Annotated in this window: 50 protein-coding genes and 1 pseudogene (2 of these 51 only partly in view); 27 read left to right on the top strand and 24 right to left on the bottom strand. The window is 51.7% G+C overall.

The window, feature by feature from the left end; all coding sequences use genetic code 11:
* The 3 genes from ftsH to ACJJII_RS22855 form a co-directional block, all read left to right on the top strand.
* Nucleotides 1–973: the end of an ATP-dependent zinc metalloprotease FtsH gene (gene ftsH, locus ACJJII_RS22865; protein WP_444917841.1), read on the top strand. 1,001 nt of this gene lie to the left of the window's left edge; the window shows 973 of its 1,974 coding nt (coding positions 1,002–1,974); its start codon lies off the left edge, out of view; it ends in the stop codon at nucleotides 971–973.
* Nucleotides 974–1,561: 588 nt separating this feature from the next.
* Complete coding sequence (locus ACJJII_RS22860) at nucleotides 1,562–3,841, top strand: TonB-dependent receptor (protein ID WP_444917840.1); 2,280 nt, start codon at nucleotides 1,562–1,564, stop codon at nucleotides 3,839–3,841.
* 203 nt (nucleotides 3,842–4,044) lie between these two features.
* Nucleotides 4,045–5,022, top strand: a complete 978-nt coding sequence (locus tag ACJJII_RS22855) for an NAD(P)H-quinone oxidoreductase (protein WP_444917839.1) — start codon at nucleotides 4,045–4,047, stop codon at nucleotides 5,020–5,022.
* Nucleotides 5,023–5,036: 14 nt separating this feature from the next.
* On the opposite strand, the gene ACJJII_RS22850 is transcribed toward ACJJII_RS22855, so the two are convergent.
* On the bottom strand, nucleotides 5,037–7,337 hold the full coding sequence (locus ACJJII_RS22850) for a transporter substrate-binding domain-containing protein (RefSeq protein WP_444917838.1): 2,301 nt from the start codon (nucleotides 7,335–7,337) through the stop codon (nucleotides 5,037–5,039).
* 73 nt (nucleotides 7,338–7,410) lie between these two features.
* A complete protein-coding gene (xseA, locus tag ACJJII_RS22845) occupies nucleotides 7,411–8,763 on the bottom strand; it encodes an exodeoxyribonuclease VII large subunit (RefSeq protein ID WP_413662849.1) in 1,353 nt (450 codons plus the stop codon).
* 174 nt (nucleotides 8,764–8,937) lie between these two features.
* On the opposite strand from xseA, the gene guaB reads away from it, so the two are divergent.
* Nucleotides 8,938–10,425 (top strand): IMP dehydrogenase, encoded by a 1,488-nt coding sequence (gene guaB / locus ACJJII_RS22840; RefSeq protein WP_108734048.1) that lies wholly within the window; start codon nucleotides 8,938–8,940, stop codon nucleotides 10,423–10,425.
* A 100-nt stretch (nucleotides 10,426–10,525) separates the two neighbouring features.
* A complete protein-coding gene (guaA, locus tag ACJJII_RS22835; protein WP_444893162.1) occupies nucleotides 10,526–12,103 on the top strand; it encodes a glutamine-hydrolyzing GMP synthase in 1,578 nt (525 codons plus the stop codon).
* Nucleotides 12,104–12,459: 356 nt separating this feature from the next.
* On the opposite strand, the gene rlmB is transcribed toward guaA, so the two are convergent.
* The 7 genes from rlmB to ACJJII_RS22800 form a co-directional block, all read right to left on the bottom strand.
* On the bottom strand, nucleotides 12,460–13,242 hold the full coding sequence (gene rlmB / locus ACJJII_RS22830; protein WP_444917837.1) for a 23S rRNA (guanosine(2251)-2'-O)-methyltransferase RlmB: 783 nt from the start codon (nucleotides 13,240–13,242) through the stop codon (nucleotides 12,460–12,462).
* Nucleotides 13,239–14,108: a Rossmann-like and DUF2520 domain-containing protein gene (locus ACJJII_RS22825; protein WP_444917836.1), complete on the bottom strand. Its 870-nt coding sequence runs from the start codon at nucleotides 14,106–14,108 to the stop codon at nucleotides 13,239–13,241. Before ACJJII_RS22825 ends, rlmB begins: the two co-directional genes overlap by 4 nt.
* Nucleotides 14,108–14,866: a pyridoxine 5'-phosphate synthase gene (locus ACJJII_RS22820; RefSeq protein ID WP_444917835.1), complete on the bottom strand. Its 759-nt coding sequence runs from the start codon at nucleotides 14,864–14,866 to the stop codon at nucleotides 14,108–14,110. Before ACJJII_RS22820 ends, ACJJII_RS22825 begins: the two co-directional genes overlap by 1 nt.
* A gap of 3 nt (nucleotides 14,867–14,869) precedes the next feature.
* Nucleotides 14,870–15,463: a peptidylprolyl isomerase gene (locus tag ACJJII_RS22815; protein WP_444917834.1), complete on the bottom strand. Its 594-nt coding sequence runs from the start codon at nucleotides 15,461–15,463 to the stop codon at nucleotides 14,870–14,872.
* 154 nt (nucleotides 15,464–15,617) lie between these two features.
* Complete coding sequence (locus ACJJII_RS22810) at nucleotides 15,618–16,298, bottom strand: TIGR04211 family SH3 domain-containing protein (protein ID WP_444896521.1); 681 nt, start codon at nucleotides 16,296–16,298, stop codon at nucleotides 15,618–15,620.
* A 30-nt stretch (nucleotides 16,299–16,328) separates the two neighbouring features.
* On the bottom strand, nucleotides 16,329–16,628 hold the full coding sequence (locus ACJJII_RS22805; RefSeq protein WP_108734042.1) for a YciI family protein: 300 nt from the start codon (nucleotides 16,626–16,628) through the stop codon (nucleotides 16,329–16,331).
* A gap of 34 nt (nucleotides 16,629–16,662) precedes the next feature.
* On the bottom strand, nucleotides 16,663–17,382 hold the full coding sequence (locus ACJJII_RS22800; protein WP_282933704.1) for a VC0807 family protein: 720 nt from the start codon (nucleotides 17,380–17,382) through the stop codon (nucleotides 16,663–16,665).
* 148 nt (nucleotides 17,383–17,530) lie between these two features.
* Between ACJJII_RS22800 and ACJJII_RS22795 the strand changes: the two genes are divergently transcribed.
* The 5 genes from ACJJII_RS22795 to rluB all read left to right on the top strand — a co-directional run bounded on the left by ACJJII_RS22795 (nucleotide 17,531) and on the right by rluB (nucleotide 22,337).
* A complete protein-coding gene (locus ACJJII_RS22795; protein WP_444907627.1) occupies nucleotides 17,531–18,535 on the top strand; it encodes a PHP domain-containing protein in 1,005 nt (334 codons plus the stop codon).
* Between the two features lie 92 nt (nucleotides 18,536–18,627).
* Nucleotides 18,628–19,251, top strand: a complete 624-nt coding sequence (locus tag ACJJII_RS22790) for an L-threonylcarbamoyladenylate synthase (protein ID WP_282933701.1) — start codon at nucleotides 18,628–18,630, stop codon at nucleotides 19,249–19,251.
* Between the two features lie 53 nt (nucleotides 19,252–19,304).
* Entirely contained in the window at nucleotides 19,305–20,327 is a 1,023-nt protein-coding gene (locus ACJJII_RS22785; RefSeq protein WP_444917833.1) for a segregation and condensation protein A, read from the top strand.
* 10 nt (nucleotides 20,328–20,337) lie between these two features.
* Complete coding sequence (scpB, locus tag ACJJII_RS22780; protein ID WP_444917832.1) at nucleotides 20,338–21,474, top strand: SMC-Scp complex subunit ScpB; 1,137 nt, start codon at nucleotides 20,338–20,340, stop codon at nucleotides 21,472–21,474.
* On the top strand, nucleotides 21,471–22,337 hold the full coding sequence (gene rluB, locus ACJJII_RS22775) for a 23S rRNA pseudouridine(2605) synthase RluB (RefSeq protein WP_444917831.1): 867 nt from the start codon (nucleotides 21,471–21,473) through the stop codon (nucleotides 22,335–22,337). Before scpB ends, rluB begins: the two co-directional genes overlap by 4 nt.
* Before the next feature lie 67 nt (nucleotides 22,338–22,404).
* On the opposite strand, the gene ACJJII_RS22770 is transcribed toward rluB, so the two are convergent.
* The 3 genes from ACJJII_RS22770 to ACJJII_RS22760 form a co-directional block, all read right to left on the bottom strand.
* Complete coding sequence (locus tag ACJJII_RS22770) at nucleotides 22,405–23,082, bottom strand: SRPBCC family protein (RefSeq protein ID WP_444917830.1); 678 nt, start codon at nucleotides 23,080–23,082, stop codon at nucleotides 22,405–22,407.
* An 88-nt stretch (nucleotides 23,083–23,170) separates the two neighbouring features.
* Nucleotides 23,171–24,547: an ATP-binding protein gene (locus ACJJII_RS22765; RefSeq protein ID WP_444917829.1), complete on the bottom strand. Its 1,377-nt coding sequence runs from the start codon at nucleotides 24,545–24,547 to the stop codon at nucleotides 23,171–23,173.
* 10 nt (nucleotides 24,548–24,557) lie between these two features.
* Nucleotides 24,558–25,262, bottom strand: coding sequence for a response regulator (locus ACJJII_RS22760; protein WP_413662835.1), 705 nt, complete (start codon nucleotides 25,260–25,262; stop codon nucleotides 24,558–24,560).
* Nucleotides 25,263–25,430: 168 nt separating this feature from the next.
* Between ACJJII_RS22760 and ACJJII_RS22755 the strand changes: the two genes are divergently transcribed.
* The 4 genes from ACJJII_RS22755 to ACJJII_RS22740 all read left to right on the top strand — a co-directional run bounded on the left by ACJJII_RS22755 (nucleotide 25,431) and on the right by ACJJII_RS22740 (nucleotide 27,761).
* Nucleotides 25,431–25,895: a Spy/CpxP family protein refolding chaperone gene (locus ACJJII_RS22755; RefSeq protein WP_444917828.1), complete on the top strand. Its 465-nt coding sequence runs from the start codon at nucleotides 25,431–25,433 to the stop codon at nucleotides 25,893–25,895.
* 221 nt (nucleotides 25,896–26,116) lie between these two features.
* Nucleotides 26,117–26,659: a flavodoxin gene (locus ACJJII_RS22750; RefSeq protein WP_444917827.1), complete on the top strand. Its 543-nt coding sequence runs from the start codon at nucleotides 26,117–26,119 to the stop codon at nucleotides 26,657–26,659.
* A 6-nt stretch (nucleotides 26,660–26,665) separates the two neighbouring features.
* Nucleotides 26,666–27,034: a hypothetical protein gene (locus tag ACJJII_RS22745; RefSeq protein ID WP_444907635.1), complete on the top strand. Its 369-nt coding sequence runs from the start codon at nucleotides 26,666–26,668 to the stop codon at nucleotides 27,032–27,034.
* A 265-nt stretch (nucleotides 27,035–27,299) separates the two neighbouring features.
* A complete protein-coding gene (locus tag ACJJII_RS22740; RefSeq protein ID WP_444896523.1) occupies nucleotides 27,300–27,761 on the top strand; it encodes a Spy/CpxP family protein refolding chaperone in 462 nt (153 codons plus the stop codon).
* An 82-nt stretch (nucleotides 27,762–27,843) separates the two neighbouring features.
* Here ACJJII_RS22740 and ACJJII_RS22735 read toward each other — a convergent pair whose 3' ends face one another.
* The 5 genes from ACJJII_RS22735 to ACJJII_RS22715 form a co-directional block, all read right to left on the bottom strand.
* A complete protein-coding gene (locus tag ACJJII_RS22735; protein ID WP_444917826.1) occupies nucleotides 27,844–29,799 on the bottom strand; it encodes an alpha/beta hydrolase family protein in 1,956 nt (651 codons plus the stop codon).
* 126 nt (nucleotides 29,800–29,925) lie between these two features.
* A complete protein-coding gene (locus ACJJII_RS22730; protein ID WP_444917825.1) occupies nucleotides 29,926–31,980 on the bottom strand; it encodes a S9 family peptidase in 2,055 nt (684 codons plus the stop codon).
* A gap of 167 nt (nucleotides 31,981–32,147) precedes the next feature.
* Nucleotides 32,148–34,223: a S9 family peptidase gene (locus tag ACJJII_RS22725; RefSeq protein ID WP_444917824.1), complete on the bottom strand. Its 2,076-nt coding sequence runs from the start codon at nucleotides 34,221–34,223 to the stop codon at nucleotides 32,148–32,150.
* A 463-nt stretch (nucleotides 34,224–34,686) separates the two neighbouring features.
* Entirely contained in the window at nucleotides 34,687–35,553 is an 867-nt protein-coding gene (locus tag ACJJII_RS22720; protein WP_444917823.1) for an SDR family oxidoreductase, read from the bottom strand.
* A 19-nt stretch (nucleotides 35,554–35,572) separates the two neighbouring features.
* Nucleotides 35,573–36,304, bottom strand: a complete 732-nt coding sequence (locus ACJJII_RS22715) for a cupin domain-containing protein (RefSeq protein WP_444917822.1) — start codon at nucleotides 36,302–36,304, stop codon at nucleotides 35,573–35,575.
* Nucleotides 36,305–36,461: 157 nt separating this feature from the next.
* On the opposite strand from ACJJII_RS22715, the gene ACJJII_RS22710 reads away from it, so the two are divergent.
* The gene (locus tag ACJJII_RS22710; protein ID WP_444911263.1) at nucleotides 36,462–36,605 is read left to right on the top strand and encodes a hypothetical protein; all 144 of its coding nucleotides are present in this window, start codon (nucleotides 36,462–36,464) and stop codon (nucleotides 36,603–36,605) included.
* A gap of 69 nt (nucleotides 36,606–36,674) precedes the next feature.
* Here ACJJII_RS22710 and dapE read toward each other — a convergent pair whose 3' ends face one another.
* The 7 genes from dapE to map form a co-directional block, all read right to left on the bottom strand.
* Nucleotides 36,675–37,808 carry a succinyl-diaminopimelate desuccinylase gene (gene dapE / locus ACJJII_RS22705; RefSeq protein ID WP_444911262.1) on the bottom strand — a complete coding sequence of 378 codons (1,134 nt, stop codon included), beginning with the start codon at nucleotides 37,806–37,808 and terminating at the stop codon, nucleotides 36,675–36,677.
* 94 nt (nucleotides 37,809–37,902) lie between these two features.
* Complete coding sequence (gene dapD / locus ACJJII_RS22700; RefSeq protein ID WP_444917821.1) at nucleotides 37,903–38,934, bottom strand: 2,3,4,5-tetrahydropyridine-2,6-dicarboxylate N-succinyltransferase; 1,032 nt, start codon at nucleotides 38,932–38,934, stop codon at nucleotides 37,903–37,905.
* Between the two features lie 21 nt (nucleotides 38,935–38,955).
* Nucleotides 38,956–39,300 (bottom strand): ArsC family reductase, encoded by a 345-nt coding sequence (locus ACJJII_RS22695; protein ID WP_444917820.1) that lies wholly within the window; start codon nucleotides 39,298–39,300, stop codon nucleotides 38,956–38,958.
* Between the two features lie 2 nt (nucleotides 39,301–39,302).
* Nucleotides 39,303–39,971, bottom strand: coding sequence for an endonuclease III (nth, locus tag ACJJII_RS22690; RefSeq protein ID WP_444917819.1), 669 nt, complete (start codon nucleotides 39,969–39,971; stop codon nucleotides 39,303–39,305).
* A 74-nt stretch (nucleotides 39,972–40,045) separates the two neighbouring features.
* Nucleotides 40,046–41,218, bottom strand: a complete 1,173-nt coding sequence (gene dapC, locus ACJJII_RS22685) for a succinyldiaminopimelate transaminase (protein ID WP_444917818.1) — start codon at nucleotides 41,216–41,218, stop codon at nucleotides 40,046–40,048.
* A 31-nt stretch (nucleotides 41,219–41,249) separates the two neighbouring features.
* Nucleotides 41,250–43,955 carry a [protein-PII] uridylyltransferase gene (locus ACJJII_RS22680; protein ID WP_444917817.1) on the bottom strand — a complete coding sequence of 902 codons (2,706 nt, stop codon included), beginning with the start codon at nucleotides 43,953–43,955 and terminating at the stop codon, nucleotides 41,250–41,252.
* A gap of 122 nt (nucleotides 43,956–44,077) precedes the next feature.
* Nucleotides 44,078–44,848, bottom strand: coding sequence for a type I methionyl aminopeptidase (map, locus tag ACJJII_RS22675; protein ID WP_444917816.1), 771 nt, complete (start codon nucleotides 44,846–44,848; stop codon nucleotides 44,078–44,080).
* A gap of 325 nt (nucleotides 44,849–45,173) precedes the next feature.
* On the opposite strand from map, the gene rpsB reads away from it, so the two are divergent.
* From rpsB to lpxD, 12 genes and pseudogenes are all read left to right on the top strand, one after another.
* Nucleotides 45,174–45,920: a 30S ribosomal protein S2 gene (gene rpsB, locus ACJJII_RS22670; RefSeq protein ID WP_282933677.1), complete on the top strand. Its 747-nt coding sequence runs from the start codon at nucleotides 45,174–45,176 to the stop codon at nucleotides 45,918–45,920.
* A gap of 113 nt (nucleotides 45,921–46,033) precedes the next feature.
* Nucleotides 46,034–46,897 (top strand): translation elongation factor Ts, encoded by an 864-nt coding sequence (gene tsf, locus ACJJII_RS22665; protein WP_282933676.1) that lies wholly within the window; start codon nucleotides 46,034–46,036, stop codon nucleotides 46,895–46,897.
* Nucleotides 46,898–47,059: 162 nt separating this feature from the next.
* The gene (pyrH, locus tag ACJJII_RS22660) at nucleotides 47,060–47,797 is read left to right on the top strand and encodes a UMP kinase (protein ID WP_282933675.1); all 738 of its coding nucleotides are present in this window, start codon (nucleotides 47,060–47,062) and stop codon (nucleotides 47,795–47,797) included.
* Complete coding sequence (gene frr / locus ACJJII_RS22655) at nucleotides 47,794–48,351, top strand: ribosome recycling factor (protein ID WP_282933674.1); 558 nt, start codon at nucleotides 47,794–47,796, stop codon at nucleotides 48,349–48,351. Before pyrH ends, frr begins: the two co-directional genes overlap by 4 nt.
* Nucleotides 48,351–49,106 carry a polyprenyl diphosphate synthase gene (gene uppS / locus ACJJII_RS22650; protein WP_444917815.1) on the top strand — a complete coding sequence of 252 codons (756 nt, stop codon included), beginning with the start codon at nucleotides 48,351–48,353 and terminating at the stop codon, nucleotides 49,104–49,106. The genes frr and uppS overlap by 1 nt, the downstream gene beginning before the upstream one ends.
* Nucleotides 49,107–49,228: 122 nt before the next feature.
* On the top strand, nucleotides 49,229–50,074 hold the full coding sequence (locus ACJJII_RS22645) for a phosphatidate cytidylyltransferase (protein WP_413662816.1): 846 nt from the start codon (nucleotides 49,229–49,231) through the stop codon (nucleotides 50,072–50,074).
* Between the two features lie 109 nt (nucleotides 50,075–50,183).
* Nucleotides 50,184–51,368, top strand: coding sequence for a 1-deoxy-D-xylulose-5-phosphate reductoisomerase (gene ispC, locus ACJJII_RS22640; RefSeq protein ID WP_444917814.1), 1,185 nt, complete (start codon nucleotides 50,184–50,186; stop codon nucleotides 51,366–51,368).
* Nucleotides 51,369–51,428: 60 nt separating this feature from the next.
* The gene (rseP, locus tag ACJJII_RS22635; RefSeq protein WP_444917813.1) at nucleotides 51,429–52,784 is read left to right on the top strand and encodes an RIP metalloprotease RseP; all 1,356 of its coding nucleotides are present in this window, start codon (nucleotides 51,429–51,431) and stop codon (nucleotides 52,782–52,784) included.
* Nucleotides 52,785–52,895: 111 nt separating this feature from the next.
* Nucleotides 52,896–54,173, top strand: a pseudogene (gene bamA, locus ACJJII_RS22630) (outer membrane protein assembly factor BamA); the annotation flags it as partial.
* A gap of 61 nt (nucleotides 54,174–54,234) precedes the next feature.
* On the top strand, nucleotides 54,235–56,835 hold the full coding sequence (bamA, locus tag ACJJII_RS22625) for an outer membrane protein assembly factor BamA (protein ID WP_444917812.1): 2,601 nt from the start codon (nucleotides 54,235–54,237) through the stop codon (nucleotides 56,833–56,835).
* A 68-nt stretch (nucleotides 56,836–56,903) separates the two neighbouring features.
* On the top strand, nucleotides 56,904–57,419 hold the full coding sequence (locus tag ACJJII_RS22620; protein WP_413662813.1) for an OmpH/Skp family outer membrane protein: 516 nt from the start codon (nucleotides 56,904–56,906) through the stop codon (nucleotides 57,417–57,419).
* Nucleotides 57,420–57,433: 14 nt separating this feature from the next.
* On the top strand, nucleotides 57,434–57,671 hold the 5' portion of the coding sequence (lpxD, locus tag ACJJII_RS22615; RefSeq protein ID WP_444917811.1) for a UDP-3-O-(3-hydroxymyristoyl)glucosamine N-acyltransferase. Its footprint extends 824 nt past the window's final position; 238 of the gene's 1,062 nt are visible here — the first part of the coding sequence; it begins with the start codon at nucleotides 57,434–57,436; its stop codon lies beyond the right edge, outside the window.

Genomic DNA, 57,671 nt, shown 5'->3' with positions numbered 1-57,671 from the left:
GGATGGCTTTGATCCCCAGGAAGCGGTGGTGGTGGTTGCGGCAACCAACAGGCCCGACGTTCTCGATGCGGCGCTGCTAAGACCAGGGCGCTTTGACCGAAAAATTACTCTGGACCTTCCAGACAAGGCCGCACGCAAGGAAATTCTTGAGATTCATTCCCGCGATGTCCCATTGCACGGCAAGGTGGATCTGGAGCGGCTCGCGGCCCTGACCGCGGGTTTTGCTGGCGCGGATCTGGAAAACCTGATTAATGAGGCCGCACTGTTGGCGGGGCGAGAAGATAAGTCCGCAGTGGATATGGATTGTTTATTGAGGGCGAGGGATAAAGTGGTTCTCGGTGGCGAGCGCGAAATGGTTATCAGTGAAGAGGACAAGCGGATTATCGCCTACCACGAAGCGGGACATGCGCTGGTAGCAACGCTATTGCCGAATGCAGACCCCTTGGAGAAGGCGACTATTATTCCCAGGGGGCACAGTCTCGGCGCTACCGAGCAGATTCCCACCGAAGAGCATCACAGTATGCAGGTCAGTTATCTCCGCGATCGTATCGGCGTAATGCTTGGAGGGAGGGTCGCTGAGCGGGTGGTATTCAAGGAGGTGAGCACTGGTGCAGAGGCAGATTTAAAGCAGGCGACGCGACTGGCCCGTCACATGGTGACGCACTGGGGGATGAGTGAAAAATTAGGCCCCGTTGCTTTCCGCCGGGGAGAGGAGCATATATTCCTGGGGCGCGAGATGGCCCAGCAGAAGGACTTCAGCGAACACACCTCAGAGATTATTGATGACGAAATTATTGCTTTGATCAGCGGTATTGAGATGAAAGTAGATCAGTTGCTGACAAAAAATCGCAAAAAATTAGATGCATTGGCTGGGGCTCTTTTGGAAAAAGAAACCCTCGATGCAGCGGAAATAAATGAAATACTTTCCCATGTGGCTGCAGGTGGTGATGACACATCTATTGCGCCGAAATAGCTCCTGGCTTTAATGGAAATTTATTTTTCAGGCGGACCCATTGGTCAAATTTAATGTATTTAAATGTACCAGGTTAATTGAGTTTATTAGTTTTGAATTGCCGATAACCTGAAATATCGAAGGGTACTTCCAGGCCGTTCTAAAAGAGCCGAGAGCGCATCAATTTAAAATAGACAAAAAGTTTTGTGTTTTTTGGGTGGTTTAGATACATATTGTCATTGGCTTTTTTGAAAATAATCAATTTTCTATGTAAAAGGGCAACTTAGGGTATCGCCCTTAAACAGTGCATAATTTTATTTTTTCCATTCCCTTTAATTTTTTTCTTCAAGTTGAAAGAACTTTCCAGACTAATTGAGTTATTTTTACAGACATTTACGTTAAATAGACTTCCACACACGGTTGTGAGCCTGTAACCTGTCCATGTCACAGATTCACTACGAAATCTGTGCCTCTTTATCAGCGCGGTCTTGAATCGGAGCTTCACTTAGTCGGAGCCTCTTTATAGAGGTAGAGCGGTGGAGCCAGGCAGTACCGATTGCGATAAGTCCGTTGTTGTACATAAAAAAAATAAAACAATGGAGAGAAAACATGGGAAGTCCGTCAAAACCCAAGCAGCACTCTGCTCTGCTTTCCGCCTGTTCCGTAGCAACTCTTTGGTTAGCCAGTGGTATTAGCCCCAGTTATGCCGCAGAGGGAGCAGTCGGCACCCTTATGGAAGAAGTACAGGTAACAGCCCGTAAGCGTGCAGATGCAGAATTACTTCAGGATGTTCCGGTAGCGGCAACCGCCTATTCCGGTGACCAACTGGAGGCTCTGCAAACTAGGGATTTACAAAGCCTTTCTTTCAAAATGCCCAACGTCCAGCTGGAGGATGTGGGTACCGTAAAAAATACGGCAAACTTCACTGTGCGCGGTCTTGGAGTGAATAGCTCTATTCCATCAATTGATCCCACAGTAGGGGTCTTTGTCGATGGTATGTACCTCGGTGTGAATGCGGGTGTTGTTACCGATGTGTTTGACCTGGAGGGTATCGAAGTTCTCCGTGGTCCGCAGGGCCTGCTCTTTGGTCGTAATGTTACCGGTGGTGCTGTCGTAGTTAAAACAGCGCGCCCAACTGATGAATTCTCTGCTCGCGTTAAGGTGTCCACAACGGATAATCTGGATGTGGTGACTGCGGGTTCAATTAATGGTGCCATCTCTGACGATGTTAACGGCCGCTTGACCGTTTACTACAACGATGACCGTGGCTGGTTCGAAAATGTTGCCACCGGCAATGATAATGCCGGTGCCTCTGACAGCTGGTTTATTCGCCCAAGCTTTAGTATTCAACTCAATGAAACGGCAGAGCTGCTTGTGCGGATGGAGCATGGGCGCATGGACTCCGATGGGGTGGTTGCGCAAAACCGGGGTTATGCAAGTTATGAGATACCACTAGGAGATGGGAGCTATCAGTACCCCAGTGCCACTGAGTGGGCTGAGTGGGCAGGAATTTTGGGCTGGGATAACAGTGAGGATTCCTTTGAAGTAGCCCAGGACGAAGAGGGTTATCAAAAAGATGAGTGGTCCCAGATCATTACTGAGTTCAATAAAGACGTTGAATTCGGTGATGGCACCATCACAAATATCCTGGCTTGGCGTGAATATGAGGCGCGGGGTTTGGGGGATATTGATTCCCTGCCTTTTGTCGGTTTCCATGCGGACTCGAGCGTAGATCAGAGCCAGTTGAGTAACGAGTTGCGCTATGCCGGCCGTTTCGGTCGCACGGCCATCACTGCCGGTGTCTATTGGTTCTCTCAGGATGTGACCTACCTGGAAAATCGTTTGCTGGCCGATGGTGAGGGCGGCATTATCGATTGGACCGGTGGTGGTGTGCAGGATCACAGCACTTATGGATTATTTACCCAGGCTGATATCGACCTGAACGAGGCCTGGGTGTTGACCCTGGGTGGACGCTACTCGAGTGAGGAAAAAGACGCAAAGATTGCCTCTATCCCGCTGAACTACTGCACCCTAAGTGGTTGCTCTAACTACGATCTTGATGATAGTGAAAGTTGGAGTGCGTTCACTCCCAAACTGGGCCTGCAGTGGACGGTTTCCGATGAAACTCAGCTCTACACTTTCTGGACCAAAGGCTTCCGCAGTGGTGGCTACAACTTCCGCAATACAAGTTGGAACTTCAAGCCCGAGGCAACAGATCAGGAAGAGCAGAGCAGCTTCGAAATTGGTGCCAAGGTAGACTGGCTTGATGGCCGACTGCGCACCAATATGGCGGTGTTCCACAATAGTATTGACAATATGCAGCGGGAGGAGAATTTCTCCTCCCCTGAGGCTGGGGTGGTACAGGTTATCCGCAACACCGCAGATGCGACAATTCGTGGTGCTGAATTGGAGACCATGGCTGCGCTCAGTGAAAACCTGCTGCTTACCTTCAACGTGGGCTATGTAGATGGCGATTACGATAAGGTACTCGGTGACCTGAATGGTGACGGCTTTGTGGATGATGAAGACCTGGGTCTTGAGATCCCACGCCTGGCGCCATGGACTTATGGTATAGGGTTAGTGCACGATTTGTCTCTAGGTTCCTACGGAACAATCACCTCCCGCATTAACTACAATCATCGCGATGAAGCACCTTATACGGATGATAACAAGGGTATGCTGTCTGAAGTAGAAATGGTGGACTTTAGTATCGGTTATACTGCGGATAGCGGCCAATATACAGTTTCTGTATTCGGTAAAAATATGCTTGATGAAGTTACTGAGGGTAATGATACGCAGCTACCAGTTAACCTTGGTGGTATCGGTGCCAGCTTTACCCCGCTAAATAAAGGTCGTGTTATGGGGGTTGAGTTTATTTACGAACTCTAATCTCGGCTGAGAATTTGCTGCTTAGAGAAAGTTATTTTTAAGCCAGCAGACTTCGAAACGGCCAGTTCCTTTTCACAATTAAAAGTTGTGATGGAGCTGGCCGTTTTTTTTGGGTTGCGTGTTGAATAAAAACTGCTTGATGATTTTTGATACTCTTGTTTTGTTAGCGTGGCAATAAAAGTGAACCTATAAAGGGGAAAAATATGCGGTTTATTGATCTGCCTACATTTGGTGGGCCTGAAGTCATGCAATTGCAGGAGATGGATAAGCCTGCTCCAGGTGCAGACGAAGTCCTTATCCGTGTAGCCGCAGCTGGGGTTAATCGCCCTGATATTGTGCAGCGCCAAGGGCATTATCCGGCACCTCCTGGAGCATCGCCGGTATTGGGATTGGAAGTGGCTGGTGAGGTTGTTGAAGTCGGGGAAAAAGTTGTGCGCTGGCAGGTGGGGGATAAAGTTTGTGCCCTGACCAATGGTGGAGGCTACGCAGAGTTTGCAGTAGCTCCAGAGGGACAATGCCTCCCGGTCCCCGCAGGCCTTAGTCTTATTGAGGCAGCTGCATTGCCGGAAACTTTTTTCACCGTATGGACTAATGTATTTGACCGCGCCGGTTTAAAACCGGGCGAGGTGATTTTAATCCATGGTGGTTCCTCTGGCATTGGTACCACGGCGATCCAGCTGGCCCATCAATTGGGAGCCCGGGTTTTCACTACTGCGGGAACAGAAGATAAATGCGCAGCCTGTGTGGCGTTGGGAGCGGAGAAGGCGATTAACTATCGGGATGAAGATTTTGTCTCCGTTGTGCGCGAGATGACTGATGATTACGGAGCTGATGTTATCTTGGATATGGTGGGCGGTAGCTATATCAATAGCAATATTCGTGTGGCCGCTAACGACGGCAGAATCGTGAATATTGCCTACCTGGCTGGCGCTAAAGTAGAAGTAAATATGATGCCGGTGATGTTGAAACGACTTACATTGACCGGCTCAACCTTGAGGGCTCGCTCGCCAGAAGTTAAAGCCGGTATTGCGAAGTCGCTGGAAGAAAAGGTTTGGCCGCTAATTGAAGCGGGTAAAGTGCGGCCGCAACTAGCCGCTGAGTTTCCTCTGCATCAGGCGGTTGAGGCCCATAAATTACTGGAGTCCGGTACTATCACCGGGAAAATCGTTTTAACCTTGTAAGGACTTGTGGCTGCCTAGGGCGAGGAGTAAGTGGGCATCCGCTGAATAACGCCCTCAGGCACATCCCCGGGTTCACAATAGATTTTGCCAGGCAGGCGCTGTAGAGGAGGGCGGACTGTCACATCATCGCTCATCATTTCCACATAGGCTTTGTATAGATTGCTGATATTGCGTACATACTGCACGGGCTCGGAGCCTCTCACATAGCCGTATCTAGCCCGTTTAAAGTACTGGGGCTGGGCCAGTTTCAGCATGGCGACTTCCACATTGTCGAACCACACATTGGGATCCAGTCCCAATTCTTTAGCCAGCCGTTGGGCATCGAGTAAGTGGCCGTATCCTGCATTGTAGGAAGCGAGAGTAAACCAGAGTTTATTTACGGTTGGCAAAGCGGGATTAAAGCGATCTCGCACCCAATCCATATATTTTACCCCCGCTTTAATACCTCTTTCAGGTTCGAACAGCGGCGGAGGAAATCCCATTTCCTCGGCTGTGGCAGGCATTACCTGCATCAATCCCTGCGCGCCAACTGGAGATACGGCTTTAGGGTTGAAATTGCTCTCCTGCCACATTTGCGCGACGATCATGCGCCAATCAAAATCGTATTTAAAGGCGGATTCCTTCACCAGCTCATCGTAAGGAGAGAGGTTTTCTCCCGGTATTAACCGGGAACTTACTCGCAGGGTAAATCGTTTGTTCGGCTCAAAATAAGCCTGGTATTGTTTTTGATATTGGCTCGTTTTTCTGTAATTTTTCAAAAACTTATTCAAGTTCTGTAGCAGGTGCCAATTTTGTCTTAATACCATCCAGCCCTGTGGACGCGGGTCACCGATCAGGGTTCCGAGTACCAGTTGTGGCTGAACGGATGCCTCAATCTTGGCTCGACCGGAGTGGGATATGGTCGCATCTACCAGCCCGTCGGCGATTAATGAGAAGATTTGTGACTGGGAAATATCTGGCGGCGCCACACGGATATCGACATCGATACCTGCTTCTTTCAGTGTTTCAGCGGTTTCAATAAATGATGAATAGGCGCGTAGAGTTAATTTACGGCCATTAAGATCCTGAATCTGGGTAATAGGGGGGCTGCCTTTACCACTGACGATCTGGTCTGTGGATTCGACATAGGGCTTGGTGAATACCATGCCCTGGTCTTCACGGGCACTGGTAATATTGAGTTCAGCCCCGGCAAAGTCACCGCGACCAGCCCTTAACCAGTCGGCAAGGTCTTCTTCGTAGGGGACAACAATAACCTGGAGTTGGAGTTTGTGCTTATTGGCAAAAGCCTGGGCCAGGTCGTAGTCAAACCCCATTAATACACCTTTCCATAAGAAATAGGTTGTCGGCCCATTGTAAGTGAGTAGCCTGATTACCCCCGATTTTTTAATACCCTTCCAATCGGTAATACGTTCTTCCTGGGACTTAACCAGGTTGCGGGTCAAAAAATTATCGAGAGTGGTATGTAGGCGTTTGGAGTCTTTGCGTACGCCCCAGGCAATATTTTGCACTTCAGATACATCTGCACCAATCCGCATGTCATCGCGGTAATTGCGCAAATCCTGGGCTGAAAAATCCTCCAAAATAGCAACCCGGTTCTTCTGGCCATTGATGATATCCAGCAGGGTATCTCGGTTACCGTTAATATCAATTTCTCGAATAGTTAGGTTTGAGTTTGGATTTTCGGCAACAAGTTGCTCTGCAGTTTCTTTAATAGAGGAGCCGGCAGGGATAATAAATTCCAGATCCTTTAATTTGCTCGCATCTGAAATATCTGGACCTTCAGGACCGGTGACGAGTACTAACCGCGAATGGCGAAGAGGAACCGTGAAGTCAATAATTTCTTCACGGGCGTCAGTGACAGTCAGGTTATAGGCGATTACATCTGCCTGGCCATCGATCAGCATTTGCACTGCATCATCGGGCGTTTCAGCTTTTATCCACTTGGGTTCCAGCTTTAACTGTTTGGCCAGTTTGTTGGCAAGTTCGAAGTGACGGAGACTCACCACATCGTCACGAGGTAACAGGTCTTCGGAAGCACCGGTTAAATTAACGAACCGAATTGTGCCGTGTTTTCTTATGTCCCTAAGGTCACCGGTTTCGATGTAGTTGACTTGCTGTTCTTTAGCGGGGGTTACTTCAGGCAGTTGCCCTGATCGCTTGTCGGCATCCTGCGCTTCGGCAGCTGACATGGTGACTGATTCAGCTACTCCAGAATCACGATCTGGTTCCGTGCAGGCCGCAAGGGCAAGCAGTAGTACTGAAAGTAGTATCAAGGTCCACTGGTTGAGGTGGATAGCAGTAGATTCACTATCCATATATTGCTCCGAAGGCACTCTACCTCAACCATTATAGTGTCGCTTAATTTGCGCTCTTTAATTGTTAAAGAAATCAGTTTTCGATGGTTTTAACTTCTGCAGTGAAGTTCCCTTTGGCCAGCTTAATATGGACTTGCTGGTCGGTATCCAGTTCTGAACTATCGCGAATTGCGCGATTTTCTGAATCCAGAACAATGGCGTAGCCTCGCTGCAATACTGCCAGGGGACTGATGTTTTGTAGTAATTGGGCTCCGTGGGATAGTTTGTCACTGCCGCGCTGTAATATCAGTTGCATCGCACGCTCCAGGTTTCCCTTGAGTTGGATTAACTGCTTTCGACTATTGTCGAGTCGGCGTGTCGGTAGGTTGTGGGCAAAAGCTCTGGAGGCGGAATCCAATTGGGATTTGCGACTTTGGATTTGCTGTTGGCAAGCTGCTACCAGGCGCATCTCCAAATGATCCAGTCGTTGGGCCTGGTTGAGGAGCTGCTCCTTGGGGTGGCGCAAACGGTTGCGTCGCAATTGAACCTGTTGAGATAAATGTTTCAGTTGGTTGACCATGGCGCGGTTCAATCTGCGCTGGATGTGCTCAAGCCGTTGTGAAATTTCTGCAGCATTGGCGCTGGCTATTTCCGCCGCGGCAGAGGGGGTGGGGGCGCGCAGGTCTGCGGCTAAATCTGCAATAGTCGTATCGGTTTCGTGGCCGACTGCAGAAATAGTGGGAATAGGGCTTGCGGCCAGTGCGCGGGCGACAATTTCTTCATTAAAAGACCACAGGTCTTCCAGGGAGCCTCCGCCGCGACCGACAATTAATAAATCGTGGCGACCACTGCGGCCCGCTTTTTCAATCGCTGCCGCGATTTGCTGAGCGGCACCCTGACCTTGAACGGCTACGGGCCAGATTTCAATTTGTGCAGAAGGGTGTCTCCTGCCCAATACGTGAATCATATCCCGTATTGCCGCGCCTGTCGGCGAAGTGACAATGCCGATATTGGTTGGCAAAAACGGAAGAGAGCGTTTTCTGCTTGTTTCGAACAGGCCCTCAGCATTCAGTTTTGCTTTGAGCTGTTCCAGCTGGCGCATCAGGGCGCCAAAGCCGGCCTCCTCCATATGCTCAACGATTAACTGGAATTCTCCGCGCCCTTCGTACAGGCTCACCCTGGCCCGGATTAAAACCTCGCGACCATTTTGCGGCCGAAAGGCGACACTGCGATTGCGACCGCGAAACATGGCGCAGCGCACCTGGGCCCGCGCATCTTTAAGGCTAAAATACCAGTGCCCGGAGCTGGGTATGGAAAAATTGGAAACCTCTCCACTGATCCATAGAAGGGGTACACTGCTTTCCAGAAGATGTTTAACTTCCCGATTCAGGTCACTGACCGACAGCACGCTGCGCTTGGCATTTTGACTAGGGGGAATTGTCTGCATCGGTGAATCTCGTCGGGCGTATTGGGCGGAGCAATATTGCAGTATCGCCCTTATAGGTAAAGAGCTTTACTGTACAAATCCGTTTTTCTGCAAATTGATGTTTGCGCTTTGGGCTCGTAGAGGTATAATCGCGCCGATACCCAATCCCGCCTATTCGAGGTTTGAGTGTCAACAATGTCTGAATCCAATCTGCGCATCGCGCGCGAAGCCCTCACTTTTGACGACGTCCTACTTGTGCCCGGATATTCCGAGGTCACGGCCAAGGATGTGAGTTTAAAAACCCAACTCTCCCGCAACATTACCCTGAACATCCCCATTGTGTCCGCTGCTATGGATACAGTGACGGAAGCTCGCCTGGCCATTGCGTTGGCCCAGGAAGGGGGTATCGGCATTATTCACAAGAGTATGTCGATAGAAGAGCAAGCTCTTGCCGTTCGCGCGGTGAAGAAGTTTGAAGCCGGTGTTGTAAAAGACCCTATTACTATTGAGTCCGATGCCACTGTGCGCGAGTTGATCGCGCTGACCAGTCACCACAATATTTCCGGTGTGCCGGTAATGGATCGTGGCGATTTGGTAGGTATCGTTACCAGCCGCGACGTTCGCTTCTTAACTGATCTCGATGTCAGTGTCGCCAGCATCATGACGCCGAAAGAGCGTCTGGTGACGGCCCACGAAGATGCGAGCTCCGACGAAGTACGCGAACTGCTGCATAAACACCGTATCGAAAAGGTACTGGTGGTTAACGACAACTTTGAGTTGCGCGGCCTGATTACTGTTAAAGACTTTAACAAAGCAGAGCAGTACCCGAACTCCTGTAAGGATTCCGACGGTCGCCTGCGTGTGGGCGCGTCTGTGGGCACCAGCCCGGACACCGATGATCGTGTAGCTGCATTGGTAGAAGCCGGCGTTGATGTGCTGGTAGTAGATACCGCCCACGGTCACTCCCGCAACGTGATTGAGCGTGTGCGCCGCATTAAGGAAATGCACCCCCAGGTGGATGTGATAGGTGGCAACATCGCTACGGCTGACGCAGCGCGTGCACTGGTTGAGGCCGGTGCGGATGCGGTTAAAGTGGGTATCGGCCCCGGTTCTATCTGTACCACCCGCATCGTAACGGGTATCGGCGTACCCCAGGTGACGGCAATTGCAGAGGTTGCCACAGCCCTTAAAGAATTCGGTGTGCCCATGATCGCCGACGGTGGTATCCGTTACTCCGGCGATATCTCCAAGGCAATTGTTGCCGGCGCCTCATCAGTCATGATGGGTTCCATGTTCGCAGGTACCGAAGAGGCGCCGGGCGAAGTTGAGCTCTATCAGGGCCGTACTTACAAGTCCTATCGTGGGATGGGTTCTCTCGGTGCCATGTCTCGCACCCAGGGTTCTTCCGATCGCTATTTCCAGGATGCGAGTAAGGGCGCTGAAAAACTGGTACCGGAAGGTATCGAAGGTCGAGTGCCTTATAAAGGCCCGCTGTCAGCCATTGTTCATCAGATGATGGGTGGTTTGCGTTCAGCTATGGGTTACACCGGCAGTGTCGATATCGAGACCATGCGCACTCGTCCTGAGTTTGTGCGGGTCACGGCAGCCGGTATGGGTGAGTCCCATGTCCACGACGTTCAAATTACTAAAGAAGCCCCCAACTACCCGGTGGGCCGACGCTAAGCCTTCGACCTTCTCCAGGTGAAAAAATTTAGACGGAACAAGCAGCAAACGGACCTTCAAGGTCCGTTTGCCGTTATTTAATCCAGTTATCGAGTAAGTCATGAGCCAAGATATCCATTCCAGCCGAATACTCATTCTCGACTTCGGGTCCCAGTACACACAATTGATTGCCCGCCGTGTCCGCGAGCTGGGCGTATTTTCTGAAATTCGCGCTTTCGATATGACCGAAGAGGAAATTCGTGAGTATCAGCCCAAGGGCATTATTCTCGCCGGTGGCCCCGAGTCGGTACCGGAAGAGGGCTCCCCGCGCGCGCCGGAAGCGGTTTATAACCTGGGCGTGCCGGTACTGGGCATTTGCTATGGCATGCAGACCATGGCTCATCAGCTTGGAGGCACCGTACAGGGCAGCGATATTCGCGAATTTGGCTATGCCCAGGTAAAAGTTGAAGGCCAATCCAACTTGTTGAGCGATATCAAAGATCATATCGCTGATGATGGCAGTTCCCTACTGGATGTTTGGATGAGTCACGGCGACAAGGTAGTGGCGATGCCAGAGGGCTTTGAGCTGTTGGCTTCCACTGATTCCTGCCCAATTGCCGGTATGTACCACGCCGAGAAGAATTTCTTCGGTGTACAGTTCCACCCGGAAGTGACTCATACCCTGCAAGGCATGCGTATTTATGAGCACTTTGTGATTGATATTTGCGGGTGTGAGAAACTCTGGACTCCCGCGAACATTATTGAAGACTCTATTGCTAAAGTCCGCGATCAAGTGGGCGAGGGCAAGGTGCTGCTCGGTTTATCCGGTGGTGTCGACAGCTCTGTGGTCGCCGCTTTGCTGCACAAGGCTATTGGCGATCAGCTGACCTGCGTATTTGTAGATAATGGCCTTCTGCGTAAAAACGAAGGCGACCAGGTAATGCAGATGTTCGCCGACAATATGGGCGTCCGCGTTATCCGTTCTGATGCGGAAGAGGATTTCCTTGGGCGCCTCCAAGGTGAAAAAGACCCTGAGGCCAAGCGCAAAATCATTGGTAATACCTTTATTGAGATTTTTGATCGCGAAGCTTCCAAGTTACAGGACGTGAAATTCCTGGCCCAGGGCACTATCTACCCAGACGTTATTGAGTCCGCCGCCGCAAAAACCGGCAAGGCACATGTGATTAAGTCTCATCACAATGTGGGCGGCTTACCGGAGGATATGCAGTTTGAGCTGGTAGAGCCCCTGCGTGAACTGTTCAAAGACGAGGTTCGTAAGATCGGCCTGGAGCTGGGCCTGCCTTACGACATGGTTTACCGCCACCCCTTCCCGGGACCGGGTCTGGGCGTGCGGATTCTCGGTGAGGTAAAGCGGGAGTATGCCGATATTCTGCGAGAGGCAGATGCGATCTTTATCGAGGAGTTGCACAACGCCGATTGGTATCACAAAACCAGCCAGGCCTTTGCCGTATTCCTTCCGGTAAAATCTGTGGGTGTTGTCGGTGATGGCCGTCGATATGAATACGTGGTTGCTCTTCGCGCGGTAGAGACTGTGGACTTTATGACAGCGCGCTGGGCGCATCTCCCCTATGAGCTGATTGAGAAGGTTTCGAACCGCATTATCAATGAGATAGAGCACATCTCTCGTGTGGTCTACGACGTTTCCAGCAAGCCTCCTGCGACAATTGAATGGGAGTAACTGCAGAATCGAGAGGGGGTGCTTAGCACCCCTTTCTTTTTTTGTTTTGGGCTTCGCGTCTCATTTTCCACAGCGGCCCCTTCTCTCTATTCGATCTTTAATTGGTACGGATTGTCGCTAAACGCTTAGCTAAGTTTTCTCTAACTCGTTGATTTTTTGAGCGTTTCCCGGGTTGTTTATTTTTTCTTCATATTGTCACAAAGACCAAATGGCGGGCCTTTGCGGCCTACTACTCTAAGTTAGTCACAGAGATATCCACAGAATCTGTGGGTAGTGGATAATCCTGGATAGATTGGGGTTGAACTCGTGGGATAAGTTGAGGGAGTGGGAGGCGGGTACCTCCCACAGGGGCAGAGCTAAATTTCTCGGCGGAAGCTAATTAGCGCGGCCGTGACCGCCACATTCAGGCTTTCCACATCGTTTTGCATGGGGATACGTACCAGTTCATTGCACTGAGCTGCAACGGCATCGCTAACGCCGTGGGTTTCATTGCCCAGCACAAAAATTGTGGAGACGTTACTGGAGACCTCTTTCAGGGTCGTCCGGGCGTGGGATGACAGCCCGCAAACCTGAGCCCCCGCTTCGCGGAACTCCCCCAGGGTAGCTGCCAATTTGTCACAGCGCAAAATCCGGGTTTTAAACAGTGTGCCTGTGCTGGCTTTGATAACCAGGGGGTCTATCTGTGCACAGCCTTTCTTTGGCAGGATGATTCCATCGATGCCGCCGGCACAGGCTGAGCGAATAATCATGCCCAGGTTTTGAGGGTTGGTTATGCCATCCAGGGCCAGAAGTTCATAGGTGTTTTTGTGCTCTGGGGCTGCAACCTTCTGTAAAAAGTCCTCCGCTCTGCCGTAGTGGGGCAGGGCCAGGTCGAGGGCTACACCTTGGTCCTGACGGGAATTCTTCGAAATCCGGGATAGGCCCTTGCGATCCCAGTAAGCAATTTCAATCTGGCGCTTTTCCGCCAGGGTTTCCATTCGCTGGATTAGCTGGTCGCGCCGGTTGCTGCTGGCCAGATGTAATTTATGGACGGGTACAGATAAATCCTCGAGAGCCTCGAGTACAGGCTTGCGCCCATAAATTGTCAGGAGGCTATCGAAGAAGGCTTTTTTTTCCAGGTATTCGGAGGAGTCTTTCACCGCGTTGGCTCACTCAGCAGTTCGATCAATCTGGCTGCGCTCTTAGGTGAGAGCGAGCCGCGCCGCGCCAACTCTACACAGGCGAGGCCCAGATGGCGATAGCAAAGTGCCAGTTGGCTATCTACTGAGGCAAGGCTTTCCACCTGGGCACCAACGGTTTCCACATCCCCTCTGGCAATGGGACCTGTCAGCGACTTCTCTGGTCCCAGCGTCAAATTGTTTTGCAGAGTCTGTGAAACAATCGGCGCCAATAGGCGAAGAGCACTGTCCCGCTCTATGCCAGCGGCTGCAAAGCTTTGTAAGCTCAGGTCCATCAGAGTGGTGAGGTAGTTGGAGGCGATCACTGATCCAGCGTGGTACAGAGACTTGTTAAGGGGATCAATAGCCAGTGCTTCACAGCCAATGGCTGCAAAAGCAACAGAAATAACCTCTACTGCATGACTATCCCCTTCGACAGCGACGCTGGTTTTGGCAAATGTTTGCAGCGAGGTTTCCGGTTCGGCAAAACTGTGAACTGGGTGAGCGCTGGCAATCAGGGCGGGTCTCAAGGGGGCTAGTTCTTTAGAGCTGAGAGCGCCACTGCAGTGGAATATAATAGTGCGCTCGTCGACCAGCCCGCTATCGGCAAGTTTCTGTGCAAATATAGCGATTTCACTATCGATACAACCAATCAGCCATAGGTCTGCTGAAGGCATTGCTGAGAGGGAATCGACAGCATTGCCAGCACCGATAAATCGACAGGCACTTTGTCCACTCTCGAGACTGCGGTTATAAATTGACTGCACCCCAAATACACCGCTCTCCTGCCACAGCCGCCCCAGGGTTTTACCAAGGCGGCCTGCGCCAATAATGTTGAGGCTTTGCATCAGCTTCCAGCGAGGCAGTCGACGTAGGCGTTAACGGCATTCTCCAGGCCCATACTGATAGCATCGACAGTAAAGGCGTGGCCTATGGAGACTTCCTGCAAGCCCGGTAATGTGCGATAGCGCGGTAGGTTAACCAGGTTGAGGTCATGGCCGGCATTAATCCCCAGTCCCAGCTGATGTGCGTGCTCGGCGGCGGCACAGTGGGCAGAGAAAATTGTTTCCAGCTCTGGGCTCTGTTTGGCTACGGCTTCAGCGTAGGGACCTGTGTAGAGCTCAATACGGTCAGCGCCGACCTGTTTGGCCAGGCTGATCTGGTCCAGGTCTGGATCCATAAACAGGCTGACACGTATTCCGGCATTTTTAAGTTGATCAATTATCGGAACTAATCGATCGCCATCCTGTTTGAGGTCAAAGCCGTGATCAGACGTGAGTTGATCATTGGTGTCGGGAACCAAAGTGCACTGGTCCGGTTTGGTTTCCAAAACCAGTGGTATTAGGCCGGGGTAGTCCCCCAGGGGAGCGGCGAAGGGGTTGCCTTCAACGTTGAACTCTATGTTCTTGCGGCTGGCGCAGAGTTCTGCCAGGTCGCGCACGTCGCCGGGGCGAATATGTCGTTGGTCTGGACGGGGGTGTACGGTCAGCCCCTGGGCTCCGGCGTCGAGGCAAGTGCGCCCGTGGGCGATTACGTCGGGAAAATTGCCCTCGCGGGAGTTGCGGATTAAGGCAATTTTATTGAGATTTACGCTGAGAGCGATCAATGCTTATTCTCCCTTGCTGTGTTCAGCGACTGTGTTGTCGCTGGTAGTAATTCGTTTTGCGGAAAGAATCCGAATCGGAGTATTGGGAGCCTCTGGGTGCCTGCGATAAAGGCCTCGGGGTTCCCGCTCAATTTTTTCTACGATATCCATTCCCTCGATAACCTTGCCAAAAACTGCGTAGCCAGGCTTATCCTCGCTGGCATCCAGACGGGTGTTATCTACCAGGTTAATAAAAAACTGGGACGTGGCACTGTCGGGATCGTTTGTGCGCGCCATGGAAAGGGTGCCACGCAGGTTTTGCAGTCCGTTAGCTGACTCGTTGGCGATAGCCTCGCGAGTTTCTTTTCTTTGGAAATCAAAAGTGAAACCACCGGCTTGGACGACAAATCCAGGCACAACACGGTGAAAGATAATTCCATCGTAGAAGCCGCTATCGGTATAAGCGAGGAAGTTCTCTACGGTGACTGGTGCTTGCTTGGCATATAGCTCGATACGAATAACCCCAAGATCAGTTTCTAGTTTCACCTGAGGGTTTTGGGCAAATAGCGGAAGGCTGAATAGAGTACAGAAAAGAAAAATAACTAATTTACGCATCATCCGTGTCCTTTGAATGTCCGGGGTCAATCGGTTTACTACTGTGTCAGCGTATGGCTAAAGAGAAAGGATAAATATTTGGGTATCGCTGCCTGCGGGGTGCTTCTCAGCACTCCCGCAGTCGTATAGTAAGCGATTTTGGTTGTAGCGAGGGAGATCAGTTGGCCCACTCGGAATTGCGTTTGCGCGGGCGCACATGGGGGGCAATCATCGCCAGAATAGCGCCTAATGCAACGGATAGGGCACCATACAATTGCCATTTGCGGGCATCGCTACCGGACAGGCGCTGAATTTCCGCTTCCGCCATGCTTTTTTCCTGTTTCAGCAACTCGTACTGATGCAGAAGCTTTTGATGGCGATCGTTGAGCGAAATTGCGTCGGCAGAAAGGGACTTCAGGCTTTTGAGTTCGGCGGCCAATTCCTGGCTCTGCTGCTGGGCAGAGGTCAGGGCGCTATTCAGTTCGCCGTTTTCTGTCTCCAACCGGCGAACTTCTCCCCCCAGATTACCTTCCATTTTTTCAAAGCGGGCCAGGTTGGCTTCTGCGGTTGCCAGCTTTAGTTTTGCCACGGGCTCACTGACAAGGTATTGGCGTCTGATCCAGCCCTCAGTGCCGTTGGGGGTGCGCACTTTTGCCCAGCCGTCCGAGGCGGCATCTTCGAGCAGAGCCAGCTCGGTACCACTGGCCAGGCCGCGGTGCAGAATCCGGAATTCATTGCCTTTGCCAGAGCGCATGGGCACGTGAAGTTGGTCGGTAATATAGCGGGTCTCCGCTGCAAGTGCTGCTGGCGCTGAGTTCAACAGCGCTACAGCGAGCACACCGGACAGTAATTTCTTCATTGTGATGCAGCTTGTTAGTTAGAGTTTTTATCAGGGCAGTACAAGCTTGTAGGGCTTGACTGTAACCGATGCATAGACGCCAGCTTCGATATAGGGGTCACTGTCAGCCCAGGCTTTGGCCTCTTCCAAAGAGGGGAACTCAGCAATTACCAGGCTGCCGGTAAAGCCAGCTTCACCGGGCTCTTCGCTGTCGATGCTGGGGTTTGGGCCGGCGGCCAGGAGACGGCCTTCATCTTTGAGAAGGTTGAGTCGGGCCAAATGACCGGCGCGGGCTTTTTTGCGTAAAGGGAGACTATCGCTAACATCTTCACTGATGATTGCGTACCACATTGTTTTTAATGCTCTTGTTAGTTTTTTTAAGGTGTTATTGCGCAACCATCACTTCTTCCAGTTTCAACCCGGTCAGCTTGCCGATACGGGAGAATAGGAAAAAGAGTGCACCCATCAGAATCAGGGTTGATGGGATCGCAATAACCAGATATCCATAGGCGGTCATTTCGCCAAGTTCGGTGTTATAGGCCTCTGTGCCCGGCGGGCTGGTGACGATCATTTTGGCGAGAATGTAATTCAGTGCCGAGGAGAAAAAGAATGACCCGGCAACGATCCATGAAGTCTGGCGCAAGGTGCGGTCGAAGGCTGGCTGGTTACCATTGGCCTGTAATGACTCGGCGATCTTTGTCGTATTCAGGATTTGATCGTTGTAAAGCAGGGTTTTGACCAGCGGCCAGCGGGTGTAAACGGATAGTGCCGTTGCAACACCCAGTAGGCCAGGGATTGCAGCTTCCTTAATCGCAATATACTGCGGGTCCAGCTTGAGCAAGCTGATGCCGCCAGTGAGCAGGATGCCAATAAACCCGAGGGCTGAGAAGAAATTGACCTTGCCCAGGCGCAGCAGGTCGCGAAGGCCATAACCCAGTGGGAAGGCCAGGGCCACTATCAATGCCCAGGTTGGGCCCAACCAGTCATCCCCGGAAAGCTTGGTCAGTATCAATGTCGGAATAATGACATTGAAGGCGATATTGCTGAGAAACCCTTCCTTTTTAGGCTTCTCGGGAGATGTCGTGGTCGAATTCGTTTCGGTCATACTCAATTCCGGTGATAATGCCCGCTGGAAACTGATGGGGTTGATAGCCCGTTCAATTTCCCCGCTGACAAAACTACTGTCAGACTTCGGCCCTGGCGAGTCACCTGTGAGTGACTGCTAGTTCGGGCCTTATCCCTGAAAACGCCGAGTGCCGCATAGACAGCGCAATAGGGCGATTGTTCCTGAAAAGACGGATATGGCGATCTTTTTCATCGTCGAACTGAGTGAGAGCCTGTTGTTGAAGACCCTTTCAGCCGATTTGAATACAGACCTGGTAGATCTGCACTGCCACAGTACCGCGTCTGACGGTATTTTAAGTCCTGCGCAGCTGGTGTCGAGAGCGAAATCCCAAGGTGTGACGATGCTCGCCCTGACCGACCACGATACGGTGGATGGTGTGCCTGAGGCTCAACAGGAAGGTGACTGTTTGGGCGTAGATGTGGTGGCGGGGATTGAGTTCTCCAGTCTTTGGGGGCGCAGACCCGTACATATTGTAGGCCTGAACATCAATCCCGAATCGGGTCCTTTGCAAGAAGCCATTCAGCTGCGTGAGCAGTTGCGCGAGGAGCGGGCAGAGCGTATCGCGGAGAAGCTGGAAAAACGCGGCTTTAGCGGTGCCTTGGAGGGTGGACGTGCCCTGGCGGGCGACTCGGTACTGGGTAGGCCCCATTTCGCACGATGGCTAGTGGAAGCTGGGCATATAGATGATACCGGTAAGGCGTTTAAGCGTTACCTGGGGGCTGGCAAAGTAGGAGATGTGAGAGTTGAGTGGCCCCAGTTGAGTGAGACCATCGCCACTATTCACAGTGCTGGTGGTTATGCGGTATTAGCCCACCCGCTTAAGTACGGATTGACGCGCACACAGTTATTGCGACTGCTGGGAGCTTTTCTTGAAGAAAATGGGGATGCGGTAGAGCTACTGTGCGGTCGGCAAAACCCGACACAGACCCGAGAGTTAAAGAAATTGTTACTCTCGGCTGCGGAAGCAGCGGGCAAATCGATGCCATATTGCTCTCTTGGCAGTGATTTTCACCAGCCGGAGCAGCCCTGGCGTGAATTGGGTTGTGTCAGGTTGCCCGCAGACGTCGAGCCGGTGTGGAATCTGTGGCACACTCTGCACCGGGAACAGCGGGGTCACGTTTCGCTGCCCTGATTCCGGCTTGTGAATTGGGGGCCATCGTCCGGCTTTAAGCCTGGTGGATGGCAGTGAGGTATTTTCAATCGGTAAGGCTTTTGGGGGGCTTTGTGGCGCAGTTTTTTCAGATTCATCCGGATAATCCTCAAGGCCGCCTGATCACTCAGGCAGCAGAGATCGTCGCCCAAGGGGGCGTTATTGTTTTTCCCACCGATTCAGCTTACGCCATAGGCTGTCGACTGGGAGAGAAGCTGGCGGTTGAGCGCATTCGAGGAGTGCGCCAGCTGGACAAGCAGCACAACTTCACATTGATGTGCCGAGACCTATCGGAGCTGGCGACCTATGCCAAGGTCGACAACCAGATGTTTAGGTTGTTAAAGAATCATACGCCGGGTTCCTATACCTTTATTATGCCGGCGACCGCCGAGGTGCCGCGCAGGTTAATTCATCCGAAGCGCAAGACCATCGGTATTCGCGTGCCGGATAATCCCATCGCCCTGGCCCTGATTGAAGAATTGGGCGAGCCGTTGATGAGCTGTAGCCTGATTATGCCCGGCGAAGAACAGCCCCTAACCGAACCTTACGATATCCGCGATACCCTAGAGCACCAGGTGGAATTGGTTATCGATGGCGGTTTCTGCGGGTTGGAGCCCACCACCGTGATCGACCTGACGGGTGATGAGCCCCAACTGATTCGTCAGGGATGTGGGGCAACTGACGAAATACTCGGCTGAAAGCTGCGGCGCCGTGTATAATCGCGCGTTTGCACGATTGAGGGTGGGGCAGGGTGTCCAGTGATGAGTTACTAGCAGAGGTCGAGGAGCAAGTGCTGGCCGAGGTTGCGGCGAGCGATGATGAAGCTCCTGCCCAGGCTGGCGATGCGGAATCGCAGGGCCAGGACTCGGATGAGGATTCCCCCCTGGCCTTGGTGCAGGGCGAAATCTTTAACGACCTCCCGCAGGATCTCTTTATTCCACCAGATGCTTTGGAAGTTGTTCTGGAGGCTTTCGAGGGGCCTCTGGATCTCCTGCTATACCTGATTCGCCGCCAAAACCTGGATATTCTCGAGATCAACGTCTCCGATATTACCCATCAATATATGGCGTATGTGGAGATGATGACGGCAATTCGCTTTGACTTGGCCGCCGAGTATCTGGTAATGGCCGCTATGTTGGCGGAAATAAAGTCGCGGATGTTGTTGCCGCGACCGCCTGAAGCGGAGGAGGAAGAAGGCGAGGACCCCCGCGCGGCTCTGATTCGCCGTTTGCAGGAGTATGAGCGTTTCAAAACTGCGGCTGAGGATCTCGATGAAATCCCCCGTGTTGGCCGGGATGTCCATCAGGCCAATGCAGAGGCTCCCGATCGCAGTATCACACGCCCCGACCCTGAAATTGACTTGAAAGAAGTCCTGGTCGCCCTGGCTGATGTGCTGCGGCGTGCGGATATGTTTGAGAGCCACCAGGTTGAGCGGGAGAAGTTGTCCACCCGCGAGCGTATGACCCAGGTGCTGGATAAGATCCGCCACGGCCAGTTTGTGCCCTTTGTAAGCCTGTTTACCGTTGAGGAGGGTCGCCTCGGTGTCGTAGTGACCTTCCTGGCAGTGATGGAGCTGGTAAAAGAGTCGCTGGTGGAGTTGGTGCAGAATGAAGCTTTTGGCCCGATCCACGTGCGCGCTCGCGCTGCTACCCACAGTAGTGAAAGCGAAGACGGTACTGGCAGCGAGCTTGAGGATCAGACTCTCGAAGAGGTTGAAGATCCAGAGGACGCTGTAGAGGCCTCGGATAAAGCGTCGGAAATGTATTCGAGTTAGAAAATAGAAGATGACAATCGCCCCCGAATTACTGCGCAAAATCGTCGAAGGCGCCCTGTTGGCCGCTGGCCAGCCCCTCAGTGAAGAAAAACTGTTGTCTTTGCTGGACGAGGAAGAGCAACCCTCCAAGACTACCCTGAGAGATGTGCTTGAAGAAATCGCCCAGAGTTGTGCTGACCGAGGGTTTGAACTGAAGAAAGTCGCGAGTGGTTGGCGTTTTCAAGTGCCGGAAGACCTGGCCCCATGGGTGAATCGGCTGTGGGAGGAAAAGGCGCAACGGTATTCCCGTGCTACCTTGGAGACCCTTGCCATTATCGCTTATCGACAGCCGGTAACCCGTGGTGATATCGAGGATATCCGCGGCGTTGCGGTGAGTTCGCATATTGTTAAAACCCTGCTGGAGCGCGGTTGGATTAAAGTTGTGGGGCAGCGGGACGTGCCCGGTAAGCCGTCTCTCTACGCAACAACCCGGGAGTTTCTCGATTATTTTAATTTGAGCACCCTGGATGATTTGCCGACTCTGGCGGAGATCCGCGATATCGAGAGTCTGAACCAGATTCTGGAGCAGGAAGGTTTGCCTCCAGAGCCGGTTCCCGAGGAGGGGGAGTCCGAGGAGGGGGAGTCCGAGGTGGACAATAGTGCTTCGGAAGACTCTGGGTCAGAGCAAGACTCCGAGGCAGAACCCCCTACTGAAGCCCCTGCGGCTGAACACGAAGATATAGACGATGCCCTGGTAGAGGCTTTGGCTGAGGAAGTTGCTGCTGAAGCATCAGGCGCCGAGTCCGAGTCCGAAGTAGACCGCGAAGTAGCGCCCGCCGAGACGGATGCAGAGGAAGACCCAGTGGAAACTGCGGCAGCAGAGATCCAGTGGGAAATGGCGCAGGAAGACCCTGAAGATGATTTGGAGTTGGATATAGATGTTGATCTAAGTGAAGAGAGTGAACTTCACAGTGATGAGGAAAGCAGCGCTGAATCGCCGCAAGCAGAAGAAGAGAGCGAGGGCTCTCTAACGGCAACGTTACCACCCAGCAGTATGTTTGCCGAAGACGACACAGCTGAAGAGGTCGCCGAGGAGTCGGTGGAGGCAAATGCTGATGTCGATGAAGATTCCAAAGAAGTAGTACAAGTGGAAAGCACCACCCCATGAGTGATGGTACCCCGCCAGCAGGCGAGAAATTACAGAAAGTATTAGCGCGCACCGGCCTCGGTTCGCGCCGTGAAATGGAGCGCGCAATTGATGCGGGCCGCGTAACCGTAAATGGAAAAGTGGCGGAGCTCGGCGAGCGCGTAACTGACTCGGATCATATCGAGTTTGATGGTAGCCGGCTGCCTTCGGCAGAGCAGAATCGCTGCCGGGTAATACTCTACAACAAACCGGTTGGGGAAATATGCTCCCGCCACGACCCGGAGGGCCGCCCGACGGTCTACGATCGCCTGCCGAGACTGAAAACCGGCCGCTGGATTTCTGTTGGGCGCCTGGATTTCAATACCAGTGGTTTGCTGCTGTTTACCAATAGCGGAGAGCTGGCCAATAAATTAATGCATCCCTCCTCGGTAATCGACCGCGAATACTTGGTTCGAATCCAGGGTGATGTGGATGAGGAAATGAGGCGGCGCCTACTCAAGGGCGTGTTGTTGGATGATGGGTCGGCGCGCTTTACCGACATCGTAGAGAGTGGTGGTGAAGGTAAAAACCGCTGGTTCTACTGCGTAGTGATGGAGGGCCGCAACCGCGAGGTGCGTCGTCTGTGGGAGTCCCAGGGAGTTAGAGTTAGCCGCTTGAAGCGTGTGCGCTACGGCAGCGTCTTTATTCCCTCCCATGTTCGCGTCGGGCAGTGGATTGAGATGGAGCCCCGCGAGATCGATGACCTCTGCGTAACGGCGGGAATGCCGAAACTGGGCCAGCGCCCATTGACCCAGGGTGAGAAACAAAACCTGGAGCGCCAGCGCAGGAAGTTGCGCAAGTCACCGGCGCCAGCCGCGCGACGCAATCGACCGAAGTCGGTTTAAACAGAAAAAGCCCGCAAATTGCGGGCTTTTTTGTATTTCAGTAATCGCTACTCTTAATTGCTGAGTGTTATTGCTGGTTTTCCGGTGTTTCTCCTGCTTCCTCTTCATTCTGGTCTCGCAGTTCACTGGGAACACCCTGAGGGCCATCACCCATTGCATCATCCACATCGGATGGAATATCTGAAACTGAATCGGTGGAGGTTCCGCCGGAGGTGCTATTTTCAGGTGCTGTTTCAACCAGGTTTTTTAGTTTTTCCAACCCTTGTTCATAAGACTCTCCCACCATTTTTTTCACTGCCAGGCCCATCCAGCGTTCTCTGGGGCCGCCGCCGGTATCGCTGTGGAAGTTCCAGGTAAGAAGGGTGCCGCCATCCTTTGGTTCCAGCTGGAATTCTGCCGTGGCCTGGCTGCCATCACCAAAATCCAGCTTGGTGGCGACTACAGAATCTCGCTTGCTGGCGAAGATAGTTTGACTGCCGCTTCCGGCTTTGGAGTTTTCGCCGCGCCAAGTCATTTTGGCGCCGACGCCTTCCTGAGGACCGCTGTACTCATAGAGTACCGAGGGGTCGATGTGGCGCCATGGGGACCACTCGTTGAATTTGTGGAAATTATTAACGTAGGGGAAAACCACTTGTGGTGGTTTGTTGATAAATACGCTGCGATGAACAGTGACTTCGCGTGGGAATAAATATCCCGCGAGCACGAGAATTACCAAAGCAATAAGAATATAAATAATCCAGCGCATAGCGGGTTCCTTTGCTATTTGCGGGTGCAAGGAAGCAACCGCCAGAAAACTCTGGCGGTAGAGATGCTTATATTAGCTGCTGTGATGCTTAATCGTCGGCAATATGTAGCAGGGGGAGCTTAATCTCAACACACAGGCCCGCATCCCGGCTGTTTTTGGCGCTGATGCTTCCCTGGTGATGCAGGATGGTGCGCTGGGCGATAGCGAGTCCCAGTCCAAAGCCACCACTTTCCCGGGTGCGTGCACTATCTGTGCGATAGAAGGGGCGGAAAATAGCCTCCAATTCCTCATCTGCCACGCCGGAACCTGAGTCAATGACTGAGATGGTGCAGGAATCTGAGGATTCTTTAATCGACACCTTGACCCGGCCGTGCTCGGGGCTGTACTTGATTGCGTTGCGCAGGATGTTCTCCAGGGCAGCGGTCAGGGAGCTGCCCCGGGTTGCGACAAGGAGCTCTTCCCCTTCGGAGCGAATTTCAAAGGATAGCTCTTTGTCAGCAGCTTCGCTGTGGAGGTCTTCCGTCAGGGCGCTTATCAGGGCATTCACTTCCACTACGTCATCCAGGGGGCGCTGTTCCTGGCTGCTAATAGGAAGTGATAGCACGTCGGCAATAATATCTTCCAGGTAGTCCGCTGCCTTGCCGATTTTATCCAATTCTGTGTCGAGCCCGTTTATTTGCTTTTGGCGGGCGATGGCCAGTGCCACTTGCAGGCGCGCTAGTGGCGAGCGCAGTTCGTGGGAGACATCCTTGATCAGGCGGCGCTGCTCGGACATCGATTCTTGAAGCTGGGCGGTCATGGAGTCGAAGTCCAGGGCCAAGTCAGTCAGTTCATCATTTCGAGACTTTAGGGACGGGGTCACGCGGTAGTCCAGTTCGCCGGCAGCGACACGCTTGGTGGCGGCGCTCAGCTGTTCCAGTGGGCGGCTCAGGTAGCGGGCCAGCCAGTAGCAGGCTAGACCCGAGGCAATCATGGAGAGCAGCAACATCGGCCAGAAATTGCGCCACAGGAAGCGCAGCAATAGGCCTTCTTTGCTATCTCCAGCAACGACGACGATCCGCAGGGGGTCTCCGGTGCGCAGTGGTAAGAAGAAGCCTACAGTGGGCTTGTTATTTACCAGTTTGTGAGCTTCGCGATTGCGGTAATCAAGACTGTCGATCAACGAGCCCATATTTGATGGCACTTCGCGACCGAGGATGTCGTTGCCTTGTTGATCAACCGCATAAACCCGCCGTTTGACTTTTTTGGGGGCTTTCTCGAGCCAGTGCTGGAATTGTTCGGGACCGTGACGGCGGGCGATTCGCATATTTCGCATGACCTCGCGAAATAGGGCGGGGCCCTCCCAGCGTTCCTCTTGTCGGGGATCGCCGAACTCACCGAAGTGGGTAATGTAAATGGCGGCTACAACCATCACCATGGCGGTGATCCAGGCCCCAAAGAACATTTTCCAGAAGAGACTGCGCATCGTGGAAAACCTACTGCTTGCTCTGGGTGAGCATGTATCCGGCACCTCGGATATTGATAATTAGGTCGCGGCTGGCACCTTTATCCGCGAGCTTCTTGCGAATGTTACTGACATGGACATCAATGGAGCGGTCGTAGGGCATCAGCTTACGGCCAAGGGCACTTTCAGTGAGAACCTCTTTGCCAACCACTTCGCCGGCATGCTGAACCAGTACCTTGAGCACGGCGAACTCTGCGCCGGTCAGAGCCAAAGCCTGGTCGTTCCAATAACCCTGATGCTCTGCAGGTAGTAGTCGAATCTGGCCGCTGCTAAGAGTGTCGTCGCTCTCTTCAGCTTCGACTCGGCCGCGGCGGAGTACTGCGCGCAGTCGGGCCGCCAATTCCCTGGGATTGCAGGGTTTGGGCAGGTAGTCGTCGGCACCCATTTCCAGGCCGACGATACGATCCACAGTGTCCCCTTTTGCAGTAAGCATCAAAACCGGTAGGGAGCGGCTTGCTGCTGACGCCTCCTCCCTAAGTTTGCGCAGTACTTCAAAGCCATTGTGAACGGGCAGCATGACGTCCAGAACCAGAGCGTCAAAGCTCTCGCTCTGAGCGAGCTCTAGTCCCCGGCCACCATCATTGGCTGCGGTTACCTGAAAACCCTCTCCGGTAAGGTACTCCCTTAGCAAGTCGGTGAGTTCGGTGTCATCGTCAATTAAAAGGATGCGGCTCATGGCGTTCTCTCAGTTTCTGTGTGGCCATTATATGCAAAGCGCTGGCGCTGGTTACCGCTGGCGATAGGGCTTTTTACCGTTCTTAACAAATGTTTACCGGTGTTTTCCCCCGTTTACACAAGCTGGGCTTACTATGAAGTCACTGAACGCGAACATGAGGACGTAGGAATGAAATACTGGAAACAAGCAATGGGAAGCTTGGCCTTGGTAGGTGTTCTGGTTGCCCCTGCGGCACTTGCTTTCGGCGGTGGTGAAGGTGGTCAGGGGCGTGGATTTGAATATATGGTCCGCCAGCTTGAGTTGACCGAAGGCCAGCAGGCACAGTTAAAGGCCAACCGGGAGAGCAACCGCGAGGCGAGAATGGCACAGCGCGAGCAAATGATCGAGCTGCGCAAGGAATTAAATGCGGCGATTGAGTCGGGCGCTGACCAGGCGACACTGGATCAATTGGGCGAAGAGCTAGGCAAGCTAAAGCTTCAGGAGATGCAGAACCGCAACGAAATGAAAGAACAGTTTAAGGCCATTCTGACTGATGAGCAGAAGGCCAAGCTAGAGCAGCTAAAGAGTGAGCGCAAAGCGCGCCAAATGAAACGGCGCGATGAAAGCTCTGCAAGCCAGGATTCAGAGTCCTAGGCCCCCCAACCAAAGACTCCTTGTGCGATCCGCTGGGTGCACCCTTCCCCAAGGCCCAGCAGGTTCATAACCCTTAGCCCCCGCTGCCCCGGGGGCATTTTTCTTTATTCCTGCCGAAACCTGATCAGATAGGTAACTTGCTGAGCCCGGTTATTGCTGGGAGAATACGCCGCCTTGTAATTTAGTATGTAGCGGCCCGGATTGGGCGGAGAGGGTTGACTGTGAGTAAAATCGGCTTGTTCTATGGCAGTGATGAGGGTAATACCGAGTCTGTAGCTTTGCGCATCCGCGCCCGCCTTGGCGAAGACAATGTAGACCTGTTTGATATTGCCGATGTCACCCAGTTGGATATTGCTAATTATCAGTATCTTGTCTTTGGAATCCCTACCTGGGACTTTGGTCAGATTCAATCTGACTGGGAAGAGTTCTGGGAGGATGTGCAGGAAATCGATTTTAGCGGAAAGACCGTCGCTTTATTTGGCCTGGGAGACCAATTTGGGTACGGCGACTATTTCTTGGATGCGATGGGCATGCTCCACGATGTTATTGTGGAAAAAGGAGCCACTATAGTCGGTCACTGGTCCACTGAAGGCTACGAGTATGAAGCCTCAAAAGCTGAAGTCGAAGGTGAAGCAAAGTTTGTCGGCCTGGCTATTGATGAAGACCAGCAGGAAGAGATGACCACAGAGCGGCTGAATCGCTGGTGTCGGCAAATAGCTGAAGAGCTTGCGCTTGATAGTGATGTTCTTGAGTTGGATGACTGATTCGCTATGAAAAGCTCCCTGTTGTTCAGCGAGTTTTGGCCCTGGCTGGCAGAGCATACAAATTGTATCGTCAGGGCCGGAAGTAGTGATTCGGTAGTATACGATGATGATGACTACCACTGGCGCTTCACCGCTGAAGATGCCCGTACCAAGTTGGTTCAGGTAATGCGCGGTAAACGACCCGTCGCCGAGCTGTTTATTGAGCCTGAACATATAGCCGCTGTGCGTATTTCTCCCGGGGAGCGGGGAGAGTACAACTTTGATCTGGTAGCAGAAGTCCAGGGGCGCGAGCAGGTTGTTTATTACTTTGTTCTGACTCACTCACTGGAAGATGTGGATACGAAACAAAATCCCTCCTCAGCCGCTCTCCATTAAAAACATTTCGATGTTGTGGAAGTTATACTGGTCAGCCCTGTATAACTTCCGGATTAAATTTCTAATTTAAATACTACCCCTCTCTTTTATCCGCCTTCATAACCATTAATTTGAAAGTTTTTTTCCAGACAGAGCATTTTGTAAGCTGTATTTACTATAAAAGCGCTTGTTGTGAGTTCTTAACAAAGGTTTACCACAGTTATCCCCCGTTTACACGGCGGCCACTTACTATGTACTTACTGAATGCAAACGAGAGGGTTGAACGATGAAAAACTGGAAAACTGTAGTAGGTAGTTTGGCTTTGGCTGGCGTTGTAGCAGTACCAGCCGTTGGCATGGCATGTGATGGTAAAGGACGTATGGAAGGTCGCGGCCATGGACCAGAAAAAATTGCTAAAGAGCTGGACCTGACAGAAGCTCAAAAGGATCAACTGAAGGAGCTTCGCGAGTCCAACCGTGAAGGAAAAATAGCTAAGCGCGAAGAAATGCACAAAGCGTATGAAGAGTTGCGTGAAGCAATTCGTTCCGGTGCCGATCAGCAAACACTGGCAAGCCTGGGGGCCAAGATTGGCAAACTGGAAGTCGCTAAAATGCAGAGCCGCAACCAGATGCGCACTCAATTTGAATCTGTATTAACAGATGAGCAGCTCGCCAAGCTGGAAACCCTGAAGGCTGAAAAAAAGGATCGTCATATGAAGAAGTGGAAGGCATATCGCGATCATGGTTAAGTCGGTAGTCTGCTTGAGGTGACTGAGCAACTGAAAATATGTAGCCCCTAAATTAACTGGGGCTACATTTTAATTGTATTCTTTACCCTTCGTTAGACTGTTTTTCGCTAGCTCCAACACCAATATGTTGATCCAGGAACTCTAATAGTTCTGTATAGAGCTTCATTCTATTTTCTTCGGTATAAAAGCCGTGTCCTTCTTTTTTTACAAATAGAGTTTTAATCGGTTTGTTTTCTTTTCTAAATTCCTTTACTAGCATTTCTGCATGCTCTATAGGGGCTCGTTCGTCTTCCTCTCCATGAATCAAGAAAACTGGCAAATTAAGTTTGCCGGCATTGTGTACAGGAGAGTTGACTTTTAGAAAGTCCTTATCTTTACTAAGTGTCTTTTTAAGGTAAGAAATGCCGCGATCTCTTCTCTTAATATCCCCTTTTGTGTACATCATCTCCAAATCGTATACGCCGACATAACCTACAGCACATTGGTATAAATCAGGATTGCGGATAGGGTTCATCAGAGCTGAATAACCCCCAAAGCTAGCGCCATAGATGCAAATTCGATCAGGGTCCGCATATCCTTTCTCTATGGCCCAATGAACGGCGTCGGCAATATCTTGTTGAATTTTTCCTCCCCACTCCCTGAGTCCTGCTGAATAAAATCCCTGGCCATATCCAGTGGAGCCACGAAAGTTAACTTGAAGTACAAGATATCCATTTTGGGATAGAATTTGTGCATTGCGATCATACCCCCAATAATCACGTGAGTGAGGGCCGCCGTGAGGTAATACAACCATTGGATTTCGCTGATCTGGACCTTTTGGGAAGGTAAGGTAAGTTCCTATTTGTAAGCCGTCTTCTGAGGTGAAGCCATCGGCAAGCATAGGATTGAGTTGATCGGGGTGCAGCCAGTCTGCAGACGAAGTCAGAAAATCAACTGACTTGGTTTTCAAATTTACAAGATAATAATCCCCTGGCAAACGATCTCCATGTACTTTCAATACGCCAAAATCCCCGCTGGTTGTAAAGCTTGTGAAAGATATATGAAATCCTTGAAAAGCTTTTTTTAATCCCCTAAAAATAGGAGCAAAACCACTCCCTTCATCAATGAAGTGCTCTGTGGGGTAGTCTGGTTGCAAGTATACTCCTAGTGGTTTATATGAGGTTGGGGAGTAAATAATGTCATATATATCTGACTTTTCATGTTGAAAAATTCGAGAGAAAGCTTCAGATCCTGGCTTTAGTTTGACTAAGGTTTGGGTTTTGGATTCTTCAGTAATGGTTAGGTAGGCTTCACCGGTTTCTATGTCAAATCCTACTGGAGTGCCAGAGTTAAGAGACGGATTTTTAACTCTATGCCACTTATTTTCTCCTCTATAAAATAGCTGATGGTTATTGTTTTCGTCAGTACCATCTGCGAAGAGGAGGTTACCTGCTCCGTCTGTGTATGCGCGGCCGTCAACTTGTGGTAGTCTTATAGATCCTCTTTTGATACCTGTGTATATGTTGAGCCTTGCAACCTCACCCTTCGATTCTTGGTTTTTTGCCCACGGGTAGGTGGATATTAAGATTTCTTTTTCTTTGTGGATTAGAGGGTCTATAATCGTCGCATGAGCATAGGTTGTTTCGGTTTTTTTGAGTCTAGAGCCAACTTGGCGTTGGCCAGCAAGGTGTCCAAAAATATTTTTCCCTTCTGAGCCGTCGTAATTAATTGCGTAGAGAGAGCCGTAGTTTACAGGCGTTTCTAGAGCTGCCCTCCGTGATATCACTTCAGTTACAACTCTTTCATTGTTTGCCCAATAAAAGTTGCCAACTTCCTCCTTTCCCCTAAAGCGTAAAAAGCCAGTTATTTTTAGAGGGCTAATTGACATGAAGACTAATACTCTCTCCCCTTTATGTAGTTTTCTAACGGCTAGGTGCGAACCAGTTGGTGATATTTTTACCTCTTCAATGTCTGTATGTCGTATAAGGTACTCTAGTGGTAACTGGCTTGAAGATGCAAAGGTGGGCCATAAAAAGAGTATAAGTAAAATTTTACGCATAATTTCTTCCTTATGAATAATGCCGTTGATTATGCGTTAGATTGGGAAAGGAAAATAGAGAAATAGAAAGGCGGGCTTTGAAAGCCCGCCAGGGAGGTTATGGTTTAGGTTAGTTGGTACGGGTTATTAATTTTTCGCTAAGTCTTCACTTTCCCGATAAGGCTTGTGCTGATCAAACCAATATAAAATCGATGCAACTTTTGCCACTAACTGACTTGGCCTGGCAGCGATACTGTGGGATGCCCCTGGAATGCGAACCATGGCAGCGTCAACGTCATTAAGTTTTAGTGCTTGATAAAACTGTTCTGTTTCTGACATCGGTGTGCGGTAGTCCTCTTCCCCGGTTAAGAGCATGGTGGGAGTGGTAACGTTTCCGACATAGGTGAGCGGTGAGCGACGGCGGTATTCCTCAGGTTTCTCCCAGGGCATCCCTGAGAACCAATAGCTAGTAAAAAACCTCGAATAATCAGCAGTTAAAACGAAGCTCTCCCAGTTGATGACAGGCTTGGCAACAACAGCAGCCCTGAAGCGATCGGTTTTGCCAATAATCCAGGCTGTCAGTGTACCCCCACCACTGCCACCTGTAACAAAAAGCTGCTCTTCATCAATATAACCTTGAGCAATTACTGCATCGACGCCAGAAATCAGGTCGTCGTAATCCTGGCTCGGGTAGTTATGGTGAATTAAGTTGGCAAATTCATGGCCGTAGCTGGTGGAGCCACGGGGGTTAGTGTACAGAACAACATAACCAGCAGCGGCAAATAATTGGACTTCGGCGGCAAATCTGGGGCCGTAATTAGAGAAGGGACCACCGTGAATTTCCAATAGAAGGGGATACTTCTTCTCGGGGTCGAAATTGGGTGGGTAAGCGACCCAGCCCTGAACATCTCGGCCGTCAAAGCTCGATTTGTAGTTGATTTCCTCAATATTTGCCATCTCGCGCAGTGGCATCAGGTCGCCATTGAGCTCGGTGAGTGCCTGGGTTTTGCCGTTGCGCGCTAGAGCCAGTTCGGCGGGATTTTGAGGGGTTGTTTGTGTGTAGGCGATGTCCCCGCGTTTGGAGACTGCAAAATTGGCACCGGAGTATGGGCGTCCCAGCGAAAGGCCTCCAGCGTCGCTGGCCATTAGGGTTTCGCTGGAACCAATTTTCTTGATGGCAATTTTGGTGGAGCCGTGATCGTCGTAGCTATAGGCAATTCGCTTGCTATCGCCCAGCCAGTGGAAGTTGGAGATGCTGCGATCCTTGGCAGTTTTTATTTTACGGGACTCCCCGCTATTGATATCCAGAATGTGCAGAGCATGTTGTTGATATCCGAGCTTTTGATCCTCAAAACCTAAATAGGCCAGCTTCGTACCATCTGGAGACATCTGCGGGTGATGGTCGGGACCATAACGTTCGGTAATTTGCTCGATACTGCCGTTTTTTAGGCTTACCTTGTAAATTTCCGAGTTCATCAGCTCGATTTCGTGATCGGGATGGCGATTGGCTGAGAAGTAAATTGCATCGTTATTTTTACTCCAGGCGAGACTGCTGTGGTGATCGTACTCGCCTTCTGTAAGCTGGCGAGGGGTACCGCCCTCTCGAGGGATCACAAAAACCTGTACATGCCCTTGCTTTAAATAGCCCATGCCATCTGAACGATAAATGCTGCTGTCGATAAACTGTGGTGGCTTAGCCCACTCTGCGCCTTCCGGGGCACTGGGAAGCTTTACTGGCAAAGGTTTGCTTTCCGGTACGAACATAGTGAAAGCTATTTGCTTACCATCCCGTGACCACTGGATATTGGAGGGGGATTTTGGCAGGTGAGTAATCTGCAGATTTTGGCCATTATCTAACCACAGCAGGTGGATCTGCGGGCTGCCACTGCGGGTGCTGATAAAAGCGATGGTCTTCCCGTCTGGGGATAGCTGTGGGGAGTAATCGGAGTAGTCCCCAGAGGTCAGAGGGCGGTGATCTTTGCCATCGGTACCGATACGCCAAAGGTTCGCGCGCTTGCCGTCTTTCATTTTGTTCATTGAGTTGCGGACGTAATAAATACTTTTCCCGTCACTGCTGAACTGAGGGCTACTCGCGTATTCGAGGTTAAATACATCCTCGTAACTAAAATTGGGTAGTTGGTTATCAGCGAGCGCAGGGCTGGCGATAAACATCGCTGCGACAATTTTTATTAGCCGGTTCATGATCTTTAGGCTCCTCCTTCTTGTTTCCTAGAGGATACCTGAGGAAGGGGGGGGTAAAGGGAGTGATCCGTTGACTGGTGTGCTCGATGGGATAATCCGTGATGGAGCAGCAGGATGGCTGACCTGCTACTCCGTTATTTGGCCGAATATACCTGTAAAATTTTGAATTAGTTGGTTGCTAAGTCCTCGCTTTCATTTTCTCTATCGGGTTTGTGTTGATCAAACCAGTAGAGGGTCGAAGCTACTTTAGAGATTCTCTTGCTGGGTCTATCGGAAAAGTTATGGGATGTGTTTGGAAGGCGCACCATAGCCGCCTCTACATCATTTAACTTTAGTGCTTGGTAAAACTGTTCGGTCTCAGATATCGGGGTGCGATAATCGTTTTCTCCGGTCAATAGCATGGTCGGTGTAGTGACATTGCCAATATATGTGAGTGGAGAGCGGCGTCGATACTCCTCGGGGGCCTCCCAAGGCATCCCGGAAAACCAGTAGCGAGTAAATATTTTGGAGTAATCGGCAGTTAGAACAAAGCTCTCCCAATTGATTACCGGTGCGACAACTACCGCAGCCCTGAATCGTTCAGTTTTACCAATAATCCAGGCCGTCAGTGTGCCGCCGGCACTCCCACCTGTGACAAATAATTGATCCTCATCGATATAGCCTTGGGCGATAACTGCATCGACACCTGCCATTAGGTCATCGTAATCCTGGCTAGGGAAGTTGTGATGGATCAGGTTGGCAAACTCATTGCCGTAGCTGGTAGAGCCACGAGGGTTAGTGTAGAGCACGACATAGCCTGCGGCGGCAAATAGTTGCATTTCGGCAGAAAAGCGCGGGCCGTAGTTAGATAGTGGGCCACCGTGAATCTCAAGTAACAGGGGGTATTTATTTTGGGGGTCGAAATTTGGGGGGTAGGCTATCCAGCCCTGGATATTGCGACCATCGAAGCTGGATTTATAGTTGATCTCTTCCACATGGGCCATATTGCGTAGAGGTATCAAATCACTGTTGATCGCCGTGAGAGTTTTTATCTTGCCGCCACGAGAAATTGCAAGTTCTGCGGGAATTTGAGGTGTGGTTTGTGTATAAACTACGTTTCCATGTTTGGAGACAGCAAAATCTGAAAAACTATAGGGCGCGCCTAGTGTCAGTCCACCGGCGTCATCCGCTATCAAGGTTTCCTTTCCGCCAATTTTCTTAATGGCAATTTTGGTTGAGCCATGATCGTCATAGCTGTAAGCAATATGCTTACTGTCAGCGAGCCACTGAAAATCGGAAACGCTACGATCGCTGGCAGTTTTTATTAGCTGGTTTTTTCCACTAGCGAGGTCGATCACTCGCAAAGTGTTTTGGTGGTAGGAAAACCGCTGATCTTCAAAGCCTAAATATGCTAGCTTTCTTCCGTCGGGTGAGATTTGAGGTTGAAAATCGGGGCCAAATCTTTCGGTTACTTGCTCAATATTCCCATCGTCGATATTTACCTTGTAAATTTCTGAATCCAGCAGTTCAATTTCATGATTTGGGTGGCGATTTGCTGAAAAGTAAATGGCCTTATTATTTTTGCCCCAGCTGAGTTGGCTATTGTGCTCGTAGTCCCCACTGGTGAGCTGGCGGGGAGTACCTCCTTCACGGGAAATCATGAAAACCTGTGAATTGCCCTGCTCTAAGTATCCCTGGCCCTCAATGCGATATAAGCTCTTGTCGATAAACTGAGGTGTTTCCTCCCACTCGCCCCCTTCTGGTGGTGTGGGAAGCTCCACTGGCAGCGGTTTGCTCTCGGGCACGAACATGGTGAAGGCGATATGCTGACCATCGTGTGACCACTGGATATTTGATGGGGCTTTGGGTAGATGGGAAATTTGCTCACTTTTACCATTATCCAGCCACAATAAATGTATCTGGGGCTTTCCACTCCTGTCGCTGATAAAGGCAATGGTTTTTCCATCTGGAGATAGATGTGGCGAGTGGTCGTGAAAATCTCCCGAAGTTAAGGGGCGATGATCTTTGCCATCATCGCTGATATACCAGAGGTTTGCCCTTGTGGTATCTGCCATTTTGTTCAGGGAGTTGCGCACGTAATAAATATTTTTATCGTTAGTGCCAAACTGTGGGTCGCTGGCGTACTCCAGGTCGAAAATATCCTCGTAGCTAAAATTGGGTGAATGTTCATTTGTATTTGCGTGGGTGGAAAATGCCGGGCTTGCAATAACTGCCGCAGCGATAAACTTTATAAACCTATCCATGGTCCGTGAGCTCCTTTTTATTATTAGATGCAGCATACCGAAGGGGTGTCAACAGAGGAGATAAATACGCTGAAGTGTAGTATTGAAGGGATAGTCAGTTTATTTGGCGGATAAACCTTTTGGAGTTTTACTTTCTCAAAAAGGAAAGCCGCGGCAGATCAAAATTAAACTTGGTGCTTTCGTCTTTTTTGAGCCTGTAAAATAAGCCAGATTAATCGAAATAGTAGCTATGTTAATACTTTCCGATAAATATCTTTGAGGGTATCAAACTGGTCGATCCCAACCATTTCGTCACACTGTGTGAATAGTAGTTTTTCGGGTTCTAATTCGGTAACCACAATTCTGGTGGGCACGGTACTAATGGGACCTGGGTGTGTATTGGGCTAACGGAACAAAGGGTGACCTACCACTACGATAATAGCGGCTGTATTGAAAAGGAGGTGAACTACGGTACTTGGTGGCTTTAGGTTTCACTCTGCCATGTGTTGGCCGTTTCCTCTACGAAACTTCGATAGCTTCGCGGGCCCTGCGGCAAAAGTGCGGCCTGAGCCTCGAGATCTTCCTGATGGATTGGATGGCCGTTTGTTTTGAACCAGCGATGCATGACCAGAAGATCGAAATTCAGCCACGGAGGCACCATGGTTTCGATGCTGTTGGCAAATTCTTCCGGCGTTAGGTCAGGGTAGATGACGGCGTGACCAAGTGCTATGGACCAGAGTGCGGCGGTTTCATTGCCGTTAGGGGCATCCAAACTCGACAAAAGAAATACTTCGTTCTTCGCCCTTATGTCTAAGAGTGCTGACGCTGCTGCGAGCGCAACATCACGGATATCAATACGTGCAACCGGGTGGGGCCCCAACGGCGTTGCATAAGCACCTGCAGTGATCACATCCTTCTGAACAAGATCATTCTGAGCGAAGTAGGTGGGCCGTAGTATCGTGTGCGCGATCCCACTTGCTCGCAGCGCTGTTTCAATAGCGAATTTTCCACCCGCATGGGGAATCATCGGTGCGCGAACTGCAAGATCGCTCGATAGATAAACGATGTGCCTGGGGGGTGATTCAGCGGCGATCGCCAGTGTGGAGAGGCCTTGATGGGTCTCCTTGGGACTATTTGCGATGAGTAGAAAGACACTCTCAACTCCCTTAAATGCGGACCTCAGGGTGGGAGGGTCGTCCATATCGGCAATGACTGTATCAATATCACCGGGGAGACTTGCGGCATAGGCAATCGATCGTGTGGCGACCCGGATTTTTGCTCCACTCGCATACAAGGTCGGAATGAGGGCCCGGCCGACGTTTCCTGAGCCACCAAAGATAAGGATGGTCATCGATGTAATCCATTGATGCTCAGGGCCAGACTGCGCAAAAGAATGCGCGAAAAGGTTTGTCGGCGTGCCACCCTACCGGGGCATTCAATGGTATGAAGAAGCTATCACCGGCGAGGAAGGTCTCCTCGCCGTTTGATGTTGTGACCCGTACCGACCCCTCCAGCATACATATCAGCTCGCTCCGACTGAAATCTGTGATATCGCAATGACAAGGGCCGGATATTAATGTGCCGACCTGGATCCTGCCATCACCAGACTCGTATGCCAGATGCCGGGCTTGGTGTGGCTCTAGAGCGCTGAGACTGGTCTCTCTGCAGTCGTCTTCTGAAATATTTGGAAGCGGGCGCACGACTCTCAGCTTAGACGGATCAGTCTCTGCAGGATACTCATCATTGAATAAATTGATAAAGTACTTGCGGTAGTATACCGGCATGTCCCATGCGCAATTAAGGCCTTGCGGGAGGAAAAATGGCTCTCCAGCAGAGATAACTTCTTTGTGTTCTGTTTCGTCGATAATGCCGACGTGGTCCTCGATCAGAAGCATGAACTCAAAGAGTGGATAGGGATTGAGCCCTGTGCTGCTTCCGCCAGAGCAATCCCAGGTCCCAGTGCAGAGGCCGTTTCGCTCAAAGGCTTTATACCCTCGCTGGATAGGTGTCGGGCCGGTAAGAAAAGAGGGAGGGATGACAGCCCAGGACTCAAGGCCTTCGCCACTTGGGTTGTGCGGGTCCAACTTGATTACGCTTTTCATGGCGTCTTTCTCGAGGGCTCGAGTTGGTGGCAGGAGCCGCGCGACTCGAGAATCAGTGAGCGGTTGGTGGTCGTCGGCGCGATTCACTAAGTATTTCTGCCGCAACTCATTTAGTAGTTTAATCCAACTTGGCGATAGATGTTGCTCTCGATAAATTGTGTCGGCCCGAGACACCCTGCACGGTCTGGAGCAATGGGATGTTGTATTGGCAGAGTTGGCAAATATGCTGAATAGTAATATTCAAGAGGTAGCCAATTGTTGGCAAGATAAACCTACTGGAGTTTTACTGCCCCAGCCATGAAAGCCGGGGCCTCTCAAAAGAATACTTTGAGCTTTCGCCCTTTTCGAGCCTCTAGGGGGGCGGATCAATTTAAGTGAGTAGCTCTTTTAAGACTTCCCGATAAATATCTTTGAGGATATCCAGGTGGTCGGCCTCAACCCTTTCGTCCACTTTATGAATGGTGGCATTTACCGGTCCCAGTTCTACGACCTGGGCTCCGGTAGGGGCAATAAAACGGCCATCGGAAGTGCCGCCGGCGGTTGATAGCTCCGTTTTTTCCCCGGTGATGGTGAGAATTGCCTGCTGGGTTGCCTGAACCAGTGGGCCTGCGGCAGTGAGAAAAGGCAATCCGGATAATTTAAAATTCGCCTCGTACTTGAGGTTGTGCTTATTCAGGATTGCGCGGGCCCGAGTCTCAAGGTCTTCGGCTGTTAATTCAGTGGAAAAACGCCAGTTGCAGAGTAAATCCACTTCGCCGGGAATAACATTGGTTGCGCCGGTGCCGCCATTGATATTGGAAACCTGGAAGCTGGTTGCGGGGAAGAATTCATTCCCCTGGTCCCACTCTTCGGCAGCGAGCTCGGCGAGAGCAGGGGCCAGGGTATGTATCGGATTCTCGGCCAGGTGAGGGTAGGCTACATGGCCTTGGGTGCCGAGAACTTTTAGTTCCAGGCCGAGTGAGCCCCTGCGCCCATTTTTTATAATATCGCCAACCCGTTCACTACTGGATGGCTCGCCGACGATACAGCAGTCAATCTTTTCTCTCTGCTCCTCGAGCCACTCGACAACCTTAACGGTGCCGTTTGTTGCGGGGCCCTCTTCGTCGCTGGTGATCAGAAATGCTATGCGACCAATGTGGTCTGGGTGTGCCGCAATGAACTCCTCACAGGCAACCACCATGGCTGCCAGGGAACCCTTCATGTCCGCCGCACCGCGGCCATATAGAAAACCGTCGCGAATTTCAGGCTCGAACGGGGGGCAGCTCCAGTTTTCTTCTGGGCCTGTGGGTACGACATCGGTGTGTCCGGCAAAGGCGAGCAGGGAGCCTTCACTAGAGCCATCGCGTACTGCCCAAAAATTATCGGTGTCACCTCTGCGCAATTTTGTTACCTGGAATCCTATTTTTTCCAGGCGCTGGATCATAAGGTCCATACACCCCGCATCTTCGGGGGTGACAGAGCGGCGGCGAATCAGGTCGAAAGCGAGTTGGAGGGTGGGAGTCACTTGGGCTTTCCTTGTATAGGGAGATGGGCCGCAAAGAGGCGGCTAGAGGGGTGGGATGCAGCAGTGCGGAACTGAAGTTCCGCACTGTGCAATTTTAATTGCTGTGTAGAGCTTCATTGAGCTCGATAGCACTCTTGTTGGTGAGACATTCCACTGCACCATTAGTGGAGTTACGGCGGAATAGTAAATCGGATTTTCCGGCCAGGTCTCTGGCCTTGATGTGCTCTACCAGCTTGCCGCTGTCATCGAGCAGGGCGATTTTAGTTCCAGCGGTAATGTAGAGCCCAGCTTCTACTGTGCAGCGGTCGCCAAGGGGAATGCCGATGCCGGCATTAGCGCCGAGTAGGCAGTTATCGCCTACCGAGATAACGATATTCCCGCCGCCGGAAAGCGTGCCCATGGTGGAGCTGCTGCCACCGAGATCGGAACCGGCGCCGACAAATACCCCGGCGGAAATACGGCCTTCAATCATACCGGGCCCTTCGGTGCCAGCATTAAAGTTAACAAAGCCCTCGTGCATGATTGTGGTGCCTTCCCCAAGGTATGCGCCCAGGCGCACTCGTGCGGTGTGTGCGATACGAACCCCAGCCGGTACTACGTAGTTGGTCATTTTGGGGAATTTATCCACGCAGGAGACATCCAGGTACTCACCTTTGAGTCTTGCATCCAGTTGTCGCTGCGGTAATTCCTCGAGATCAATGGCTCCCTGGTTGGTCCAAGCGACATTAACCAGTTTGCCAAAAATACCGTCGAGTTTGGTCTCGTGGGGTTTTACCAGGCGGTGGGAGAGAAGATGTAGCTTTAGGTAGGCCTCCGGCACTGACTGCGGGGCTTCGTCAGTAGCCAAAATAACTACTGCGAGAGGTCTTTGAGAATTGGCGAATTGCTGCAGGATTTCCGCCTGGTCAGCGGCGCCTGCACTGTGGAGAGCATCGGCTAATTTCTGTAGCTGGGTGGAGTCCAGAGGCAGGCTGTGATTTCCCTCTGCCACGCCCAGAGTTTCAGCAACTGCGTTAGCGATTTCTGCGCTGGGTTTAAACAGGGGTTTGGGGTAGTAAACTTCGAGCCAGTCGCCCTTGCTGTTACAAGTGCCGACACCAAAACCGATGCTGTAAATATTGCTCATGGTGGTTATCTCCTAATTCGACTAGCTTTGCAGTTGTTCGAAGGTCGCCTCTTTAAAACCGAAAAGGGTTTCCTTTGAGGTGGTGGTGACCGGGCGTTTGATTAAGGTAGGGGTCGCACTGGCCAGATCTAAGGCGAGTGCATTGTCCATTTCGTTTTTCTGTTCATCGCTCAGTTCACGCCAGCTCGTTGAGCGGCGATTTAGGACCTCTTGCCAGCCAAATTTATCCAGCCATCCTTGTAGGGGGACATCTTCCATGCCGTCTACGCGAAAATCGTGAAAGCGATAATCGACTCCATTTTTCTCCAGCCATTTGCGGGCTTTTTTTACGGTGTCACAGTTTTTAATGCCGTACAGAGTAATCACGGTTACGCCTTTTTGGTTTTCTTGGGGTTTTTACGGTTGGGGTAGCAGGTTGTGCAGATTTCACAGACGGTGCCGTCGCAGCCCCGCGCAGAGCAGAACTCGCGACCGTAGAAAATAATCTGCAGGTGCAATTTATTCCACTTGTCTCTTGGGAACAGCCGCTTCAGGTCTTTTTCCGTCTGGGTGACATTTTTGCCATTCGTCAGGCCCCAGCGCTGGGCCAATCTGTGAATGTGAGTATCGACGGGAAACGCCGGGTGCCCAAAAGCCTGTGACATAACCACGCTCGCCGTCTTGTGTCCGACCCCGGGCAGGGTCTCCAGTGCGGCCATATTCTCGGGCACTTCGCCATGGTATTCGTTGATCAGGATCTGCGAGAGCTTGCTGATGGCTTTGGATTTTTGCGGTGAGAGGCCACAGGGACGAATGACTTTTTGGATCTCCTCTACTGGGACCTGCGCCATATCGCTGGGATTGTCTGCCAGCTGCCAGAGCGCAGGGGTTATCTGGTTGACCCGCTCATCGGTGCATTGAGCGGAAAGGAGTACCGCAACCAATAGGGTATAGGAGTCTTTGTGATCGAGAGGAACGGGAGTTTCCGGGTAGAGTTCCTCCAGGCGCTGCAAAATATAAGTGACGCGCTCTTGCTTGAGTAGATTTTTTACTGCCATTGTTAAGATATGCCTGGGCGTGGAGTTCCTGTATGTGCTCGAGTTGTCAGTTGTTCTTGAAAAGTGAATTGGCCTTACCTGCAAAATGCCTTTATGCGGTGCGCTGCGTCGATGCACTCTTGCAGTGTCGCTACCAGTGCCAGACGCACATACTCGCGACCGGGGTTCAAGCCGATGCTATCGCGGGCGAGAAATGCACCGGGAAGTACCGTGATATTTTGCGCCTCGTAGAGTTCCCTGGCAAAACGCTCACCATCCCCGACCTTGGGCCATAGGTAAAAGCTTGCCTGTGGCTGCTGTACCTCTAGGCAGCCGTCGAGAATTTCGAGAACTGAAGAAAACTTTTCACTGTAAAGCGCGCGATTCTGGCGGACGTGTTCCTCATCCTGCCAGGCTGCGATCGAAGCATATTGATTGGGCAGCGGCATGGCGCAGCCGTGATAAGTTCGATAGAGCAAAAACTTTTGCAGCAGATCGGCATCACCGGCGACGAAGCCCGAGCGAAGCCCGGGTAGGTTCGAGCGCTTTGATAGACTGTGGAATACTACACAGCGGCGAAAGTCTGTTCGCCCCATTTCCTCGCAGGCCTGTAATAGTCCTACCGGCAGTGATGACTCGTCAAAATACAGCTCCGAATAACATTCATCGGAGGCGATGGTGAAATCGTAGCGGTCTGCCTTCTCTATTAGCTGTTTGAAATCTTCAGCTTCGTGAAGAGCGCCGGTGGGGTTGCCGGGAGAGCAGAGGTAAAGCAATTCGCATTGCTGCCATACCGATTCCGGCACGGAGGTGAAATCCGGTTTGAATTGGTTTTCCGCCACACAGTTAATAAAGTGCGGCTGCGCCCCGGCGAGAAGGGCCGCGCCCTCATAGATCTGGTAGAAGGGATTGGGCATCAGGACTTTGCTGCCTGCGGAAACGGTCGCCTGGGCGAATGCAAAAAGTGCTTCCCGGGTCCCGTTGACCGGCAGCACCTGGCTATCTGCGCTCACATTGGATAGCTGAAAACGCTGGCTCAGCCAATTGGCGATCGCCTGCCGCAGGGGCTCTATTCCCTTGGTCAGTGGGTAGGCGGCAAGTTTGTCCAGGTGTCGAACAAGCTCTGCACTGACAAACTCCGGTGGCGCATGCTTGGGCTCACCGATGGACAGTGCAATATGCGGCTTGTCCGCCGCTTGGAGGCCCTCTTTCAGGGCTTGCAGCTTGGTAAATGGATAGGGCTGCAGCTGTTCCAGATTTGGGTTCATGGTCGTGAGCGGGCCTCGGGCGTTTTTTCGGTTAGGCGTCTTGGTTGTTCAGTTCCAGGCAAATGGCTTTTTCCAGTGCGCCGTTGGCCTCGATGTCGGTAAGTGGTGATCCCTCGGCGTCGGTAATGTGAAAAATATCTTCGACTCGTTCGCCGAGTGTCGAAATTTTTGCATTGTGCAGGCGCAGATCGTGGGAAATAAAAATTCGCGCGATGCGGGCCAGCAAGCCGGGTCTGTCGGCACTGGTAATTTCCAGGGTGCTGTAATGATCGCCGGGTTCAGTTGAGAGATGAGCCTGGCTCTTCAATTCAAACATTTTAAGGCGGCGGGGCGTACGTCGCTGAATGATCTTTGAGTAGTCCTCAACCAGGGCTAATTCCTGCTGTAGTGTGTCGCGAATCTGCGCTAGGCGCTGGGGTTCGTCCAGTAGCGGTTGGCCCGCTTCATCCAGCACGTAAAAAGTATCCAGCGTATAACCGGAGGCAGAGTTGTACAGGCGCGCATCGTGGACGTTCAGGTTGAGCATATCCAGCCCGGTAACCGCTGCGGCAAATACGTTGGCTCTATCAGGCGTGTAGACAAAAACCTGGGTAGCGCCGTCGTGCTCGCCAGGCCCCGAGTTTCGCGTTAAAACCAGGGTGTCTTTTTGGCTGGTGTCGGGGCTGCTGTGCAGTTCGTGGATGGCCGAAGTGTGCCAGGTGATATTGTCAGCGGTTTCGCGAACAAAATAGTCATCCCCCATTTGTGCCCAGATATTTTCCACCGAAGCTTGCGGAAGTCCCATAGCGTCCAGTTTTTCCATTGCCTGGCAGCGGGTTTCCTCGATGATTTCTTCCCGGTCGATGGGGTTTTCCAGGCCTCGGCGCAGGGCGTGCCGGGTGGCCTGGTAGAGCTGGCGCATCAAACTGGCCCGCCAGCTGTTCCAGAGTTCCGGGTTGGTGGCATTGATATCTGCGACTGTGAGGGCGTACAGGTAGTCCAGATGTTCGCGGTCACCCATTTCACGGGCGAAAGCGTGCACGACTTCGGGATCACTGATGTCCTGCTTCTGTGAAACCTGGCTCATCAATAGATGCTTTTCTACAAGCCAGCAAACCAGACGCCGGTCGCGGGCGGGCAGGTGGTGGCGCTGGCAGAATTCCGCTGCATCCACAACGCCCAGTTTGGAGTGGTCGCCACCGCGTCCTTTGGCGATATCGTGGTAGAGACCGGCAATATACAGCAGTTCCGGTTGGCGCATGCGCTCGAGAATTTCCGCTGCAATCGGGAATTTTTCCCGCGCCTCGGGGCTCCGGAAGCTGCGCATATTGCGCACAACTTGCAAGGTGTGCGCATCCACGGTGTAGATATGGAATAAGTCGTGCTGCATTTGCCCGGTTACCTGCCCAAATTCTGGTAGGTATCGCCCGAGAATGCGGTAGCGGGTCATTCGGGATAGCTGGGTTGACAAGCCCCGGGGTGAGCGAAGCAGCTGCATAAACAACTGGGTATTTTTCGGATCTGCGCGGAACTGGTCGTCGATCAGGTGTCGGTGTTCGCGAATCAGGCGGATGGTGGAGGCCCGTACTCCGCTAATATCCGGGTTGTTGGCCATCAGCACGAAGATCTCTAGCAGGGCCGAGGGCTCCTGGTTAAATACCTGGGGGTGGGTAACCTCAATATTGCCGTCGCGCAGCTGGAATCGCTCATTTAGCGGAATGACCAGCTGGCTGCCTTTGCGCTGAAGGATGGCTTCGCCGAGATATTGGAGAAGTACATCGTTCAATTCCTGCAGTGCCATCACGATGCGGTAGTAGTTGTGCATAAACTGCTCAACGGCGAGCTGGGTGTCGCTATCCACATAACCGAATTGCTTCGCCAGCTCTCTTTGATAGTCAAACAGCAGTCGCTCTTCCGCGCGGCCGGCGAGCAGGTGCAAGCCGTAGCGCACACGCCAGAGGAAGGTTTCCCCGGACTGTAATATGGCGAACTCTTCCTCGGTAAAAAATGCCTTGCCCTGCAGTTGCTTCAGGGTGCGTACTTGGAAAAAATATTTGGCAACCCAGGCAATTGTCTGGATATCCCGCAGGCCCCCGGGAGAGTTCTTAATATTGGGCTCGAGAATATATTCAGCAGCCTGCTGATTGCTGTGCCGCTTTTTCTGTTCGGCGAGCTTGGCCTTGAAGAATTCTTCGGTGGGCCAGAGCCTTTTGTGTTCCATTTGTGCAGTTAGCTGCTCGCCAACAGTACTGTCGCCGACAACTGTGCGGGACTCAGTGAGGTTGGTGGCCACGGTGATGTCCTTCGCGGCCAACTCCAGGCACTCCGCGATATTTCGTACAGAGTGGCCGATATCCAAGCCCAGGTCCCATAAAAAGGCTACCAGGCGCTCTATGTTGTCGATGGTATCCGGGGTTGGGTGATCGCTGGAGAGGATGAGTAAATCGATATCGGAGTGGGGGTGCAGCTCTCCGCGCCCGTATCCGCCCACAGCGAGAAGCCCGATACCGTCTCTCCACTCGAACTGGTGCCAGGCGTAATGCAGAAGGCAGTCCACAAACAGGGCGCGCTCGTGTACCAGTGTGACAACGTCCTCTCCTTCGCGAAAGCGCTCTGCCATTTGCCGTTCGGCTGCGCCGACAGCATCTTTGAATATCTCCAGAGTGGGTTTGTCGCCGGAGCTTAAATCCCTGCGAAAACGAGACTGATCAAAGAAAAACAGGGGGCGTTCAAAGTAGGGAGGGCTGACCGGCTGCATGGGAAGTCCGTTTTGCTCTTGGGCTGCCGCAGGTGGGGGCGGCTTGGGTTCGGTTTGCGGAGATTCGCTACTGTGGTGCCGCGAGTAACGTACTTATTTCTCGCGGCACTGTCAGTACGGCTTTAGAAGTTCTCCTCGCTGCGCGCTGTGAGCACTTCTACACCGTCGCTAGTCACTGCCATGGTGTGTTCCCATTGAGCGGAGAGACGGCGGTCCTTGGTTACCGCAGTCCAGCCATCTCCCAACACTCGCGTGGCCGCTTTGCCTGCGTTAATCATGGGTTCAATGGTGAAGGTCATGCCCTCTTTAAGCTCTTCACCAGTTCCCGGCTGACCGTAGTGAAGAATTTGTGGGTCTTCATGGAAGACGTCGCCGATGCCGTGTCCGCAGAAGTCGCGTACCACTGAGTAATAGTTTTTCTCAGCGTGCTGCTGGATGACGTGGCCAATATCGCCGAGGGTAGTGCCGGGGCGGACAATTTCGATGGCTTTGTACATGCACTCCTGGGTGATTTGTACCAGGCGTTCAGCGTGGGCGGCGGGCTTGCCGGCAAAGAACATCTTGCTGGTGTCACCGTACCAGCCATCTTTGATAACGGTCACATCGATATTAATGATGTCGCCCTTCTTGAGAATTTTGCTCTCGGAGGGGATACCGTGACACACCACTTCGTTGACGGAAGTGCATATAGATTTTGGGAAGCCGCGATAACCGAGGCAGGCTGGGATCGCTTTCTGTACCTTCACGATGTGTTCGTGGCAGCGTCGATCCAGTTCTTCGGTAGTGACTCCTGGAACGACATACTCGCCAATCATTTCCAGCACCTCTGCGGCGAGGCGGCCTGCGGTGCGCATCTTGGCGATTTGTTCTGGGGTCTTAATGGCTGAGGTCATGCGTATCCTTTGTTTCTGGGTTGGGGCGGGTAGCGCCCAAGAGGCGGGCTATTGTAGCGGATTGCTGGCTGTAGGACACATTTTGCCGCTATTGGCGCAAGGATGGCCCAGGTGTCCCGCCAATAGCATTAAGGCGTGATCATTTGCGCGAAATCGGTGCCAATTCTTCACTATGAGGTGCACTTGTGGTATAAAGCGCGCCGCCTGGGGATACTCCCTGGGCGAGTAAAAGCCGCACACGCATCGACACATGTGTCTGGGTGCCCTGAAAGGGGTTGACGCATGGGATACGTGGAGGACTAACCCGTTTATATAGAGGTTTATTATGCCGCAAGTAAGTATGCGCGATATGCTGCAGGCTGGTGTTCACTTTGGTCACCAGACCCGCTACTGGAACCCGAAGATGGGTCAATTCATCTTTGGTGCCCGCAACAAGATTCACATCATCAACCTTGAGCACACTGTACCGGCTTTCAACGAAGCCCTGCAGATCATCAAGGGCATGACTGCTCAAAAGAAAAAGATTATGTTTGTTGGCACCAAGCGTGCTGCACAGAAGTCTATCAAAGAGCAGGCAGAGCGTTGTGGCCAGCCTTACGTCAGCAACCGCTGGCTGGGTGGTATGCTCACCAACTACAAAACCATCCGCGCTTCCATCAAGCGTTTCCGTGAGCTGGAAGCCCAGTCTCAGGACGGTACTTTTGAGAAGCTGACCAAGAAAGAAGCTCTGATGCGTACCCGTGCCATGGATAAGCTTGAGCGCTCCATCGGTGGTATCAAGGATATGGGTGGCCTGCCTGACGCGATCTTCGTAATCGACGTTGAGCACGAGCGCATCGCTATCCAGGAAGCTAACAAGCTGGGTATCCCCGTAATCGGTGTTGTCGACACCAACAGCGATCCCGCTGGTGTTGATTACGTGATCCCCGGTAACGACGACGCTATCCGCGCAATCAAGCTGTACACCACAGCTGTAGCCGACGCAGTACTTGCCGGCGCTGCAGAGGCTGGTAACACCGTTGCGAAGGACGAGTACGTCGAAGCTAACGATGACGAAGCCGCTGCAGAGTAATTTGCAGGGCTAAGTGGTGTAACACAGTCGTTTTACACTGCGAACTCAAAAAGGGGCCCGAATTACGGCCCCTTTTTTCTAATTTTTAGTGACAGAACCCCGAGGATTGAATCATGGCGATTACCGCGTCTATGGTAAAAGAACTGCGCGAGCGTACCGGCCTGCCGATGATGGAGTGTAAGAAAGCTCTGACGGCTGCTGATGGCGACATCGAAAAGGCGATTGAAGACCTGCGCAAAGCCTCCGGCCTGAAGGCCGCTAAGAAAGCTGGCCGCACCGCTGCTGACGGCGTTGTTGCCGCTAAAGTTGCAGAAGACGGCAGCTACGGCGTACTGGTTGAAGTGAACTCCGAGACTGACTTCGTTGCTCGCGATGAAAACTTCCAGGCGTTTGTTGCCAAGGTTGTGGAGAAGGCATTTGCCGATCGCCAGCAAGACGTAGCTGCCCTGATGGAAGGCGAGCTGGAAACTGCTCGTGAAGCACTGGTTCAGAAAATCGGTGAGAACATCGGCGTGCGTCGTATCGAGCTGGTTGAAGCCCCAGTTGTAGGTGCTTACGTTCACTCCAACAACCGCATCGCTGCCCTGGTAGCTCTGAGCGGTGGAGAGATCGAGCTGGCTAAAGATGTTGCCATGCACGTGACTGCGGTTAACCCGCAGGTGAACAAGCCGGAAGATATGCCTGCTGACGTCCTGGAAAAAGAAAAGGACATCATCAAGGCTCAGCCGGATATGGAAGGCAAGCCGGCTGAAATCGTAGAGAAAATGATGGGTGGCCGCATCAAGAAGTTCCTGAAAGAGAACAGCTTGGTAGAGCAGCCTTTTGTTAAGAACCCGGACGTAAGCATTGGCAAACTGGTTAAAGATGCCGGTGCCGATGTGGTTTCCTTTGTTCGCTACGAAGTGGGTGAAGGTATCGAGAAGGAAGAGGTGGATTTCGCAGCGGAAGTTGCGGCCCAGGTTAAGTCCTCTTCTTAATCGCATATTATTGGGTGCCCTCGGGCACTCAATCGCAGTGGGGTGCTTCCGCTGGGGTTTCTTGCCCACAGTGGAGCACCCCTCTGTGTAAATGACTGAAATTGTTGTAATGTTCAGCGGCAAGGCCTGGCCACTAACAGGTACATTGAAGGGGACTAACGAATGCCCGGTATTAAAGACCGCAAGTATAAGAGAATTTTGTTAAAGCTCAGCGGCGAAGAGCTGATGGGTGATCAGGGTTTCGGTATCAGTCCCAAGGTGCTGGACAAAATGGCCCTGGAAATTGGGCAGCTGGTTGGTATCGGGGTCCAAGTGGGCCTGGTTGTTGGCGGTGGTAACCTGTTCCGTGGCGCTGCGCTGAGTGCGGCCGGCCTCGATCGTGTAACTGGTGACCACATGGGGATGCTCGCTACGGTGATGAATGCCCTGGCGCTGCGCGATGCCCTGGAAAGATCTGACATCTCCTCGAGAGTGATGTCCTCGATTCAAATGAGCGGTATTGTCGATCACTACGATCGCCGTGCGGCTATTCGCTACCTGGAGCGTGGCGAAGTTCTGATTTTTGCTGCCGGTACCGGCAACCCTTTCTTTACCACTGATTCTGCAGCTTGCCTGCGCGGTATCGAAATTGAAGCCGAATTGGTTTTGAAGGCGACCAAGGTCGATGGCGTCTACTCTGCAGATCCCAAACTCGACCCGACAGCAACTCGCTATGACCAGTTGACTTACGATGAGGTTCTCGACAAGAAGCTCGGCGTGATGGATTTGACCGCTATCTGCCTGTGTCGCGAGCACAATATGCCTGTACGTGTATTCCGCATGGATAAAAGCGGGGCGCTGTTAAATATTGTGGTTGGCGGCGTGGAAGGCACCTTAATTGAAGAGGAAGTGAAATCGTGATTGAAGATATAAAAACAGACGCGAAAGCTCGTATGGGTAAGGCACTTGATGCCCTGGCTGGAAATTTCAACAAGATTCGCACCGGCCGTGCACACCCGAGTATTCTCGATGGCATCCACGTCTCCTATTACGGTTCTGATACTCCGTTATCTCAGGTTGCCAATGTTACTGTTGAGGATGCGCGCACTCTCTCCGTAACTCCCTGGGAGAAAAATCTGGTCCCGGATATCGAAAAGGCCATTATGAAGTCCGATTTGGGCCTCAATCCCAGCACAGCTGGTGCGGTTATCCGTATTCCAATGCCTATGCTGACCGAAGAGACTCGCAAAAACTTCACTCGCCAGGCAAAAAGTGAGGCAGAGACAGCGCGGGTTTCCATTCGCAATATTCGTCGCGATGCGCTGGCGGACGTGAAATCACTGGTCAAGGACAAGGAAATTTCTGAGGACGATGAGCGTCGCGCAAGTGACGACATTCAGAAAATTACCGATCAGTTTGTCGCTGATGTGGACAAAGCACTGGCAGCGAAAGAAAAAGATCTGATGGAAATTTAATGAGCATCGGTGGTACCGAGCTACATGCTCCCGGCCCACGTCACATCGCCATTATTATGGATGGCAATGGGCGCTGGGCTGCCCGAAAGGGCCTTTCCCCTTCAGCCGGCCACAAGGCCGGTGTCGAGCGTATCCGCGACCTGCTTTCAGCTTGTAAAGCTCGCGGCGTTAAAGCGCTTACTCTGTTCGCCTTCTCCAGCGAGAACTGGCAGCGCCCTCCGAAGGAGGTTGAGCTGCTGATGAGCCTGTTTAATTCCTATTTGCGCAAAGAAGCCCGGCGGATGCGGGAGGAGGGGGTTCGCCTGAGAGTTATTGGTCGACGGGACCGATTCTCTCCTCGCTTGCAGCGCGCTATAGCCGAAGCGGAAGATATCACCCGCGCAGGGACTGAGGGCGACCTGATAATTGCCGCTGATTACGGCGGGCGCTGGGATATTGCCCAGGCGGCCCGCAGATTGGCTCAAGAGGTTGCCGATGGTACGCGCTCCCCAGAGTCGATTACTGAGGATGTACTTGGTAAGTACGTACGGCTTCAAGATCTGCCACCGGTAGACCTTTTGATCCGCTCCAGCGGTGAGCAGCGTATTAGCAACTTTATCCTCTGGCAGGCCGCTTACAGTGAATTCTATTTTACTGATACGCTTTGGCCCGACTTTGACGAAGCTGAACTGGATAAGGCTATCGCAGAATATGAGTTACGTGATCGCCGCTTCGGCGGTCGCGCGGAGGGGGATGACGCGATCGCTCAGGCGTGATCCGGGCAAGTCTGCGGCGCCAGGCTTGCGATACAAATTGGTTGGAAATCTTTGCCGACACGCTCTTGATCTGTACAGAGTATCCAGACAGAGTGGTCAAGTTACTAACAAAGGGGTTTGCGGTGCTAAAACAAAGAATAATTACTGCTTTGGTGCTATTGGCACTGTTTATGGGGGTATTGTTTTTACTTCCAATGCAGTGGTTTTCACTGATATTTGTGGCGGTTATCTTGCTGGCGGGCTGGGAGTGGGCCAACCTCTCGAATTTGAATCGAGCCTTGCGCTTCGTTTTTTTGGCCGCATTAGGGTTAACCCTAATGGTCACGGCTCAATACGTCTTTTCAATGAATTTTGATGATCCAGATATCGATCGCGGCCGCCAGATTCTGGCCGTGGCCTGTGGTTGGTGGGCGCTCGCTTTCTTGTGGGTGCAGAGCTACCCGTCCAGTGCTGCTCTGTGGGGCAACCGGTGGGTACGCGGCCTGATAGGCCTTGTTGTGTTAGTTCCAACCTGGTTGTCACTGGTAGTTTTGCGGGGCTTGGATCACGGAGCCTGGCTGGTTCTTTATGTGGTGGCGATCGTTGCAGCGGCGGATGTCGGTGCTTATTTTGTTGGCCGCAAGTTTGGTAAGCGGAAGTTGGCTAGAGAAGTTAGTCCGGGCAAGTCCTGGGAGGGCTTTTTCGGTGGCCTGGGTGCTTGCTTGATTTTGGCTCTCGTAACTTCCTACCTATTTGAGCTTCCACTGAAAAATACTGTCTTGTTCACTTTTGGTGTCTTGGTTACTGCACTGGCTTCAGTTATTGGGGACCTGGTGGAGAGCATGTTTAAAAGGCACAGAGGGATTAAGGACAGTAGTCATATGTTACCGGGGCACGGTGGCATCCTCGATCGGATAGATAGCCTTTCCGCGGCTCTTCCAGTGTTTACGATGGCCGCACTAGCGAGCGAGCTGCCGAAATACTTGTAGAGGCGTTTCCGCTCCAGTTTTGTGTTTTATTCGCTAGCGCCCAGCTTAATGCTGGGCGTGCAATTGTTTGGTGGCAGCAATATTGCTATCAGAGGTACGAAAAGGGCCTATGCAAGTAATTCCCCCGCAACAAATTACCGTTCTCGGCTCCACTGGTTCGATCGGCGTGAGCACCCTGGATGTGTTGGCGCGACACCCGGAAAAATATTCTGTTTTTGCCCTTACCGCCCGTGAAAGGGTTGCCGACCTTGCTCAGCAGTGTCGGCGGTTTAAGCCTCAATATGCTGTTGTTGTCGATGAGGCTCGAGCTGAAGAGTTGCGAGTACTGCTTGGCGATGAAGTGGATACGGAAGTCCTAAGTGGGTTGGAAGGCTTGTGTCGTGTTGCCTCCGATACTCAGGTCGATACAGTCATGGCGGCGATCGTGGGAGCTGCGGGATTGCGCCCAACCTTGGCGGCAGTAGACGCGGGCAAGAAAGTGTTACTGGCGAACAAGGAAGCGCTTGTTATGGCGGGCCCAATATTTCAGAGGGTCTTGAATAAGAGTGGTGCGCAACTGTTGCCGATTGATAGTGAGCACAATGCAATCTTTCAATGTTTGCCATTCCCCTGTGAGGATCTCGAAGCTGCGGGCGTGGAAAAAGTACTGCTTACGGGTTCGGGCGGGCCATTTCGCACGCGGGCTGCGAATGAGTTGGGGGCGGTGACGCCGGATGAAGCTTGTGCACACCCCAATTGGTCGATGGGCCGGAAGATCTCTGTTGACTCCGCCACAATGATGAATAAAGGGCTCGAATTTATAGAAGCGTGCTATTTGTTTAATGCGCGCCCTGAGCAGATTGAGGTAGTCGTGCACCCCCAGAGTATTATTCACTCGATGGTACAGTACCGGGATGGCTCTTTACTGGCACAGATGGGTAATCCGGATATGCGTACGCCTATCGCCCATGCCCTGGCTTTTCCCCACCGTATTGATGCAGGGGTGCCAGCTTTGGATCTGATTGCGCAAGGCAGGCTGGATTTTGAGGCCCCGGATTTTAATCGTTTTCCTTGTCTGCGTTTGGCGCGAGAGGCTGTAAATGAGGGAAAAAGTGCTCCAACAGTCTTAAATGCAGCGAATGAAATTGCAGTAGAAGCCTTCCTGGGGGGGCGTCTAGCATTTACTGATATTGCATTGGTGATAGAAAAAGTGATGAATAGGGCTCCCGTTGTTGAACTGTCGGGACTCGAGGCAGTCGAAGCCATTGATTTCAATGCGCGAGAACTGGCCAAGCAGGCGCTTGCCGCCCTCTAAACACATTGCCCGGCGTATAATGGCCGCTAAATTGCGTATGACAAGAAGTTGTAGCTGAGTATGGATCTAATTCAGACGGTAATCTGGGCCTTGGTGGCTCTCGGTGTACTGGTATCTTTCCACGAGTTTGGGCACTTTCTTGTAGCACGTCTATGTGGTGTTAAGGTGCTGCGCTTTTCTGTGGGGTTCGGCCGCCGGTTGATCTCCCGCTATGATCGCCACGGTACCGAATTCACTATTTCCGCTATCCCCCTCGGTGGTTACGTAAAAATGCTCGATGAGCGCGAGGGGCCTGTAGCGGCTGAAGAGCTGGATCAGGCGTTTAACCGCAAGAGCGTATGGGCGAGGATGGCGATTGCCGCTGCCGGCCCTGCCGCTAACTTTCTTCTGGCAGTAGTCTTTTTCTGGGCGGTGTTCCTCGGTGGAACAGCGGGCCCGGTGCCTATTGTGAAATCCGTTGAGCCCGGGAGTATTGCTGCGTCGGCAGGGCTCGAGCCCGGGCAGGAAATTGTGGCTGTCGATGGCGAGGCCACTCCCACCTGGCAGGCCCTTAATTGGCGCCTTGCCAACCGTCTGGGTGACAGCGGCACCATAGAATTCTCTGTTCGCTATCCGGATTCCAACCTTGAATACCATATGGTGGCGGATATCAATCGCTGGCTTGCCGGCCGCGAAGTTCCCGATCCGCTCGGGGAGATTGGTCTGCAGCTGTGGACTCCACCGGTGAGTATGACTCTTCATAATGTGGTGGAGGGGAGCCCGGCAGCCTCAGCTGGACTCAAGGCTGGAGACAAGATTGTCTCGACCGATGGCCGTGACTTTTCATCTTTTCAAAGCTGGACCGATTATGTGAGAGCCCGCGCTAGTGTTCCAATGGATATCACTGTCGAGCGTGGAGGCGAACTGCTGACGGTGTCCGTAACACCGGCGGAGATCAAGCTGGACAACGGTGAAGCCATAGGGCAGGTCGGAGTGCAGCCGGTATCAGAGACTTGGCCGGATGATCGAGTACGGATTTACCACTATGGGGTGGGCGGCGCTTTAGTAAAGGGCTTGCAGGAGACCTGGGATAAAACAGTCTTTACCCTGAATAGCTTGAAGAAACTATTATTTGGTCAACTTTCGACCAAAAACTTGAGTGGCCCCATTACCATTGCTAAAGTGGCGGGTACTTCCGCGGAAGCGGGATGGCAGTCTTTCCTGTCATTGCTGGCGTTGCTCAGTATTAGTCTTGGTGTACTCAATCTGTTGCCTATCCCGGTACTCGATGGTGGTCACCTCCTTTACTACGGTATTGAGGCGATCAAGGGGTCCCCTGTGTCAGAGAGGGTGCAGGTGATTGGTTTACAGGTGGGCATGGCCCTGGTGCTCTGCATTATGGGGCTGGCTTTGTACAACGATATTTTACGTTTGTAGTGCCCTGGATAGGCTTTTTTCCGGGCTGATAATGTGAGTGAGATTTTTATACGTGTGAGACGTTTTGTCTTGGCACGATTTTGTTGTGAGTAAAAGCGACTCGGAAGCGGTATGAAGTATTTGCTGAAAGCGATCTTTCTGGGCCTGGTGCTGCCTCTCAGCGCTTTGGCACAGTCGTTCGTTCTCAGCGATATCCGAGTAGACGGGTTACAGCGGGTTTCTGCAGGTACAGTTTTTTCAGCGCTTCCGATTCGGGTAGGCGACGAAGTTGAGCCTGGCGAGATTCAGGATGCAACCCGAGTATTGTTCCGCACTGGTTTTTTTGAAGATATTCAGATTGGCCACGAAAACAGCGTTCTTGTTATTACCGTGAGAGAACGGCCGGCTATATCAAAGATAGATATATCAGGGAACAAGGCGATTGCCACTGAGGATCTACTGAAGGCGATGAAGGAATACGGTCTCGCCGAAGGCCAGATTCTAAAGCGTTCGACCCTCAGGGGGTTGACCCAGCAGTTTGAACGCCAGTATGTGGCGCAGGGTCGATATGGCGCCAGTGTTAAAGCAGAACTCAAGGAGCTGCCGCGCAACCAGGTTGAGCTGCGGGTTGCTGTCGATGAAGGGGCTGTTGCTGCGATTAAACATATTAATGTCGTAGGAAATCGTGCCTTTTCTGATAAAGAGCTGGAAGAGATTTTTGAGCTTAAAACTACTGGCTGGCTCTCTTGGTTGCGCAGTGATGATAAGTATTCTAGTGAGAAGCTCACTGGTGATTTGGAGCGCTTAAAGTCCTATTACCTGGATCGTGGATATCTTGATTTCCAGATTGATTCGACTCAGGTATCTCTAGGGCCGGACAAGAAGAGTGTATTCATTACCATTAACGTGGTTGAGGGTGGTGTTTACACGGTTAGTGAGGTGGAAATTGCTGGAAACCCGATAGTAGCGGAGGAGGAAATCAACCGCCTGCTATTGGTGCGAGAAGGTCAGCGGTTCTCCCAAGCGAGGGTGACGACCACTTCAGACTATATTGCTAAACGCTTGGGCAACAAAGGTTACGCTTTTGCCGAAGTGAATGGCATTCCTGAGGCCAATGAAGAAGAAAGTACAGTAAAAATTACCTTCTTTGTTGATCCGGGAAAGCGCACTTATGTGCGACGTATTAGTTTTCGCGGGAACACTCGCACCGCAGATGAAGTTTTGCGGCGTGAACTGCGCCAGATGGAGTCAGCTTTGGCTTCCTCTGCGCGTATAGAGCAATCCAAAGTGCGTCTCGAACGCCTTGGATACTTGAAGGTAGTGAAAGTTGAAACAACTAAGGTGTCCGGCACCTCAGACCGGCCCGATGTTGATTACATGGTAGAGGGGCAACCCTCTGATTCTGGGGGAGCGGGGCGCTAGTTGGCGCTGTAACTCCTGGATTGCGAATAAAAACACCTGGAATTAGTAGATGAAACATTTCCTGAAAGCGGCTTCTCTTAGTCTGGCACTGCCTCTCAGTGCTTTAGCACAGTCATTTGTAGTTGATGACATCCGTGTGGAAGGGCTGCAGCGCGTCTCTGCCGGTACCGTATTCTCAGCTCTCCCTGTGCGAGTGGGGGATGAGGTGGAGACTTTGGAAATCCAGAGTGCCACTCGGGCACTGTTTCGCACAGGTTACTTTGAGGATATTCAAATCGGCCAGGAAAATGGTGTCCTGGTCATTACTGTGCGCGAGCGACCTGCAATTTCCAAGATCGAGATTACGGGCAACAAGGCGATTGCAACAGAAGACTTGTTAAAAGGCATGCAAGAGAATGGCCTTTCAGAGGGGCAGATCTTCAAGCGCGCAACCCTTGAGGGGTTGGCCCAGGAGCTGCAGCGTCAATATGTTGGCCAGGGGCGCTATGACGCCAGTGTTAAAACTGAAGTAAAAGAGTTGCCGCGCAATCAGGTTGAGCTTCGCGTAATTGTTGATGAGGGCTCAGTAGCCGCAATTAAGCACATCAATATTGTCGGCAATAAAGCGTTCTCCGATGAAGAGCTTGGAGAGATTTTTGAGCTGCAAACCACCGGCTGGTTGTCGTGGCTGCGCAGTGATGACAAGTATTCCCGGGAGAAATTGACCGGCGACCTGGAGCGTCTCGAATCCTATTACCTGGATCGTGGGTACCTGGATTTTAAAATTGACTCTACCCAGGTTTCCCTGAGTCCCGATAAAGAGAGTGTATTTATCACCGTCAATGTATATGAAGGCGATGTTTACACCATTAGTGAAGTGGACCTGGCGGGTGATCCTGTAGTTCCAGAGGAAGAAGTTAAGCGCTTGCTGCTGGTGCGGGAGGGGCAGACCTTTTCCCAGGTTCGCATGACAACAACCTCGGATTACATTACCAAGCGTCTGGGGAATGAGGGCTATACCTTTGCTGAGGTTAATGGTATCCCCGAGCCCAATAAAGAAGAGAAAACGGTAAAAATTACCTTCTTTATCAACCCCGGCAAGCGGGCTTATGTTCGCCGAATTAACTTCCGAGGTAATACTCGCACTACAGATGAGGTTTTGCGCCGCGAGATGCGTCAGATGGAGTCAGCTTCTGCCTCCTCTGCCCGTATAGAGCAGTCTAAAGTCCGCCTTGAACGCTTGGGTTACTTTAAGGAAGTAGAGGTGGAAACTTCAGAGGTACCGGGTACATCCGATCAAATTGATGTTGAATACACGGTTGAAGAGCAGCCTTCAGGGTCTATCGGCGGCACCATTGGTTGGGCCCAGAGCAGCGGCTTGGTGCTGGGAGCCAATATCCAGGAAAATAACTGGCTGGGAACGGGTAAATCCGTAGGTATTGGGTTGAATGCCTCCACATACCAAACTTCTGTGAACTTCTCATATCTCGACCCCTACTTCACACCAGATGGTGTGAGCCGTGGATTTAATGTCTTCTACACAGAGAATGATTACTCGGAGGTTAACCTTTCTGATTACAACACTGAGACTTATGGCGGCGGTGTCAGTTTTGGTTACCCGATGTCAGAAATTTCCCGCCTCGGATTGAATATTAATTTCAACCACTTGGAGCTAACAGCTTCAAGTAGTTCTGTTCAAGAGATTTCAACAACACCTAAGCCTAATGATAATGCGATTGGTGTTATTACAGAAGCAGAGGCAGATAGGGTGGCTTCGGCTTATTTTAATGATGAAACCCTAGATCTTGCGATGCCGGTTACCGATGGTTTATTTCCTACCGAAAACGGTTTTATAGATCGTTATGGTGACGCATTTAACAGTGTGAGTTTAACTGCATCCTATGCTCGATCGACCCTTAATCGCGGAGTCTTAGCAACCCGAGGAGCTTCACAAAATCTCTCTTTCGAACTCAGCGTGCCTGGGAGTGATCTGGAGTACTACAAACTTGTTTATACGGGACAATACTTCCGCCCTCTGACTAAGAGTCTGACTCTACGCTTGCGAACACGCTTAGGCTATGGTGATGGCTTTGGGGATCTTGATGAGTTGCCGTTCTTTAAGAATTTCTATGCGGGTGGTTTTGGCTCTGTGCGCGGCTTTGAGCGCAACACACTGGGCCCTCGCTCAACTCCGGCACAATATCTTGATGGGTTTAGCTACACAGAAGTGATTGATGAACAGACTGAGACCTTCAGCACTACCACCTTGGCCCCATGTGCAACAGAAGGTGGAGACGTTCAGTTTTGCTACTTGGTAAATGAGAATGGAGAGCTGGAAACGTCTTCTTATAATGATACAGACCCCTTCGGTGGAAATATCCTGGTTGAGGGTAGTGCGGAAGTGATCTTTCCTCTGCCGTTTATCAAAGATCAGCGTTCTTTACAAACCGCTTTCTTTATAGATGCGGGTAATGTGTTCGATACGAGCTGTAGTGATACCCAAATCAACTGTTACGATGTGGACTTTGGTAAGATGAATGTCTCTGCGGGGATAGGCTTGACCTGGATTACCGGTTTTGGCCCGCTGACATTCAGTTTGGCGAAAGCTCTTAAGAAAAATGATGATGACGATGTGGAAGTATTCCAGTTCACTCTGGGTAACAGCTTCTAAATTTGTCAGATAAAATGAATTAGGCGTATATCAGCGCAATTAAAATAAAATCTATTGGAGAGACCGACGTGCTTAAGAATGTAAAAATTGTTGCAGTATTACTTGCAGGTATGACCTTGTCCGGCGCAGCGCTGGCGCAAACCAAGGTTGCGGTACTTAACCTACAAGCTGCGATCATGAGCACAGATGCAGCGAAAACCAAGGTTAACTCCTTGAAGACCAGTTCTGAATATTCGAAGCTGCAGAGCAGTGCCGAGTCAATTCGTTCTGAACTGCAAAAAATGGCTGAAGATGCCAAGAAAAATAGTGTGACCTGGTCCGATGAGCAAAAGACTGAGTACCAGCGCAAGATGAATTTCCAGCGCTCAGATTTTGAGACAACGGTGAAAAAATTGCGTGCAATGGAAGCTCAAGTGGGTCAAGAGATCCAGGCTTCTATGGGACCAAAGGCCAGAGATGCCCTGGACGCACTGATTAAAGAGCAGAAGCTTGACGTAGTGCTGGATTCCAATACTGCCTACTATGTAAGTCCCAGCGTCGACCTGACAGAAGCTGTTGTTAAGCGTATGAACGCAGCCAAGTAAGTCGATAGTCTTATATGAAAGATAGCTTTTCTCTTGCCCAGTTGGCGCAAGAGCTGGGGGCCGACTTGCGGTTGGCGCCCGGTTCAGATTCCAATCAAAAAGTTCAGGGTTTAAATACACTGCAGGATGCCGGTGCAGAGCACTTGGCTTTCCTCGCAAGCCCTAATTATCGACGCTTTCTGAAAACGACCAAAGCTGCCGCAGTGCTGGTATCGGAAGAGTTTGTTGAAGAGTGCCCGGTAACGGCTTTAT

Source organism: Microbulbifer maximicatervae (SeqCode), assembly GCF_052467825.1.
Note: the sequence above shows the minus strand (reverse complement) of the source record. Positions and strands in the feature narration are given on the sequence as shown.

Coding starts and splice junctions, on each gene's coding strand:
- ACJJII_RS22860 (WP_444917840.1), top strand. CDS start 1,562: ATGGGAAGTCCGTCAAAACCCAAGCAGCACTCTGCTCTGCTTTCCGCC.
- ACJJII_RS22855 (WP_444917839.1), top strand. CDS start 4,045: ATGCGGTTTATTGATCTGCCTACATTTGGTGGGCCTGAAGTCATGCAA.
- ACJJII_RS22850 (WP_444917838.1), bottom strand. CDS start 7,337: ATGGATAGTGAATCTACTGCTATCCACCTCAACCAGTGGACCTTGATA.
- xseA (WP_413662849.1), bottom strand. CDS start 8,763: ATGCAGACAATTCCCCCTAGTCAAAATGCCAAGCGCAGCGTGCTGTCG.
- guaB (WP_108734048.1), top strand. CDS start 8,938: ATGTCTGAATCCAATCTGCGCATCGCGCGCGAAGCCCTCACTTTTGAC.
- guaA (WP_444893162.1), top strand. CDS start 10,526: ATGAGCCAAGATATCCATTCCAGCCGAATACTCATTCTCGACTTCGGG.
- ACJJII_RS22825 (WP_444917836.1), bottom strand. CDS start 14,108: ATGCAAAGCCTCAACATTATTGGCGCAGGCCGCCTTGGTAAAACCCTG.
- ACJJII_RS22815 (WP_444917834.1), bottom strand. CDS start 15,463: ATGATGCGTAAATTAGTTATTTTTCTTTTCTGTACTCTATTCAGCCTT.
- ACJJII_RS22810 (WP_444896521.1), bottom strand. CDS start 16,298: ATGAAGAAATTACTGTCCGGTGTGCTCGCTGTAGCGCTGTTGAACTCA.
- ACJJII_RS22805 (WP_108734042.1), bottom strand. CDS start 16,628: ATGTGGTACGCAATCATCAGTGAAGATGTTAGCGATAGTCTCCCTTTA.
- ACJJII_RS22800 (WP_282933704.1), bottom strand. CDS start 17,382: ATGACCGAAACGAATTCGACCACGACATCTCCCGAGAAGCCTAAAAAG.
- scpB (WP_444917832.1), top strand. CDS start 20,338: ATGACAATCGCCCCCGAATTACTGCGCAAAATCGTCGAAGGCGCCCTG.
- rluB (WP_444917831.1), top strand. CDS start 21,471: ATGAGTGATGGTACCCCGCCAGCAGGCGAGAAATTACAGAAAGTATTA.
- ACJJII_RS22770 (WP_444917830.1), bottom strand. CDS start 23,082: ATGCGCTGGATTATTTATATTCTTATTGCTTTGGTAATTCTCGTGCTC.
- ACJJII_RS22765 (WP_444917829.1), bottom strand. CDS start 24,547: ATGCGCAGTCTCTTCTGGAAAATGTTCTTTGGGGCCTGGATCACCGCC.
- ACJJII_RS22760 (WP_413662835.1), bottom strand. CDS start 25,262: ATGAGCCGCATCCTTTTAATTGACGATGACACCGAACTCACCGACTTG.
- ACJJII_RS22755 (WP_444917828.1), top strand. CDS start 25,431: ATGAAATACTGGAAACAAGCAATGGGAAGCTTGGCCTTGGTAGGTGTT.
- ACJJII_RS22745 (WP_444907635.1), top strand. CDS start 26,666: ATGAAAAGCTCCCTGTTGTTCAGCGAGTTTTGGCCCTGGCTGGCAGAG.
- ACJJII_RS22740 (WP_444896523.1), top strand. CDS start 27,300: ATGAAAAACTGGAAAACTGTAGTAGGTAGTTTGGCTTTGGCTGGCGTT.
- ACJJII_RS22735 (WP_444917826.1), bottom strand. CDS start 29,799: ATGCGTAAAATTTTACTTATACTCTTTTTATGGCCCACCTTTGCATCT.
- ACJJII_RS22730 (WP_444917825.1), bottom strand. CDS start 31,980: ATGAACCGGCTAATAAAAATTGTCGCAGCGATGTTTATCGCCAGCCCT.
- ACJJII_RS22725 (WP_444917824.1), bottom strand. CDS start 34,223: ATGGATAGGTTTATAAAGTTTATCGCTGCGGCAGTTATTGCAAGCCCG.
- ACJJII_RS22720 (WP_444917823.1), bottom strand. CDS start 35,553: ATGACCATCCTTATCTTTGGTGGCTCAGGAAACGTCGGCCGGGCCCTC.
- ACJJII_RS22715 (WP_444917822.1), bottom strand. CDS start 36,304: ATGAAAAGCGTAATCAAGTTGGACCCGCACAACCCAAGTGGCGAAGGC.
- dapD (WP_444917821.1), bottom strand. CDS start 38,934: ATGAGCAATATTTACAGCATCGGTTTTGGTGTCGGCACTTGTAACAGC.
- nth (WP_444917819.1), bottom strand. CDS start 39,971: ATGGCAGTAAAAAATCTACTCAAGCAAGAGCGCGTCACTTATATTTTG.
- dapC (WP_444917818.1), bottom strand. CDS start 41,218: ATGAACCCAAATCTGGAACAGCTGCAGCCCTATCCATTTACCAAGCTG.
- ACJJII_RS22680 (WP_444917817.1), bottom strand. CDS start 43,955: ATGCAGCCGGTCAGCCCTCCCTACTTTGAACGCCCCCTGTTTTTCTTT.
- map (WP_444917816.1), bottom strand. CDS start 44,848: ATGACCTCAGCCATTAAGACCCCAGAACAAATCGCCAAGATGCGCACC.
- rpsB (WP_282933677.1), top strand. CDS start 45,174: ATGCCGCAAGTAAGTATGCGCGATATGCTGCAGGCTGGTGTTCACTTT.
- tsf (WP_282933676.1), top strand. CDS start 46,034: ATGGCGATTACCGCGTCTATGGTAAAAGAACTGCGCGAGCGTACCGGC.
- pyrH (WP_282933675.1), top strand. CDS start 47,060: ATGCCCGGTATTAAAGACCGCAAGTATAAGAGAATTTTGTTAAAGCTC.
- uppS (WP_444917815.1), top strand. CDS start 48,351: ATGAGCATCGGTGGTACCGAGCTACATGCTCCCGGCCCACGTCACATC.
- ispC (WP_444917814.1), top strand. CDS start 50,184: ATGCAAGTAATTCCCCCGCAACAAATTACCGTTCTCGGCTCCACTGGT.
- rseP (WP_444917813.1), top strand. CDS start 51,429: ATGGATCTAATTCAGACGGTAATCTGGGCCTTGGTGGCTCTCGGTGTA.
- bamA (WP_444917812.1), top strand. CDS start 54,235: ATGAAACATTTCCTGAAAGCGGCTTCTCTTAGTCTGGCACTGCCTCTC.